The organism is Alteromonas sp. G4i13 (genome assembly GCF_054960505.1).
In genome coordinates this window covers 1-50,143 of sequence record NZ_JBHNYX010000033.1, presented here as the reverse complement: position 1 = coordinate 50,143, position 50,143 = coordinate 1, and the positions used below count along the sequence as shown (strand labels likewise).

Annotated in this window: 47 protein-coding genes; 10 read left to right on the top strand and 37 right to left on the bottom strand. The window is 41.8% G+C overall.

Going from position 1 to position 50,143, the window contains the following annotated elements; genetic code table 11:
- The first annotated feature begins 441 nt into the window (after window positions 1-441).
- On the top strand, window positions 442-1,251 hold the full coding sequence (locus ACFI6J_RS15615) for a hypothetical protein (RefSeq protein WP_278344627.1): 810 nt from the start codon (window positions 442-444) through the stop codon (window positions 1,249-1,251).
- 161 nt (window positions 1,252-1,412) lie between these two features.
- On the opposite strand, the gene ACFI6J_RS15610 is transcribed toward ACFI6J_RS15615, so the two are convergent.
- Genes ACFI6J_RS15610 through ACFI6J_RS15600 form a run of 3 tightly spaced genes read right to left on the bottom strand, consistent with a single transcriptional unit; the run spans window position 1,413 to window position 5,617 of the window.
- Window positions 1,413-2,843: a TolC family protein gene (locus ACFI6J_RS15610; RefSeq protein ID WP_278344628.1), complete on the bottom strand. Its 1,431-nt coding sequence runs from the start codon at window positions 2,841-2,843 to the stop codon at window positions 1,413-1,415.
- On the bottom strand, window positions 2,837-3,889 hold the full coding sequence (locus tag ACFI6J_RS15605) for an HlyD family secretion protein (protein WP_272972532.1): 1,053 nt from the start codon (window positions 3,887-3,889) through the stop codon (window positions 2,837-2,839). Before ACFI6J_RS15605 ends, ACFI6J_RS15610 begins: the two co-directional genes overlap by 7 nt.
- Window positions 3,890-5,617 (bottom strand): ABC transporter ATP-binding protein, encoded by a 1,728-nt coding sequence (locus ACFI6J_RS15600; RefSeq protein ID WP_278344629.1) that lies wholly within the window; start codon window positions 5,615-5,617, stop codon window positions 3,890-3,892.
- A gap of 197 nt (window positions 5,618-5,814) precedes the next feature.
- On the opposite strand from ACFI6J_RS15600, the gene ACFI6J_RS15595 reads away from it, so the two are divergent.
- Window positions 5,815-6,705, top strand: coding sequence for a LysR family transcriptional regulator (locus tag ACFI6J_RS15595; protein ID WP_278344630.1), 891 nt, complete (start codon window positions 5,815-5,817; stop codon window positions 6,703-6,705).
- Between the two features lie 45 nt (window positions 6,706-6,750).
- Here ACFI6J_RS15595 and ACFI6J_RS15590 read toward each other — a convergent pair whose 3' ends face one another.
- The 6 genes from ACFI6J_RS15590 to rfbA all read right to left on the bottom strand — a co-directional run bounded on the left by ACFI6J_RS15590 (window position 6,751) and on the right by rfbA (window position 12,771).
- Complete coding sequence (locus ACFI6J_RS15590; RefSeq protein ID WP_049588902.1) at window positions 6,751-7,425, bottom strand: YkgJ family cysteine cluster protein; 675 nt, start codon at window positions 7,423-7,425, stop codon at window positions 6,751-6,753.
- A 311-nt stretch (window positions 7,426-7,736) separates the two neighbouring features.
- Complete coding sequence (locus ACFI6J_RS15585; RefSeq protein ID WP_278344631.1) at window positions 7,737-8,924, bottom strand: nucleotide sugar dehydrogenase; 1,188 nt, start codon at window positions 8,922-8,924, stop codon at window positions 7,737-7,739.
- 298 nt (window positions 8,925-9,222) lie between these two features.
- Window positions 9,223-10,305, bottom strand: coding sequence for a dTDP-glucose 4,6-dehydratase (gene rfbB, locus ACFI6J_RS15580; RefSeq protein WP_278344632.1), 1,083 nt, complete (start codon window positions 10,303-10,305; stop codon window positions 9,223-9,225).
- A gap of 37 nt (window positions 10,306-10,342) precedes the next feature.
- Window positions 10,343-11,212 (bottom strand): dTDP-4-dehydrorhamnose reductase, encoded by an 870-nt coding sequence (rfbD, locus tag ACFI6J_RS15575; RefSeq protein ID WP_278344633.1) that lies wholly within the window; start codon window positions 11,210-11,212, stop codon window positions 10,343-10,345.
- Between the two features lie 56 nt (window positions 11,213-11,268).
- Window positions 11,269-11,814 (bottom strand): dTDP-4-dehydrorhamnose 3,5-epimerase, encoded by a 546-nt coding sequence (rfbC, locus tag ACFI6J_RS15570; protein ID WP_278344634.1) that lies wholly within the window; start codon window positions 11,812-11,814, stop codon window positions 11,269-11,271.
- A 75-nt stretch (window positions 11,815-11,889) separates the two neighbouring features.
- Window positions 11,890-12,771, bottom strand: coding sequence for a glucose-1-phosphate thymidylyltransferase RfbA (gene rfbA / locus ACFI6J_RS15565; RefSeq protein ID WP_278344635.1), 882 nt, complete (start codon window positions 12,769-12,771; stop codon window positions 11,890-11,892).
- Between the two features lie 177 nt (window positions 12,772-12,948).
- On the opposite strand from rfbA, the gene ACFI6J_RS15560 reads away from it, so the two are divergent.
- The 5 genes from ACFI6J_RS15560 (at window position 12,949) to ACFI6J_RS15540 (ending at window position 18,145) form a co-directional block, all read left to right on the top strand.
- Window positions 12,949-13,581, top strand: coding sequence for a hypothetical protein (locus tag ACFI6J_RS15560; protein ID WP_278344636.1), 633 nt, complete (start codon window positions 12,949-12,951; stop codon window positions 13,579-13,581).
- Between the two features lies 1 nt (window position 13,582).
- Window positions 13,583-14,542 (top strand): glycosyltransferase family 2 protein, encoded by a 960-nt coding sequence (locus tag ACFI6J_RS15555; RefSeq protein ID WP_278344637.1) that lies wholly within the window; start codon window positions 13,583-13,585, stop codon window positions 14,540-14,542.
- Complete coding sequence (locus tag ACFI6J_RS15550; protein WP_278344638.1) at window positions 14,529-16,475, top strand: glycosyltransferase; 1,947 nt, start codon at window positions 14,529-14,531, stop codon at window positions 16,473-16,475. Before ACFI6J_RS15555 ends, ACFI6J_RS15550 begins: the two co-directional genes overlap by 14 nt.
- Window positions 16,476-16,528: 53 nt before the next feature.
- The gene (locus tag ACFI6J_RS15545) at window positions 16,529-17,359 is read left to right on the top strand and encodes a sulfotransferase family protein (RefSeq protein ID WP_278344639.1); all 831 of its coding nucleotides are present in this window, start codon (window positions 16,529-16,531) and stop codon (window positions 17,357-17,359) included.
- Between the two features lie 84 nt (window positions 17,360-17,443).
- A complete protein-coding gene (locus ACFI6J_RS15540; protein ID WP_278344640.1) occupies window positions 17,444-18,145 on the top strand; it encodes an acyltransferase in 702 nt (233 codons plus the stop codon).
- A gap of 131 nt (window positions 18,146-18,276) precedes the next feature.
- Here the strand turns inward: ACFI6J_RS15540 and ACFI6J_RS15535 are convergent, their stop codons facing one another.
- Complete coding sequence (locus ACFI6J_RS15535; RefSeq protein WP_278344641.1) at window positions 18,277-19,770, bottom strand: methyltransferase domain-containing protein; 1,494 nt, start codon at window positions 19,768-19,770, stop codon at window positions 18,277-18,279.
- A 36-nt stretch (window positions 19,771-19,806) separates the two neighbouring features.
- Entirely contained in the window at window positions 19,807-22,545 is a 2,739-nt protein-coding gene (locus ACFI6J_RS15530; protein WP_278344642.1) for a glycosyltransferase, read from the bottom strand.
- Between the two features lie 218 nt (window positions 22,546-22,763).
- Between ACFI6J_RS15530 and ACFI6J_RS15525 the strand changes: the two genes are divergently transcribed.
- From ACFI6J_RS15525 to ACFI6J_RS15515, 3 genes are read left to right on the top strand one after another with little or no spacing between them, the layout of a single operon-like run.
- Window positions 22,764-24,638, top strand: a complete 1,875-nt coding sequence (locus tag ACFI6J_RS15525) for a GT-D fold domain-containing protein (protein WP_278344643.1) — start codon at window positions 22,764-22,766, stop codon at window positions 24,636-24,638.
- A complete protein-coding gene (locus ACFI6J_RS15520) occupies window positions 24,635-25,378 on the top strand; it encodes a hypothetical protein (RefSeq protein WP_278344644.1) in 744 nt (247 codons plus the stop codon). The genes ACFI6J_RS15525 and ACFI6J_RS15520 overlap by 4 nt, the downstream gene beginning before the upstream one ends.
- A 3-nt stretch (window positions 25,379-25,381) precedes the next feature.
- Window positions 25,382-26,242 (top strand): glycosyltransferase, encoded by an 861-nt coding sequence (locus ACFI6J_RS15515; RefSeq protein ID WP_278344645.1) that lies wholly within the window; start codon window positions 25,382-25,384, stop codon window positions 26,240-26,242.
- A gap of 161 nt (window positions 26,243-26,403) precedes the next feature.
- Here ACFI6J_RS15515 and ACFI6J_RS15510 read toward each other — a convergent pair whose 3' ends face one another.
- From ACFI6J_RS15510 to ACFI6J_RS15385, 26 genes are all read right to left on the bottom strand, one after another.
- On the bottom strand, window positions 26,404-27,375 hold the full coding sequence (locus ACFI6J_RS15510; RefSeq protein ID WP_278344646.1) for a sulfotransferase family 2 domain-containing protein: 972 nt from the start codon (window positions 27,373-27,375) through the stop codon (window positions 26,404-26,406).
- Window positions 27,376-27,578: 203 nt separating this feature from the next.
- Window positions 27,579-29,345 carry a sulfatase-like hydrolase/transferase gene (locus ACFI6J_RS15505; RefSeq protein ID WP_278344647.1) on the bottom strand — a complete coding sequence of 589 codons (1,767 nt, stop codon included), beginning with the start codon at window positions 29,343-29,345 and terminating at the stop codon, window positions 27,579-27,581.
- Between the two features lie 110 nt (window positions 29,346-29,455).
- Complete coding sequence (locus ACFI6J_RS15500) at window positions 29,456-30,754, bottom strand: glycosyltransferase family 2 protein (protein ID WP_278344648.1); 1,299 nt, start codon at window positions 30,752-30,754, stop codon at window positions 29,456-29,458.
- 45 nt (window positions 30,755-30,799) lie between these two features.
- Window positions 30,800-31,762 carry a hypothetical protein gene (locus tag ACFI6J_RS15495; RefSeq protein WP_272972362.1) on the bottom strand — a complete coding sequence of 321 codons (963 nt, stop codon included), beginning with the start codon at window positions 31,760-31,762 and terminating at the stop codon, window positions 30,800-30,802.
- A gap of 22 nt (window positions 31,763-31,784) precedes the next feature.
- Window positions 31,785-34,067: a glycosyltransferase family 2 protein gene (locus ACFI6J_RS15490; protein WP_272972363.1), complete on the bottom strand. Its 2,283-nt coding sequence runs from the start codon at window positions 34,065-34,067 to the stop codon at window positions 31,785-31,787.
- A gap of 210 nt (window positions 34,068-34,277) precedes the next feature.
- Window positions 34,278-35,684, bottom strand: coding sequence for a mannose-1-phosphate guanylyltransferase/mannose-6-phosphate isomerase (locus ACFI6J_RS15485; protein WP_278344649.1), 1,407 nt, complete (start codon window positions 35,682-35,684; stop codon window positions 34,278-34,280).
- A gap of 222 nt (window positions 35,685-35,906) precedes the next feature.
- A complete protein-coding gene (locus tag ACFI6J_RS15480) occupies window positions 35,907-37,259 on the bottom strand; it encodes a flagellin N-terminal helical domain-containing protein (protein WP_278344650.1) in 1,353 nt (450 codons plus the stop codon).
- A gap of 205 nt (window positions 37,260-37,464) precedes the next feature.
- Complete coding sequence (rplQ, locus tag ACFI6J_RS15475) at window positions 37,465-37,866, bottom strand: 50S ribosomal protein L17 (RefSeq protein ID WP_012519212.1); 402 nt, start codon at window positions 37,864-37,866, stop codon at window positions 37,465-37,467.
- A 41-nt stretch (window positions 37,867-37,907) separates the two neighbouring features.
- Window positions 37,908-38,897 (bottom strand): DNA-directed RNA polymerase subunit alpha, encoded by a 990-nt coding sequence (locus tag ACFI6J_RS15470; RefSeq protein WP_039226687.1) that lies wholly within the window; start codon window positions 38,895-38,897, stop codon window positions 37,908-37,910.
- A gap of 19 nt (window positions 38,898-38,916) precedes the next feature.
- Window positions 38,917-39,537: a 30S ribosomal protein S4 gene (gene rpsD, locus ACFI6J_RS15465; RefSeq protein WP_012519214.1), complete on the bottom strand. Its 621-nt coding sequence runs from the start codon at window positions 39,535-39,537 to the stop codon at window positions 38,917-38,919.
- Between the two features lie 24 nt (window positions 39,538-39,561).
- Entirely contained in the window at window positions 39,562-39,954 is a 393-nt protein-coding gene (gene rpsK / locus ACFI6J_RS15460; protein WP_012519215.1) for a 30S ribosomal protein S11, read from the bottom strand.
- 14 nt (window positions 39,955-39,968) lie between these two features.
- Entirely contained in the window at window positions 39,969-40,325 is a 357-nt protein-coding gene (gene rpsM, locus ACFI6J_RS15455; RefSeq protein WP_012519216.1) for a 30S ribosomal protein S13, read from the bottom strand.
- Window positions 40,326-40,500: 175 nt separating this feature from the next.
- Complete coding sequence (rpmJ, locus tag ACFI6J_RS15450; RefSeq protein ID WP_012519217.1) at window positions 40,501-40,617, bottom strand: 50S ribosomal protein L36; 117 nt, start codon at window positions 40,615-40,617, stop codon at window positions 40,501-40,503.
- A 38-nt stretch (window positions 40,618-40,655) separates the two neighbouring features.
- Window positions 40,656-41,975, bottom strand: a complete 1,320-nt coding sequence (gene secY / locus ACFI6J_RS15445) for a preprotein translocase subunit SecY (protein ID WP_014977524.1) — start codon at window positions 41,973-41,975, stop codon at window positions 40,656-40,658.
- 5 nt (window positions 41,976-41,980) lie between these two features.
- A complete protein-coding gene (gene rplO, locus ACFI6J_RS15440) occupies window positions 41,981-42,415 on the bottom strand; it encodes a 50S ribosomal protein L15 (RefSeq protein WP_049586735.1) in 435 nt (144 codons plus the stop codon).
- Between the two features lie 3 nt (window positions 42,416-42,418).
- The gene (rpmD, locus tag ACFI6J_RS15435) at window positions 42,419-42,598 is read right to left on the bottom strand and encodes a 50S ribosomal protein L30 (protein WP_014950907.1); all 180 of its coding nucleotides are present in this window, start codon (window positions 42,596-42,598) and stop codon (window positions 42,419-42,421) included.
- Window positions 42,599-42,604: 6 nt separating this feature from the next.
- Complete coding sequence (gene rpsE / locus ACFI6J_RS15430; protein WP_462586266.1) at window positions 42,605-43,105, bottom strand: 30S ribosomal protein S5; 501 nt, start codon at window positions 43,103-43,105, stop codon at window positions 42,605-42,607.
- A 9-nt stretch (window positions 43,106-43,114) separates the two neighbouring features.
- Window positions 43,115-43,468 carry a 50S ribosomal protein L18 gene (gene rplR / locus ACFI6J_RS15425; protein ID WP_014950908.1) on the bottom strand — a complete coding sequence of 118 codons (354 nt, stop codon included), beginning with the start codon at window positions 43,466-43,468 and terminating at the stop codon, window positions 43,115-43,117.
- A 12-nt stretch (window positions 43,469-43,480) separates the two neighbouring features.
- Window positions 43,481-44,014, bottom strand: coding sequence for a 50S ribosomal protein L6 (gene rplF / locus ACFI6J_RS15420; RefSeq protein WP_014950909.1), 534 nt, complete (start codon window positions 44,012-44,014; stop codon window positions 43,481-43,483).
- Between the two features lie 13 nt (window positions 44,015-44,027).
- Window positions 44,028-44,420, bottom strand: a complete 393-nt coding sequence (gene rpsH, locus ACFI6J_RS15415) for a 30S ribosomal protein S8 (RefSeq protein WP_012519224.1) — start codon at window positions 44,418-44,420, stop codon at window positions 44,028-44,030.
- A 13-nt stretch (window positions 44,421-44,433) separates the two neighbouring features.
- Entirely contained in the window at window positions 44,434-44,739 is a 306-nt protein-coding gene (gene rpsN, locus ACFI6J_RS15410) for a 30S ribosomal protein S14 (RefSeq protein WP_014950910.1), read from the bottom strand.
- 12 nt (window positions 44,740-44,751) lie between these two features.
- A complete protein-coding gene (gene rplE, locus ACFI6J_RS15405; protein WP_014950911.1) occupies window positions 44,752-45,291 on the bottom strand; it encodes a 50S ribosomal protein L5 in 540 nt (179 codons plus the stop codon).
- Window positions 45,292-45,308: 17 nt separating this feature from the next.
- A complete protein-coding gene (gene rplX, locus ACFI6J_RS15400) occupies window positions 45,309-45,623 on the bottom strand; it encodes a 50S ribosomal protein L24 (RefSeq protein ID WP_014950912.1) in 315 nt (104 codons plus the stop codon).
- Window positions 45,624-45,635: 12 nt separating this feature from the next.
- The gene (rplN, locus tag ACFI6J_RS15395) at window positions 45,636-46,004 is read right to left on the bottom strand and encodes a 50S ribosomal protein L14 (protein WP_012519228.1); all 369 of its coding nucleotides are present in this window, start codon (window positions 46,002-46,004) and stop codon (window positions 45,636-45,638) included.
- Window positions 46,005-46,225: 221 nt separating this feature from the next.
- Entirely contained in the window at window positions 46,226-48,334 is a 2,109-nt protein-coding gene (locus ACFI6J_RS15390; protein ID WP_462556610.1) for a GAF domain-containing hybrid sensor histidine kinase/response regulator, read from the bottom strand.
- A gap of 132 nt (window positions 48,335-48,466) precedes the next feature.
- Entirely contained in the window at window positions 48,467-49,861 is a 1,395-nt protein-coding gene (locus tag ACFI6J_RS15385) for a DUF4397 domain-containing protein (RefSeq protein WP_156086980.1), read from the bottom strand.
- Window positions 49,862-50,143 lie beyond the last annotated feature (282 nt).

Below are 50,143 nucleotides of genomic sequence, written 5' to 3'. Positions count from 1 at the left end.
GTTTCTTCTAAACTCCCGTCTTTACTGGCCTATAAAGGTAGTAGAGACTTACTTCAGGAGGCTTGCTGTTTTGCTTTTCCCCCGAAGCGGATGCGCATTTTAGGGAAATGAGCGCTCACGTCAACACTTATTTTGAAAAAGTTGAAAAAACTGAACCAACCGTCTATTTTTCGCTCAAATGTGATAATTAGTAGACAATATGGACTAATTACTAATAGGATAGGAATTCAGATCCTATAAAGTAGTAGTTCTTAAAGTAGTATTTGATCCTGCCGTTATTATATTAATGCTTAATATTAGCGATAGATATTAAGGCTTGCGTAAAGGAATACGTATAAGAATGTATATAAGCGTAAATGACCTATGCTTTGTGTTCTTTATAAATGTATTAATACTGGTGGTGTCAGAAATTGACTACGCAATAATTATAAAGGTGGGTTTATGTTACGAACTCTTACACTGCTGTCTGCGGCAATACTAGCAACTCATGTTAGTCATACAGCAATGGCACAAGAAGTATCCTTAAATGATGTTGTTCAGCCACCCGCGTCAGCGAATGTAGAAAGTGCTGACGAGTCAAATCATTTTCAAACCGCCTTCTTAAGACGTCAAGTAAACCAAACTATGTCGGTTGGCCGAGCAATCAGTTCAATTGCTGGTCATTATCCGCAAGAAATAGTGTCTATTGTAGATATTGCTTTAGATACTTACCCTGACAAATACAGGGAAATCATTTTTGCTGCTATCTCTGCGCAACCCGCTTCTACTGAAGAGATTGTACATCTGGCTATAGAGAAAGAAGTAAGTAGCTGCCCTAACATTGTTCAGTTAGCGATAAAAGCAGAGCCGACTTATGTCGACTTTGTTGTGCAGGCTGCTGCGGTTTCAACACCTGAAGAGCTAGATGAGATTGTACGCGTTGCCGTTCTTACTCAACCTGACGCAGCAGACAGTATTGTTCAGACATTGTCGCAAGAACATCCAAATAAGATTGTCGATATCATGACAAGCGCATTGAATGCTGTACCTTTTGTTGGAGAGTATGTAGTGGATGCGCTTTTGGCCGTGTTTCCTAACGAAGCGGAAACGGTAGTTGAAACAGCAGTAAGAGAGTCGGCGCAGCAGCGTGAACAAGTCATGCGTATTTTAAATACTGCGCAACATGCAGGTGTGTCTCAGGACAAGTTAAAAGAATACGCGATGTCAGCTGGACTAAGCGAAGAAGACTTTAATAGCGCATTGGGCAATTAATTACTTTTAGACTGATTTAAAAAACGGCGTAATGATTTGTTCAATACGCCGTTTTTTATTGCCTTATTATTTTCTACAAAGGTTATCAGCTTTCTAACGACTGACTCCAAGCAATAGTGATCAGTCACACACCGCACCTAGACTTATATGTTCAATGAAAGTTAATTGTTGAATGAGTACAACATGGCGGCTTCTTTATAAAGGGTTAGCTCTGCCTTCAATAAATCTACTCTCGCCTTTATTTCTTTTATCTGTGCCTTAATTTCATTTTGAGCACGTGCGTTCAATACAAACATGTCACTGTCACCCGCATCGAAGCGTGTTTTCTCGACCTTAGAAAGAGTTTTCGCTAACGCCGCATTTTCACTTTGCAGTTCAACAATGTCTTTCGCCTGCCCCCAGTAAACTAGAGCTTGTTCAAAGCGCTGAGCTATGGCCTGCTCAGTTGAGCTTAACTTGTGTTCCAGCTCTCTTTGTTTTGATTGCAGTTGGGCTTGTTCAGCTTTTGCCTTTCTGTTTCCTAACGGGTAAGAAAATGACAAACCCACTTTTGTTTCTGTTCCCTCTAGATTCGACGGACCAGAACCTATATCTCTTGCAACCGAGGCATTTAAATCTAATTTGGGCAATAACGCGTTACTTGCTAGTGCAGCCTTATTCTTTACCACCTGCTGCTCTAATTTCATAACATCAAGCTCAGGGTGATTGCGAAGAGCATTTCGAAGGGTCATTAATTGTCCGTTTCCAACCCAGAAAGGCCAATTAATATCGTTAGGTGGGTTTGCCTGATCTAAAGCCAGCATATCGCCTTTGGGTGAGCGCCAGTAAAAAGAAAGCATCTGGGCATGGGCGTCTCGTTTTTGTTTGAGTTCTGCAAGTAAAAGGCGCTGCTGCAAAATGTTGGCTTTGAATTCGGTTAATACCACATTCGCAAGGTCGCCTTTCTCTACACGTGTTACCAACGCTTTTTCACGTTCCGCGGCTGTATTTAGCAGCTCTGTGACAGCTTTAACCTGTAATGCACTTTCGTACCACGCAACATATTCACTAATCCCCTTGTAAACAAAGTCATTAATTAAACTTGTCGCTAACGCTTGCCATTGTGAAGTCGCTAGCCCTGCATTGGCTAACTCCGTTCTACGCTTATCCAGTTCTCTATTTTTAAGTAGGGAGATGGCAATGCCTACACTCGCCTCGCCGCCAGACAAGGTTTCGTAATCGGCTTCGTACACTGGGAAATCACCGTCTGATATACGGTACTCGGTATAAACTGAGCCATTAAAGTCTTCGAACGGGTTGGAAAAGCGCTGCGTTAAATTAGTACCGTCGTAATATCCACTGACGCGGCTACTGGTTTTCTGCTCTATGTACGGATCAAAGCTACTTCTTGCTATTTCAAGTTCGGCTGCGGCTTGATAATTCCCCTCATTAATTGCCAGTACGTAAGGGTGATAATTCACCATACTCTGTATTAGAGCATCGATTGATGGTGCTTGCCTGGAAGCTTCAGCTTGCGTAGCCGCGACTGACACGTTAGCGCTAGCAAACACAACCGTTGCTAGCAGCGATTTTATAATCGTTCGCACTACCATATTGATGCTCCAGAACCTTTGGTTCCGCCAGTGGTAGGCTCTTGCGTTGGTAGCGGCGGGAAGTTATTTAACTGTCGCCACATTTCATAACCCAAACGTACCTCTTCCAATAGCACCCACGCTTTTACCCGGCTTCCTAAACGCGCAGAGCTTTCCGCCGGCCACGGAATATCTGACTCGTCTGGTTTTATCCAAACGTTAAAGTCGCCCGTAGCATTCGCCACAGGTTCTACGTATACCACTTCTCCACCGAAGGTACCTATTGCACTGCCAGGCCACCCGCTAAATTGGAAAACCGGCCACCCATCAAACTGCAAGCGCGCTTTTGCGCCTGGCTTAACCAGCGGAGCATCTAACCCTCTTAGGGTAACACGTACGCTACGCTTCGCATCTGCTGGAATAAACTGCCCAAGAATATCTCCCGATTTTACGAAGGTAGAAACACCACCAGAGAGCAATCGAACAACGGTTCCATCAACGGGAGCGTACTTAGTTTGCGTAGACTGACGAGATAAGATCATGCTTACTTCATTAATTTCTGATACTGAGGCTGCAGCTTTTGCTCTTAGCTCCTGTACTTTAATTTCAGCTTGCTCAACTTCCTTTCGGGAAACCAACCCCTGTTCCTGTAGCGACTTTTGGCGCGCCAAATTGTTTTCGGCATTTCTTACTGCTGTTTCGTTCGCTTGATTTTTCAAGTTGGCTGCTGAGAGTTGAGAACGCAACTTCTCAAGGCGCTGCGCATCAATATCAATTAGGGTAACAATAGGCTCTCCCGCTTTTACTTGCTGCCCTTCTCTTACATGCCACTGCTTTACCTGTCCATCAACCAATGCGTTAATTGGCTGAGTTCTATCTTTAGGGTCAAGAGAGTCAACCATGCCTGTTCCGTAGGCCGTTTGGATCCAAGGGGTAAAATACAAAATTAGCGCAGCAGCTAACACTAAGAAAATAATAATGCCAGTAATAACACGATGAAGTTTGGGCACATTCAAAGAAGGCAATGAAGTTATATTGTCTAAAAAGCGACGTTCTGCGTTATTCACTTACTCACCCTCCTTATCATTTGGTGAAGTCGCACTGCTAGTACCTTCTTTGCAAGAAGATATTGGTGACTCACCGTTTGAATATTCATTTAGCATAGCCGTTGCGTTGTCATGGAGATGTAAGACACCTTCAAAACAATCTGGTAAGGGCATATTGGTAAAATACATTACGGTAAAATCATGCTTGCTTAAGCGCCTTAATAGCCGAGCTCGTAGCTCTACTGGGATAGCGTCGAAATACTGATTTAATATTAATAGTTTAGGTTTACCGATGATTGCAGCGGCAAGTTTAAGCAATAAGAACTCTAACGGCTGCAACGGCGCGCCCAACACCGACACTTTTGTCTGCAACCCTTCTGGCAAGCTATCAATAACTTTCGTCATTTCAACTTCCTCAAGGGCCGCGCGGATATCAGCAATGGTCGCCTGTGGGTGCGCTAATTTTAGATAGCGCTCTACAGATACTTCGATAATGAGTGAGCGGTCGAGAATGGTAACGGCTTGTCTTAGTTCGTGTGTGTCATAATCGTTAAGACTGAGCTCGCCCAACAAAATGTCGCCAGACTTAACGCGATCGTATTGCTTTAACAACCCTAAAAGTTGCTTCTGTACCCAACTTTTATCCGTTGTAACGAAGTACTTGGTACCTGGCTCGAAGATCACGTTGAGGTTGCATGTATCATTACCATGTTTCAGCTCTACGTCGTTAAACACCAACTTTGACGACGCAGGAATTTGCTCTGAGCTATTAAACTCTTCTTGCGGCATAGCTAGCGCACCGCCAAGCTTTTCAGCAGCACCATAAAGTTCATAGTAAAGTTTAAGGTATTGGGTAAAACGGGAAAGCCCAAAGAAAACGGCAGACATAACAAGCTCAGCAGCCACCAGTTGACCAATCGAAAGCTCGCCTTGTACAACCAGAACACCACCAATGCCAAGGAGCGACGCGCTCGCTACCGCATACATCAATAAGAACATCACCACCTGCGAAAACGTGTAATGAAAATGGCTTTTGTGCTTTTTCACATAGTTACTGATATAACCTTCGGTGCTGCGCCCTGCGTATTCAACATGATCAGCTGACTTAAAGAATTCGTGAGCAATTGCAATATCGTGTAGCCACTTTGCAGAATCGTATTTTGCGTTAGACAATTCAATAGCCGTGCGTTTAGCACCACGCCCCCAAATTTTCCAAACCGCATACATGGTAAGTAAAAGTACCACATTAAACGCGAAAAGCGCTGGGTGGTAGAATGATACTAAAGTGAAACCTACCAGCATCTGTAGTACAAGCGCGAAACCATCAATCATTAAAGACGGCATATTCTTTTGAAAAGTCATTATGTCGAAGTAGCGCTGTGTAATGCTAACGTTTTGTCGACCTTCAAAAAAACTGTGGGGCGCAAGAATAGTTTTTAGCCCTAAGTCTGCGGTGAGGCGGGCGTACACTTTACGCTCGTAGAACTCCATCACTCGCATGCGCAGCGCGCTAAATACGCCAGATATAAATAAAGTAAGAAATAGAATGACGGCCAATATGATAACTGCCCGAGTTGAACCGATATTGGCGATACTGTTAATCAGCGTTTGAACCGCTATAGGTACCGCAAGGGTCATTAAACTTATTGCTACGCCGTATGCGATAGCAACCCAAAAAAAGCCAGCCTCTGGTTTCAATAGCGAAAATAAGGTCTTTCGCGTTTTACGTAAATCAATTGGTTTAGCCATAGTTATGTCTTCAATATACCGCTAGCTTAAAAATCAGTGACGCGCTGCTTTTAATCGTACAAAAACAACGCTAAATAGTGTATTGCAATAGTCAGTTAGAATAAATCTGTTATATTCTTAATAGTTCATCGAAAAAAATGGGGTCAGAGTACATTTCTTGCCCCTAATACCTTAATAATCGAGTAGCTTGTTAAAGTATGCATCACCTAAACTACCATCATTTATATTATTTCTATCTTGTTGCCCGTGAGGGTAGCATTGCAAAAGCCGCTAAATTACTCCACGTTACCCCGCAAACCGTAAGCGGGCAACTAAGCACCTTCGAAAATCAGCTAGGTTATTCTCTCTTTGATAGAATAAATAAGCGCCTATACCTAAACGCGAGAGGTAAAGTAAGTTATCAGTATGCCAGCGAAATATTTCATAAAGGTAATCAACTAGCTGAAATACTTAACAATAGCGATGAAGTGAATACAAAAGAATTTGTGATAGGTATTACTAATGGTATTCCAAAAGTGCTTTTTTACGACTTTGTGCATGCCACCATGCGTAGGTATTCACAGGTTAAATACGTGATAAAAGAGGATAGCTTCGACGGTTTGTTGAAAGAGCTAGCCATTAACGCCATCGATTTTATTGTAGCAGACAGAGGCATAGCCCCTGGTACACAAATAAGCGCCAATAGTTTTTTCTTGGGCGAAAGTTCGTTGAGCTTCTTTGCTAAAGCACCGCTTACTGAAGAACAGACTTTTCCAGAGTGTTTAAATCAAATGCCGTTGCTAATTCAGGGGAATACTTCAGGAATACGGCAAGCACTTACAAGTTGGCTTGAGACAGAACAGCTGTACCCCAAAGTGGTAGCCGAATTTGACGATACTGCTTTGCTTAAACTTTTTGGCAGCGAAGACTTCGGTGTTTTCTGCGCACCATCGGCAATTTCAAAGCACGTAGAAGAGCAATATGACGTGCACTGTATTGGTAACGCAAGCACACTAAATGAGAGATACTATGCCATTACTGGCAAAAGCCGTGCTGACTACACTATTAGTGAGGCAATCGTAGAAGCCGCTCGCGGAATTCTAGCCTAGTGCACTTAATGGTGGGGTCAGAGTACATTTTCGCCCCCACTTAATTTAAGCAGCAACACCACCATCTATATCTTGAGCATAAAAACTCAGTGTTAGAATTTTTTCTAACACAAAACGTAGTGCGTCATTTATAGGCATAAGCCTTTCCCCCAATTCATAATCTAATTGAGCAAGTTTTTGTCTGCCTTCTGCGATCATTGGCGGCTTTGTCGATGTAACTCGAACCTCACTATTTGCGGCAATATCATCCACTAATCGCTTTTCTAAGATATCTAAATGCTGAGGCTGTATAGCAATCAGCGCGGCCGCATACTTCTCTGGTACAGCTTGCTTAATTGGTTTACACACCGAAAGTGTGGCTTCGCCAGATTTGGTTTTATAACCTGCTGCACCGAACATACGGCAAATGGCAGGTCGGTATTCGTAAATTCCGCAGTAGCCTTCTTTACCGTCCAAACTTAAGCGTTGATATTGTTTACAGGCGAAGCCGCTGTAGTTGTCTAGCTCGTCAAACTCCTGTTCAGCCCGTCCTGTATCAAACAGATGAAGTGCTAAAGGCAGCATCTCCAATGGCGACACTTCAATGTCGGGGTTATTGCAACATGCACCACATTTCTCAACGCAGTTTAGTGACTGGCTAGATTGATATGCACTGAATTCTTGGGAAAGAGATTGGTAAACATCCATCACTTGGCTGGACAGCTCACGCAGCCTATTCATAACGACTCCGCTAATAAAAGCAAACTAAAACAAATACATGTTCATGCTGGTGTAATGTAATAGGTAGCATGAACTAAACATTCTGATTATTGATTTTGGTAACCAAATTGACAGATCGTACTGGAGGAAGAAATGTACTCTGACCCCAATATTTTAAAGCATGCTTCTTCCCCGCCGGATGTGCGTAAGCTTGAGGCTTAATGGCAGGGGTTGAATTGGTGCGGATTCTATTTTGAATTTTGGGATTTGGGAAGTTTTTTGTGAGGTGGATTGCGAAAAGACTTATGCTTTTCGCAATCTCAATTATTTTATTAGTCTGCGTTGAACAAGTCGCGACTGTATACTTTATCTAGTACGTCTTCGATATCGCCCGTTACACGGTTTGCTACGATTACGTCAGAGATTTTCTTAAACTCCTCCAAGTCATTTACCACACGAGAGCGGAAGAACTCTTCTTCCTTAAGTACTGGCTCATAGACTACAACTTCAATACCTTTCGCCTTAATACGTTTCATGATGCCTTGAATAGCACTTGCTCGGAAGTTATCAGAACCAGACTTCATGATAAGACGATAAATGCCTACAATTTTAGGCTTACGGCTCACTATTGAATCGGCAATGAAGTCTTTACGCGTACGGTTAGCGTCAACAATTGCTTGGATCATGTTATTAGGCACTTCACTGTAGTTAGCTAGAAGCTGCTTAGTATCCTTAGGCAAACAATAACCACCGTAACCAAAACTTGGGTTGTTGTAGTGATTACCAATACGAGGGTCTAAGCCCACACCTTCAATGATCTGCTTGGTGTCTAGGCCATTACGCTCTGCATAGCTATCTAGTTCGTTAAAGTACGCAACGCGCATTGCCAAGTACGTGTTGGCGAAAAGTTTAATGGCCTCTGCTTCAGTACTGTCTGTGAATAAAACATCGATGTTTTCTTTTATTGCACCTTGCTGAAGCAACTTTGCGAAAACTTCTGCTCTCTCGCTTCGCTCTCCAACAATAATTCGACTTGGATGAAGGTTATCGTAAAGCGCTTTGCCTTCGCGCAAGAACTCTGGCGAAAAGATAATATTATCAGAACCGAATCGTGCTTTTGCGTCTTTAGTAAACCCTACTGGTACAGTCGATTTTACAATCATTACCGCATCAGGGTTAATTTCCATCACCGTCTTTATAACCGCTTCCACACTACCTGTATTGAAGTAGTTAGTTTGAGGGTCGTAATCTGTTGGTGTTGCAATAACAACATAATCGGCGTCTTTATACGCAACTTGTGCATCTAACGTAGCTTCAATGTTTAGCTCTTTAGTTGTTAGATATTCTGATATCTCTTTGTCTTCAATTGGAGACGTTTTGTTGTTAAGCATCTCAACTTTTTCCGGAACTAAGTCGACCGCTTTCACTTCATTGTGTTGTGCAAGTAGCACTGCATTTGAAAGCCCTACATAGCCTGTTCCTGCTACAGCTATTTTGTACTTAGCTAACGTACTTTCCATTTACTGTTTCTCCAATCCTATTAACTATCAGCGATAGAAATAATTATTAAAATGTTCTTGCTATATATTGCCAGAGTTTTTTGAAAATCTCATGAACAACGCATCATAAAGGTGCTTGATTCACAGAAACTCTGGTGAGTCGGTGAGTTTCAGTCTGAAACCATCATTTCAACATAAAGCGTAAGTGCAATATTGCTAATAAAGCAACAATCGCACCACTACGTGAATATTGCATCGAAAAACAAAAAAGCCCCAGCTAACATAGTAAACTGAGGCTTAAAAAATAACTGTTATCTAACTAGCTTCCTGTACCTAAACGCTCGCCTTGGTAACTGCCGTCAAGAACCGCTTTCCACCAGCCCTCATTTGCTAAATACCACTCAACAGTTTTACGAATACCGCTTTCGAAGGTTTCTTGCGGCTTCCAGCCTAACTCGCGCTCTATTTTGCTTGCGTCGATTGCATAGCGCATGTCGTGACCAGGGCGGTCTTGAACGTAAGTGATCTGCTCGGCGTATTTGCTATCTTTCGGCTTAACTTCATCTAAAATTGAACAGATAGTTTGCACTACTTCAATGTTCTGCTTTTCATTGTGGCCACCAATGTTGTAGGTTTCACCAATTTCACCATTAAGTGCAACCACAACTAATGCTCGTGCATGGTCTTCAACATACAACCAGTCACGAATTTGGTTGCCCTTGCCATATACAGGCAATGGCTTCCCCGCTAGTGCATTTAGAATAACTAGCGGAATAAGTTTTTCTGGGAAGTGATAAGGGCCGTAATTGTTTGAGCAGTTAGTTACAAGCGTTGGTAGCTTGTATGTGCGAAGCCATGAACGAACTAGCTGGTCTGAACTTGCTTTACTTGCTGAGTAAGGTGAGCTTGGTGCATATGGTGTAGTTTCCGTAAACAATGGAAGCTCCGTTCCCGGCTCAACTTCATCTGGGTGAGGAAGGTCGCCGTATACTTCATCGGTTGAAATATGATGGAACTTAAACCCTGCTTTTTTATCGCCCTCAAGTGCTGACCAATATGCTCTTGCTTGCTCAAGCAACGTGTATGTGCCCACAACGTTAGTTTGAATAAACTCACCTGGACCATCAATAGAGCGGTCTACATGAGATTCTGCCGCTAAGTGCATAATAATATCTGGCAGGTACGTATTGAAAACACGCTTTACTTCTTCAGCATCACAAATATCAACTTGTTCAAAGCTATAGCGGTCGCTGTCTGAAACAGGTGTTAATGACTCTAAGTTACCCGCGTAGGTCAGCTTATCTAAATTAACCACTGTGTGGTCAGTGTCGTTTATAAGATGGCGAACTACTGCTGAGCCAATAAAGCCCGCGCCACCTGTTACTAAAATTGTTTTACTCATTTTCTTTTTACCAAAATTATAATCTTGTTCTTGTCGCTTACGCTTTCAATTCGTCTAGCATGCTGGCTAATTGCTTACGCCAGTGCGTGGGCTTACACGCCGCAAACGCTTCGCGTGCGGTTTGCTTGTCTAATACACTGTAATGTGGGCGTTTTGCAGGTGTTGGATATTGGCTTGACGGAATAGGTAATACTGGAACTGATTTATCTAGCAAACCTTTCTCAATACCTAGCTCTTGAATAGCTAGCGCAAAGTCGTACCAACTTGCTACGCCTTCATCAGTCCAGTGATACACGCCACTGGTTTTATTCAAAGCGGCAGTAACACAAACTTCAGCTAAACCTCTAGCCCATGTAGGCGTTCCAATTTGATCATCTATTACGCCCAACTGAGGTTTATCAGCCATCAAACGCAGCATGGTTTTCACGAAATTATTTCCATGAGACGAGTAAACCCAAGCTGTGCGAATTAGACAGCTAGCACCTGGCAGTATTTCAAGCAGCGCTTTTTCGCCTTCTGCTTTTGATTTGCCATAAGCACCTTGCGGTTCAATGGTATCGTCAGTTAAATATGGAGAGCCTTTATGACCGTTAAATACATAGTCAGTAGACACATGCACCATGAAGGCGCCGTTAGCTTTGCAGAAGTTTGCTAAGTTTTTAACGGCAAGCGTATTAATAGCATTACACGCCTCGGTATCTTCTTCTGCTTTATCAACAGCTGTATAGGCCGATGCGTTTATTACGACTTCAGCCGATAAAGGCGATAACGTTTCTTCAATATTAGATGCGCTCGTAATATCAATATCATTGCGCCCTAAAAACGTAACTTGCTGCTCGCTATTTTCTAGTTCACGAGAAAGCTCAAATGCTAATTGCCCAGACTTACCTATAATTACAATATTCATTAATCGCTAGTACCAAGTAAAACACCAATAAAAAGCCAGTAAAAAACCAATGACAATTAAAACGTAGGTGCGTTAACAAATGCCAAACCCGCCTCATCTTTACCTGATAAAGAAGGCTTCTCACCATTTACTAATGGCCAGTCGATATTCAATGTAGGGTCGTCGTACTTTACCGATATTTCAGATTCCGGGTGATAATAATCTGTGCACTTATACACGAACTCAGCAGAATCACTGGTTACGTAAAAGCCATGAGCAAAGCCCGCTGGTACCCATAACTGGCGCTTGTTCTCTGCTGATAACGTCACCCCTACCCACTTACCGTATGTAGGTGAGTCTTTACGCATGTCTACGGCTACATCGTATACTTCACCGCTAACTACACGTACTAATTTGCCTTGGGTTTGCTCCATTTGATAATGAAGGCCGCGAAGGATACCTTGTCTAGATTTAGAATGGTTATCCTGAACAAAATCTACATCTGCGCACTCTTTTTTGAACCAGTCGGTGCGAAAGGTTTCTAGAAAAAAACCTCGCTCGTCACCAAATACTTTAGGCTCGATGATTTTTACGTCAGGGATATTTGTTTTAATTACTTGCATTTACTTTCCGTACAAACTGGCAATTTAAAATAAGAAGAAAGGTGGCAATGCCACCTTTTAGAATTTGATATGAAGCTAGATCTTAACTCTATCGTTAATCACTTTTAGCAGGTAATCGCCATAACCACTCTTCTTTAGTGGTGCCGCAAGCTTTTCAAGCTGCTCAGCGTTGATATAGCCCATTCTATAGGCTACTTCTTCTGGGCAACATACTTTCAACCCTTGACGTTTTTCGATAGCCGCCACGAAGTTTGCTGCATCAAGAAGTGAGTCTAGTGTGCCCGTATCAAGCCAAGCAGAGCCTCGGCCCATTAGCTCTACTTTCAAACTTCCATCTTGAAGATATAAGTTGTTCAAGTCTGTAATTTCAAGTTCACCACGGGGTGATGGCTTAACTTCTTTAGCAAAATCGACTACGCGGTTGTCGTAGTAGTAAAGACCGGTTACGGCATAGTTTGATTTAGGAACAGCAGGCTTTTCTTCTATTGAAAGTGCATTCCAGTCATCATCAAATTCTACCACGCCGTAGCGTTCAGGGTCGTTAACGTGATAACCAAACACCGTTGCACCATGCTCTTGCTTATACGCATTCTGCAAAGACAGTTTTAAGTCGTGGCCGTAATAAATATTATCACCAAGAACTAGTGAACAACTATCGTTACCAATAAACTGCTCGCCTATAAGGAATGCCTGTGCCAAGCCATCGGGCGAAGGCTGAACTGCGTACTGTATATTCATTCCTAGCGCCGAGCCATCTCCAATAAGGTCGATAAATCGCTGCTGCTCTTCAGGCGTAGTGATAATGAGTACATCACGGATGCCCGACATCATTAACGTGGTTAACGGATAAAAAATCATCGGCTTGTCGTAAACAGGCATAAGTTGCTTACTTACCACCTTAGTTAACGGGTGCAAACGTGTGCCAGATCCGCCAGCTAGTATTATTCCTTTTCTCATTGATGGAGCCTTAGCAAATTAAATTTAAAAATAAACTTCTCGATTGCAGTATATGATTTCCCCCACCCAGTTTAAAGCGGAACTTCCTATTCAGGCATAGACTCACCAGTAATTTTATTACAGAATACCAATGCATTTTATAATTAAAACCAGCAATAATTTGGAAGTTAAAACGAGATGACCGATAAAGATCAAATTTTCAATGGAATGAAAGGCGAGTTTTCGTCACATCGTTCGGAAGAAAGAGCTGAATACATACTAGAAAAAGTAGCTGAGTTATACGCAACCATAAAAAGCCAACAAGCTCACATCAACAAACTAGAAAAAGCTGTGTACGACAGTGAACTATTCTTTAACTTACCAGAAGTTACGCTGATGACGAGAAGTAAGTTGCCGAGAGTGCTCATTGATGCCAACGATGTGGTCCCTGTTGGCGACAATTTTTATGAGGCGGAAGCTTATGGTGACGAAGGTCATTACCGCTGGACAGGTCCTGAAAGACTGAACAATTTCCACGTACCCGTTGATAGAACACAAGAAAAAACACTGCGTATTTCAATTGTAAATGCAATTAAGCCAGAAATACTGAACTCAATTAAATTATACGTAGATGGTGACTTAGTCAGCTATGACTTCGAAAAAAGAAATGAAGGTATTGAACTTATTGCTGCTTTACCCGCGAGTTCAAGAGTTCAGGATACTTTAATAAGTCTGTTTATTCCCCATCTATTTTCACCTTCTGAGGTGAAGCCAGAATCCTCTGATAACAGAAAGTTAGGTATTGCATTTCACAAATTGGAGGTTCTATAAAATGCCTCTTATTTCGGTTGTTATCTGTACATATAATCGGTACGAAGTTTTGAAAAAGGCTGTTAAGAGCCTTACGCAACAAACGCTAGATGATGATAAATTTGAAGTTCTCATTATTGATAACACACCAGATGCTGAAACAGGTGAAGGTGCAACAGTAAAGAAAGACTTCGAATCAATTGAAAACTTAACTTACGTATTCGAAAAGACTCCAGGTTTATCTAATGCCCGCAATGTCGGTTTCAAACTAGCGAAATCTCCTTACATATCTTACTTAGACGACGATGCAATCGCCTCTCAGGTTTGGGTTGAAGAAGTATTAAATGCCTTCGAAACTTTCGACAATGTAGGAGTCGTTGGTGGTCGTATCGCACCTATCTGGGAAATCCCAAGACCTTCCTGGCTTAGTGACGCACTTGTAGGCAACGTTTCGGTTGTTGATTGGGGGGGCGAACTAAGAATAGCTGGTAGTAACGAATGGTTTGCCGGTGCAAATATCTCATTTTCCAAAAAGGTGTTAGAAGAAGCAGGCGGTTTCAGTACAAATTTAGGCCGAAAAGGTGGCGGACAAGTTTTACTATCTAACGAAGAAAGTGAATTAATAAACTTTGTCAAGCAAAGTGAATACATAGAGGTCTATAACCCTAAAGCAAGTGTCGACCATCTTGTAGAGAGAAAACGTTTGACACGAGACTGGTTTAGACGCCGCTCAGCATGGCAAGCTGCTTCTGATTTCATGATGAACCCGTCAAAGGCTGAAAAAAATCTTGCTGACCAGCTTACTAATATAAAAGATTACCTATGTAGTCTTCCGCCAAGGTACCGCAACCTTCAGGGACTATATTTCGCAACAGACGATGCGGGTGAATTTCAATGGCAACTTTCAGCTATATATGCGAACACTATTCTAACCCTTGCAGGCTTCGATGGACTTGAAGGAATTGAAGATGGAAAAGAATAAAGCTCTAAGAGCGTTAGTAGTCGCCCCCACCCCCACTTGGCCTTTGAACTATGGAAATAGAAAAAGGATTTACAGCGTTTGTTCTAAACTTCAATCTTTGGGATTTGAAATTCATTACGTACATTATGCAAGCGAGGGGGATTGGCGCGATTATATTCCTATCGAAACGCGTAAAAGAATGGACGAACAATGGGATATAGTTGACCACGTGTGGCCTTCGAAGCCTTTACATGACTGGCCAAAAGAAGGTGACGACCATCGTATAGATGAATGGTGGGACTGGGCACTTGAGAATCACCTATCTAAAACATTCGCTTCTCGTGAGTATGATGTTTGTATTGTCAACTATACGTGGCTGAGCAAAGCACTTGAGTTAGCACCAGAAAAGACCTACAAAGTCCTCGACACACATGACAAATTTAGTGGCCGACGTGAGTTACTTGCAAGTCAAGGGATAGGCAAAGAGTTCTTTCATACTACTGAAGATCAGGAAGTAATTGCACTGGACCGAGCTGATTTAGTTTGGGCAATTAAAGAAGAAGAAGAAGCTGATTTCAAAATGATGGGGACAAAAGCTAAGGTTTCTACACTTCTACATATTGACGACAGGAGAGAGGCGTTTTCTCCAAGTACTGAAGAAGGAATAAAATTTGGTTTCATTGGTGCGAACAATAATATTAACAGAGTTAATATTTTAAGATTTATAGAGCGCGCTACCCCTATTTTTAAGAAATATTGTGCACCGCTAACCGTTGAAATAGCCGGCTCAATTTGTAATGACATTGAAGTTAAAGATAACCCTTTTTTTAAGACCGTTGGCTATGTAGACAGTATTGACCAATTTTATGATGGTATTCACGCTGCTATCATCCCAATGGAATTTTCAACGGGTCTAAAAATCAAGGTTGCGGAAGCCCTATCGCATACGAAACCAATGTTCTCACACAAGCATGCTATGGAAGGATTTACCGCGTGCCATGACTTTCATGAGCTCACATCATTTGAAGAAATGGCACTGGCAATGACTGATTGTTCTTACGCATCAGATGAATTAGTTTATCTTTCAGATGCGTCAGCAAAATCTCATAACGTTACTGAACAAAAAATCTGGGATGAACTATCAGAGCTTAAGGAAGATATTCTTAAGCGAAAACAAGTTTTTGTTTTATTGCCAAACGAATATGGTATGAAAAACAAGCTTGCTCACTATATAGCACAGGCTAAAGTTGACCTTTGCAATTGGAACTTTAAAGATGCAAGTTACTTCGTGATAGGGAATCCATCTGAAGGGCGTTCTCATCCAAACTTTGTGAAATTCGTTGGAAAAACTTGTTTTGAAGAGCTTTTGAATATTCAGCAGCCGTCGACATTAATAAATCTCAGTGAGACATTTCCTGATATACAAGTAGAAACGCAAACCAAAGTAATATCGTTGGTTCCCATAACTTCTCCTAAAGTAAAAGAAAAGCTCACGTACAAGTCATACAACTCGGTCATCGACAATACATACTTCCCATCACTAGGGCACGTGCATTTTGACGTCAGTGAGACGAGTAGAAAGGTAGATGAGTGCTGGGTTATAGTTAACCACAAAAAAGAGCTTTCCAATGAATTTTTACGCTTAGTCGCAGGCTCTTTGACTATTCGTGAAATAGATGTAAGGTCACTCGAAGATATTGACAATCTTCTTAGAAAAACTACAGGCCTCCCCCAAATTATGATTAATAACTCGGGCGATGAGGAATTATCATATTGTGAACAGATTCTATTGGAGATTGGAGAAAAATATGATGTGGAAATTAGAAACACTACTCACAATCAGCTATTGTTTTTAAAACGTTCAAACGAGAAAACTAACTATGAAAGTAAATTTTTCTCAACGTGGGAGAAATTTATTGAACATTATTTTTGCACAACTCATTCTGAATTATAGACTCGAAAGGAGTTCGTTTAGTTCATGTCACACACTTTATTTAGGGGCGTTTAATGGGAATACCTAATTTTTTATGTATTGGAATGCAAAAAGGGGGAACAACTTGGCTATACGATGTGTTAAAGCAACATCCAAGCATCACTAATATGCCAGCAAAAGAGTTTGTTTTTTTCAACAATTTTTCAATTCCTGAGCACAATGAATGGCCAGTTTATCATAGAAGGCGGCAGGCGCTGGAATCACTCAGGCTAGAAATAACGAAGGGCAGTCAATTAGAAAGGGATGAAAAGTTCTTCGAACGTCTTGAGTGGTTTAATCTTTTCTCTAAGTTAGACGTTGATATCGACTGGTATGAAAAACTATTTGATATAGTGCCAGAGCACAAAATTGCTGGAGACTATAGCCCTGACTACATTATGCTTCCTCGAAAGGCAATAAGAGACATAAAAGATATTTATCCTGAAATAAAAGCCGTACTTTCTGTTCGTAATCCAGTTGATAGAGCTTGGTCTCATATGAAAATGATTGTGAGAAACGAGGGCCTTGATATTAAGGACGTGAGTAACCTATTAAATGTTGCAAAGCGGTCCGATGTTCTAAGACGAGGACACTTCATAGAAGATTTGGAAAATTGGAAAGATATATTTCAAGATGACTTTCTCTATTACAAGTTTGACGCTATTAACATAGAGCCACTTAAAATAATCAGAAAAGTTTGCGATTTACTAGAAATAGAATTCAATCTCGAATATTTCATAAATTATGAAGACAAGGTATTTAGTGGTCAAACAGCTGCAATGCCTGACGAGGTCAGAACATTCTTAGAAAATACATATTGTAAAGAGGTCGATTATTTTGAGAACTTGCCGCTATTTACAGACTAGGCCAAAGGCTCTCCTATCTCGTCAACTTTAGAAGAATAAGAGGTTTAACCGTATTAATAAAAAGACATCTGATTTAGAATAAATATGAAAAACTATAAACTTAATTCTCCCCCTAAGAACGTTACCGTGGGAAATGGATTCGATAAATCATCTTGCATTAACATTAGTGAAGGTTCTTTGAGTGCTCTTAACTCAGGAATGTTAAAGCTAACTATTCTCAAACACGGTGATAAACCTTTTATATCTTCTCTCGATATTACTTTAGAGTCATCGTCTGGAAATATCGTTGTCTATGTTGGAGATGATAATGCGTCTGTGAGGCTTTTACAGGGGAGCAGAGGAAAATTTGACATAAGGCTTTGGAGAAATAGCCATGTTGAAATTGGGAAAAATACTTCATCAAATGGTATAAAAATAGTATGTGCAAATTCATCTTTTGTTTGTGGTGAGGACTGTATGTTTTCCGACGACATACTAATACAGACAGCAGACCAACATGGCATCGTCGATCTTCAGAAAGGAAGCATAGTCAATGATATTCACAAAACAGTAAAACTGGGCGATCATGTATGGGTAGGGAGGCAATGTACTTTAACATCGCGCTGTGAAATTGGCGACGGCTCAATAATTGGTACTGGAGCCATTGTTACAGGAAAAATCCCAAGTAAAGTGATAGCAGTGGGTACCCCTGCAAAAGTAATAAAAGAGGACACCACATGGTGTCGTTCCCCTTCATCGTTAGATGACTTTTCAAAAAAGTATATCGAAGAGCATTTAATTATTTAATTTGTGCCAGCTCAAACTTAGTTTGGCAGTTAACCAATTTTTTGCATGTCGCTGTCTAATTAGATTTGAGCTAAATACTTTATACTTATACCTTCGTAGGAACTATAGTCCAATTAATTTGAACTTGCTAGTCAGCAATTTATGTGCTCAGCTAACTCCTTCATGCTTTTTATATAGACGAAGTTGGTGTGTCCAACGACTCTTTCCCATTTTCTACAACAACTTGCTATGAATTCTTCTACTGGCATTTTTTCCCTCTCCCAAACAAGGTCCAAACCCTTTAACTCGATTTTTTCCTTATCAGAAAATTCATTGAAGAAGATTTTTGTTTTCGACTCATTAAACCCTAGTGAATTTAGTGCATCTTCAGGCATAAAAAACAAAAGGAACGAAAAGTCACAAGTTTTCTTCTTCATATTTTTCCAATTAAACAGGCTTGAATACCAAGCGATATCTACATTTTCGCGAGTCATGAGGATCAATAAGTGAAGCCATTTGTCGTCAACTTGCTTATTATTAGAAAGAACTTTATGTAATAACTCAAAGCTGCGATTACGCCTACGATCACAACACCCATTCTGCTGTGTTTTTATAAAATATTCTTCAAAGAAGCCAGAGTAGCCTGTCGGAGGAAGCCAAGCACCTGCTTGTTTTGACATAAAATCAATGCTATTACGTAGCGAATCGTTACCTCCAAGAAAAATGTAATCAGGAAGGCAGCATTTTTTTTCATAAGCCAGTCTAGCCAAGGTTTTAGTATTGAATTCTATAGACTCGATTGCATTAAGTGATTCACAAAGAGCCAACTCTCGCGCTTTTTTACTATCGGTCTCACCTGTCGGAGTGCCTTCAACTAAGTACGAAACCTCTGTTCCATAAGAAATATGTCTTTTGTCGAATTTTAAGTTACTACTATAAATAATATCTTCGTTTAAATTGCGGCTTACTTTGACCTTATTACGATGAACTGCAGTTAAAAACTGGTGCGGATGAATAATGGAATGCTGAAAGCCGTCTTCAAAATTAAACTTACTGTCATCATGGCTTTTTATAAAAACAACTATATTCTGTTTATACCACCATGCGACTTCAGGCGAATCCCAAATCTCCTGCCTAATAATATCCAGAAGTTTAAAACTATGGTCGTTGAACTTTTGTATCCAATACTCCAACCAATTTTCATTAACATGCCCATGCCCGCCCTGGTAAGGAATTGCCGCAGAAAACAGCACAATATCGGAAGTTGATGTGAGTTTAGCTACAAAATCTGAGGCGACCTCTTCAGGTAAATGCTCTGCGACCTCGAGTGATATGGCAAGGTCAAATTTTTTTCTAGGAATATATACTCTTGACGGAACTGATAAATCATTAGGCAGAAATTCATCTTGTTCTATCATCAGTCGATCTTTAGGGACGTACTCGCCATCAGTACCACAAACTTTCTTGAAGCCTACTTCCTTTGCAGCAGCTAGCCAGCTGCCTACTCCACACCCAAAATCAATTATTGAGTCCAGTTTTATTTTTTCACCGAGCTTTTGTCTTAGCAAAGCTAAGACAACTAGAGCACTTTCGTAACTTTCCTTGCTTTGTAAATCATAAAATGCGTTGTTATATATTTTTGACATACATTTTCGCTTTAGACCTTGTAATAGTTTTGAAAGTTAACGTGTAGTATACAGCCCGACACTTTCGAATATTTCTCTAAATTTTGCTAGTCCCGAGCTTCTTGAGAACTTATCAGCTGATAAGATTCTTGTTGCTTCAGAAAAGTTTTGGCATTTTTCATTATCTGAATATAAATCAACAATAGCCGCAGCAAAGTCACTTGCGTTATTGGTTATCACAGCATTGACGTTGTTTACTAAGCCAGTCCCTTCTGCTGCAACATCTGTTACCACTGAGGGCGTACCATAAGCCATCGCTTCAAGAACTTTACCTTTAATACCTGCTCCAGAAAGTAATGGAGCTACAAACAGTTTGTGATTGTTAAAGACATCATCTAAGCTTTCAGCAAAGCCTACCATCTTGATGTTTTCAGTCTCTAGCTTACTAATAGATTCTGGCATCTTGCTACCGTAAACGTACAACTTAATGTCCGGGTTCGATGCCAATACTTTAGGCATAACCTCCTCTACCAGAAATAGCACTGCTTCAATATTAGGCATGTGGTTAAACCCTCCCAAGAAAGTTATTCCTTCTCGTTCATCTATTGGAGTTTTAAACTGGCGCTCTCCTAATACCCAAGGCGTTATAAACAGCTTATCGCTTTCGTAGATATGACTCGTTATAACCGCATGTTCTTTGTCGTTATAGCAGAGAATTGCGTCCGCCTTTTTACAAACAGCAAGTTCAGCTTTTTTAGTTTGTAGTGCACTAGTTAGCAGCTCTTCATCTTCTGCGGTAATCGCTGCTCGAATTTCTCTAAGAAAATGCAAGTCAGCGTTATTGAATATTACAGGTTTCCCTTTGGCCTTAATTACGTCTATATACTTTTCAGCGACACTGTATCTGGTTATATACACGGCATCCATTTCATCCAGTCTACGTTCCAAGACGTCCCTGACTGATACATAAAATGGCACCGTCAGTACCTCTATACCTAATGCTTCTAGTTGGCGATTAAACTTCCCCATATGCGCCAGGTTATCTGGCACGAATGTTACTTTAAAGCCCAAAGCACGCATGAGCTTCATTTCTTCTACTGCCGCATAACTGCCCGCATCTTGGTTAGGCTGAGGAATTGCATAATCAAGAACCAGAACTCGCTGCTCAATATTCCGGTCTTTTTCCAGTTGAAGTTCAGTTAAAGAGGGTTTTACGCGATTACGAAATTGCTTGAACCACTTCGCTCGAAAAGTCTTTTCATTTACCTTTTGGTAAGCCTTCAAGCCCTTTTTAAGGTCGGTACCATGGCTCTGCCCTTCGAAATGGATCACTTCGGAGTGAGGAACATAAACTGTCCTGTAGCCAGCCTCCCGGACTTTAAAAGCCAAGTCGGCATCTTCATAATAGCAAGGCGCAAATTCATCACTAAAGCCCCCCACCTCTTTCCAAACATCTGCTTTGATACACATAGCAGCGCCGGTGAGATAATCTACTTCGCGAGCGTAGTTCCATTCAGGAGCAAAAGGGTTTTCATTTCGCCCAGCATTCCATGGCTCGCCATTGCCCCAAACAATGCCGCCGGCTTCCTGCAAAGTTCCATCTAGGTTTAGCAACTTGCTTCCGGTTAAGCCAATACTTTCATCTATTGCATGTTGCTCGTAAAGAGCATCAAGCCAATGAGACTTAACTTCTGTGTCGTTGTTGAGAAAAACAATAAAGTTCCCTTTTGCCAAGCGTGATGCTTTGTTGCAACTCCGTAGAAAACGTAAATTATCTTTATTACGAGAGATCACGATATTCTCTATTAGATTCTCCGCTTCTGACGTTTCATCTGTAGAACAGTCATCTGCGATAATCACTTCATAGGAACATTCATTGTAAGACAGTATTATTGACGCGATGGCATGATACGTCAGCTCAAACTTATTGTAGCCAGGAATAATAATGCTAAATTGAGGCTGTTTACAAAACGGCAAAGAGAGCTTCGGATAATATTTCCGCCCTTCATGCGACTCTACTAACACGCGGTGAGCAGTTGTTATACGATCAATCGCCGATGCGTCTCCTCCACAATTACCCAATTGTAAGACCAGAGATTCATATCTCCAATCCGCGCCTGCTTGTCGGGAGATAAATGACTGGGAAGTATTGCTATGGGTTAGATATTCTGACGGCGTTAGTATTGGGTCGCTGTTGACTATTCCCCATCCTGCACGATCGTGTGCACCGACAACATGTATGTCAACTTGATTTTCATGCCCGTTAAGTAAAACAGCAGGTAACCATATATGGTCGCTTAAATGTGTACTATCACTCTCTATCGCGTGGTCACAGAAAGCGATCCCCTTGTGAGAAAACCTTAGTACAGCTGTGCCAATAGCAACACTACTTGTTACCGTGAAGTTCAGACGATTTTTAATTACACTATCCACACTTACTGATAACTGCTTATCGTAGGTTGGGGTGACGTAACTGTTTGTTTGTATAGTTTTATGGGTAATATAGTCCTTTAATACTATTTCACTTCCTGGCGATAGATTGTCCTCGTTTATAGCGATACTGAATCCATGGTAGCCTTCATTAACCCCATGCTCCAATAAATCCTCCCTCAATTGGTCAGCTTTACCATAACCGAGTAGTTCACCCTCACTCGTATATGCTGCCACAACTAACGGCTCATTGATTCCGATCTGTGCCGCCCACCCTTCAAGATTACCACCTTGCAGGTCATCAATAGATCCCTTTGGAGAAAGCGTCGATGGCTTTCGGCTGAGCTTTAATTTTTTTATATCCATAACAACCTCTATACTCAATTTAAGTTGAGTATATATTCAATTTTATCTAAGTATGCTACCACAGTAAGCTTAATAGTGACCAGTGAGGTCCGCCCCGAAGTTGCTATCTTAAACTGCAATAATGAAATAGAACATACAATACGTTTTGGGTATTATAGCAATTAACACAATGCATCATTGTCACGGCTGACAAGTTTATAAAAGACTATTGGATTTGAATGAAAGACATACTTTTAGAGCAGATACGAAAGACCGAAAAACTTCAACGTTCACTATTCTACAGTAACGAAAAAAACCCTTTTGACTGTACTTACGAGCTATATGAACTACTTAAAAATGCGATAACCAAAAAAGAGCCATTTTCGATGGTTAGACTGGGAGATGGTGAAGGAAGAGTGTTAGCCTACCCCAATCTGTTCAATAAAGACATTTTTCTGAATCAAGTTCTAACCTACCAGTTTGGTAGTAGTGTAGTAGAAGAGCTAAAACGAGTCTTTGGTGACGACTATCTCCAACCTAGTATGACTCGTCTTCAATCTTTAGTTTTAGACGCAATAAAAAATGCAGACATTGTTGGTGCTCCTAGTTGGCTTCATTTCAGAGATAGCACCAATGACACCAATATAATCCCACAAGCGGCGCAATCAGTTTGTCTTACGACAATCGAGGCGTCAGTCGAAAAAAGCGTACCCATATTTGATCATTTCATATTTAAACCCTTTCACAAAGAAGGCCTGTTCAACCGGCTTTTAAAAGACTTAGATCAACTAACAGTCATATCCCATACTGACATATCCGACCAAATAGCATCACACTTCAACTTACCCAAGTGTGATCATATAAGGATTCCTGGGCACCAATCATTTATGCAAAGTGGAGAGTTTCACTACCCTACACTATATCCAGAAATAGAATCTAAGATAAATGTAAAGAGAAGAGGGGATGTGTTTTTAGTTGCGGCAGGATATTTGGGAAAACACTATTGCAACATTATCAAAAAGAAAGGTGGTATTGGTATCGACATAGGCTCTATATTTGATGGTTGGGCAGGGAAAGGTAGGCCCGATGCAACGGCAAATAAAGCACATTTGTTGAAAGGATCACGAACTCTCTACATTCATATGGGACATCACAAAACGGGGACGACATCACTTCAATGGTCTTTGAAACAATCAGAACACCAGCTTGCTGATGCAGGTGTTAATTTTTTGACTTCAAATGGAAGCGGTAACTCTTCTGAATTGATTTCCGTGACCGCTCACAGAAGCCATATTGTTGCTAAACCACAAAGATCTTTTTATGAGTTAATCGCCAATTCAAAGAAAGGAAATGCAGTAATATCAGCAGAGCACTTATCTTTTATAGAGGACGAAAAAGAGATTGAAGAACTCTTTAACTTCTCCAAACAATATTTCGATGAAGTTAGAGTTATTTGTTATTTACGACGTCAAGATAAGCTGGCGATCTCCCTAAAACAACAAGCAGCGAAACAACCCTTCTATGGGGCATCACCCAGTAGCGCAATTTGTGGTCACGACTCTGATTCAGTAATGCCTAAATTTACATTTACATTGTTAAACTATCTTGACTTTAAAAGTAAAATAGAAAAATGGCAGGCAATATTCGGTAACCAGAATGTTATCCTAAGAATATATGACAAGAAAGTTCTTGTTGATGGCTGTGTATGCAAAGACTTTTCATCCATCTTAGGACTAAAAAAGCCGCTTAAGTCACTTAACATAAACGAGGGGCTAGGCGTTGTAAAAACAAAAGTTAAACATTTCCTGTTAGAAACTAAGGCACCGCAAGAAATTGTCAGCTATGTCGATGAACTAAGCATTAACGACAGTAACTATACTCTCGTAAATAAGGAATTGAGGCTACCAAATATCCTTTCAAAATTCTATGAAGACAATACAAAGCTAGATTTAGATAAGGATCTATTAGCTTGTTTAAACAGCCCTAGCGCTCACAGATATATGGAGCCAGCACGTGCAATTGCAGAAATCACTTTAGAAATACTAAACGAAGCAAAGCAAAACAAAAGTATAGTAATTGATAAATATAAAAAGGTAGTAGAAGCATACTTATGAAAATTCTCGTTATAGGTGACAGCCATTCTAAGTATTTCAACATAACGCCAGAGTTAAGAGACTGCGTACCGAACACGAGAGGCCTGTCTATAAAGGTCATCCCACTTTCAGGGGCTACGATAACAGGATTTGGACGCCGGCGCTCTAGCTTAGACTCTTACGGTACTTTAGTATCTGAAATTGAGGAGTTTTCCCCTGACCATATTTGTTTCGCGTTCGGCCAAGTTGATATAGAGTTGGGTTACTATTATCGTAAAGTCTTTAAAGATGATGACGTTAATTATACTGACTTTATTCAAGATTTAATTAAAAGCTACATGAATCGAACGCTTAATTTTGTTGAATCCCATCCAAAGTTGAGTATTACATTTAAAGGAATTAATCTATCAACGTTAACTGAATCACGAAACAAAGCCATAAACTACACTAGTCGTATCATATCAGAAAATATTTCAGATCCAGAACAGAGGAAATATGCAAGTCAAAAACTCAAAGACTTGCTTGCTTCGAATATTGAAAGAAACGGCGCGCATCTTTACTTCAACCAAATGCTAAAAGCAGAATGTGAAAATAATAATTTTGGCTATTTTGATGTGGTAAAGGAAACGAGTGATCTGAGTACATTAGCAGTTAACAAGTTTCATATACCCTCCATTGATGACCATCACTTAGTTGATTCTTTGTACATCCGTGAGATCCACATACAAAAATTAGTAAGCTCATTAGTGAGAAAGAGGTAACAATTGAATATATTTTTTTACTGGGATAATCCTGCTAATTTCCCAAATGCATATTCCAATAATATAAAAACTGCAGAAGCTATACATTATGACGCTAACATTGAGTTAATTGATGCTGAAAAAGCAAAAAGGATATGTAAAGAATTTCATACTGAAACAGGTATATTTATTGATTTAGATATTATAAATATTCCTGCCGCAAAATCTGACATAGTCAGATTGATGGCACTTTATCTTTATGGAGGTTGGTATCTCGATTGTGACTTACAGATAAAGCGGCACCTAGCTTACCTAAGTAACAATCAAGATTTCGTGATGTTTCATAGGAAGGACAAGTTTGGTGGTTATTGGCATACTAATATGGCGTTTTACCTCACCAAAAAGCATGAACTAGCACTTGATGTATTGAAATTTATTGATCGATGCTTTCAAACTGAAACTCTCATGTACGATGTATGGAGTTGTACCGGGCCTGGAGCAATAACGGCTTATACGAACCTATATGGGATCACTAAAGATAACACGCTAGATTTCAACGAATATTTTTCTGGTACAGGGTGTGTATTCAAATCGATTGACTCTAACACAGGTACGTCTTGGAAATACCAACAGGCTTTCGGAATTTTAGAAGGGATGCCCTACAACCAATTTGCTATGCCTAAAGACCCTAAGCATTGTAATCGTTTAATAGGTTTCTTAAAGAATAGAAAAGATAAAGACATCATTCTTATGCTTAAATCACATGGAGAACTTTTTATTACCAATAAACAATTCTCAAATTATGTTGAGGAACTAGTTTCTGTTGGTAATGAAGATTTGAAAAGTGCCGCGGCAAGCCTTATTCAAAAGGTCAGTCTCCCCTAATCAGGTACATCCAAAATTAGGGGGGGGGGCGGCAATTTCATGCTTATTACACTAGGCGTTATAATGTCTGGCCTCGTCGAACAAATAGCAAGGCTATTCAAGTGAAACATTAAGTGGACAAAGTGACGAAAGTTGAGCCGTGCAATGAGGACATTGAAGTACTAGGACTTAACAATGTCACTTAACAAAACTTCATCAGTTCGTTTAATAATAAAATCAACTTGAGTACCATCTTTTAGTTTTTTTGGATAAGTAAAACTAAACCCAACAAAACCCTTTCGATGAACGTTTCTTTCGTTTGCGGTGCTTCTGTATTCACTGGCTGATAGTTCAACTATTTTTTTCTTACCAACACGCACTTCTATAGCTACAGGGGCCTGGCTGTCGTAATCGGCAGCCCAACCTTTCATCATTTTGCCTTCATGACTTGTAGCCATGCTTGTCTTACCATAGCGAATAAAAGGACTATCAGACTCTATAGCCAACTTTTGTCGTTCAAACCGTGTGAGCGCATATTCATAGAGCTTAAAATCTTCTTTGTTATGCTTTTTGATCAGCGCAATCTCTTCGTCAGATAATTCATAGCTTGAAGATTTTTTTTCTGTATTTTTATTGATATCCAACCCTTGGATATCGATAGAATACATTTTGTTAATGAGTGCTAATGATTCATTGTAACGTTCAGTTAAACCTATAAAGCCAATAGCATCTGGCCATGTTCCTTGAAACGCTTTGTATTGTACGTTTTTAAATCGCGGCTCATTTACGAATTCACTGAATGAACGCTTGTAACGGTGGTGGCGCGTAAAATGTTCGTAATGAGAACGAACTTGTTGGATAGGATCACGAACAAAGGTAATTGCATTTTTGGCCGGAATAAATGGCGCATATTTCGGGTGATTTATATGCCCCGTAAGAAACTTAGCTTTTTCTACTATCTTCATGCCAGCGGAAAAGCGATCACGTTTTTCATAATCTAACGTTCGTATATCTGGGTTAGTTTCATTTGCTTTGGGCCCATAATCATAGAAAACATGTTCTTTACCAAAGTAGCGCTCGGCGGCAACACGAAAACTAGAACCTGCAGTTTTAGATATATGAATAAAAAATAATGGGTAATTTGCTGCTTCCATTTTGTCCTATCTAATAGAAAATACTCGGTGGGCATTGAAAGGTTTGTATTGGTTAATATTACCATTTGCAGGCTCGCTGACAACCGCAATAAGTGCATAACCCTGATGTACATGAGAGTTCTACAACTTAGTTAAATCTATAAACCCATTTTAATAAAATGAGGTTTTAAAAAGCAGTTCGAGTCTATCACCAAAGTTAAGCGTTAAGGCCTTAAATAAAAAGATAGCCACTCCCGTTCCTGAGAGTTAAGTGCGTTTTGTTGGGGCTGCCTATACATCTCTGCATTCCAAGCCTCGTACAAGTTCTTAAGTTCTTCTGCTTTGTCTGGCATGTCTGACATTAAGTTATTGGAAACTGCCTCGTCTGAAGCCATATCAAACAAAAACTCGTGCTCTTCCCCCATCTTAAGGTACTTATAGTTACCAAGACGTACTGCTGACTGATTCCAAAAACGCCAAAAAAGTGGGCGATTCATAAGAGCTCTCTTGTTAAAACCTTGAGTCGGAAAAATATCAACACCGTCGAGTTCTGATAAAACAGTTTCAGGCGCACCTGCACGTTTAATAGCAGAGTACAGCACATCTAGGCTGATGACCGGCTCTTCAACAACAGTATTGCTTTGCAGCTTGTCAGGCCAGTGGACGATAAAAGGCACTTTTATCCCCCCATCAGTCAACATACCTTTTTCACCGAGCAAGGGAGTATTCAGTGAGCCATTCCAAGCCTCTTTTTCTGTTATGGGAGCATCAGTAAAGTCGAGCCCTATTGGAGCTCCGTTATCACTGATAAAAGCAATAATAGTGTTTTCCAGTATTCCATATTCTTCGAGCTTAGATACTATGCTACCTACGCCTGCATCTACTGCATACATCATTGCTAATGCGTACCTACGTCGATTAGATGACTGCTCAGGGAATAGTGATAGGTAATCTTCCGTAGCATCTAAAGGTACATGTGGGGCGTAGTGAGCCACATGAAGATAAAACGGCTCATCGTGATTTATGTCTATAAATTGTGTTGCTGCATCTGAAACAACATCTAACCTGTAGTCAGAGTTACTTATCCAACCCAACTGGGTTTGATTGCCCTGAAGGTCATAGTTGGCCCAATAACGGTTTGCATAACCGAAATAATTGTATTTATAACCTTTTGATGACGGGTAATATCGCTCCTTAAGCGATGAAGGTAACTTGCCAGGGTTAAACTCACTTATGGGTGTATTTGGAAAGTTTTCTTTGAACCATGGCTTTGAATTTTGATCTACTTCAAGGTGCCACTTGCCAACCATTCCTGTTGTATAACCAAGGTCAGAATAACGGTCTCCCATGGTAACCACATTTTCAGGTATTGGTGTATATCGGTTGTCATCTACTCCAAATCGTTGTTGATAGACACCAGTAACCATTCCCGCTCGAGAGGGTGTGCATTGGGGTGCAGTTATGTAGCCATTAGTAAATAGCACCCCATTGGCCGCTAGCTTGTCTATATTAGGCGTGTTGATGTCTTGAACAATATTATGAACGCCGATGTCAGCATATCCTTGGTCGTCGGTGAAAATGACAATTAGATTTGGCTTGGAAGGAAGTATTAAAGACTGCGCGCTGACATTAAATTTCGTTCCGGCTTCATTTACTAGGTTTGCTGTAATACTAAATGATGTGCGCTTACGTACTTGGGGCGCAATAAAACTGAATTTGCCTTCACTGGTATTCACTATATTTAGTGAAGTTTCCAATGATGTATTCCACGACTCTACCGTAACCTTTTGCGAATTGCTGTCATTAAAGTCGTTTACAGTTATGAAAACTGTGTCATCAGAAGTAATTTCTTGTGGCAGAGTAATTGAATAAGAGCGACTTAATTGCTCCTGTTCAGACACCGTTGGTGGGGACGATTGGGAGTCGCCGCCACATGAAGCTACACATAATAAAACTAAAAAAAACAAGCCACGCAACGTTACAGCATCCATACTTTTATTCCAAATTCGGCGAATTATACCTCACCAGTATTCTTGTATTATTGATTGGCGAATAATCTAGCGTCAATAATAAAAATAGTAGTTACAAATAATTCGCCGTTTTATTGATCTTTAATCGACTCTATTTCTTCAAGAAACTCATTTTCTTCATCAGTATTTACCCAAGGTTCACGCTTGTGAGCATCTTTACTTATTTTTTTCTTCAGCGCTCGGTTTTTTTCTAACTGCTCAGGATTTTTGAAAGTCGGTGCGTCATCAGAATTTAAGCCAGTGTTGATTGCAGGGTACACCCAGTGTTTTTCCGTGCTGCCATTGTACCCCTGTCGAATGAATCTTTCAGTCCACTCTACATGCCCTGCACCGTAGCCACTAAACCTAGGGTCTAGATACCCTATATTATCCATTGCATCCTTGCTACAAGCTGTACATTGCCCTGTAACCAACTTGCAAAGATACGGTAAAGTACTCGAACCTGTACCAGAAAGAACTGCATCTTCTTTTTTAATTATTCGCTTATGCGCATAATTAATGTGACCCCATAAAAGTGCCGCTATGACCCACTCTTTTTGCCAACTTTCTTTGTTTGGTCGACAGTCGTCCTCTAACAAAATCAAAACATCAACTTTTTTGACTTCGTTGAGATAATACAAAGCCCTGTTTTTGTTTCGAACAACCCCTTTATTCTGGCAATTAGTATGAGGTACATTATTTTTTTCACACCATTCTACGGTATCGTCTTTACTGCCGTCGTCGGCAACAACAATTTGATAATCACCAGTTGTGAAGGCTTTGATGGCTTCGACAGTTTTTGCTAAATGGTCTTTTCTGTTGTACGTGATAACTCCAATACCTACATTCAAAGTAGCTATGTATTCGTCTGCTATCGAACCAAATAGGTTGGAGATTATAGGGCCATTAGGCCGAATCATCTTGGCCCTTGCAATCAAATAAAAACTCGTACTTTTGCTAACCTTTCTAAAAAGTATCGCTAAATCTCTAAAAACCTCTGGGGACAGGTTTACATTCATTATGAATTGACTAACAGAGAAGTCTGCATGATTCAGTATAAAAGTAACTAGTGTGGTTATATCTGTAGAAGGCAAACTATTCGCAATTAATGCCTTGGCAGTATCTAACGAAACTCTTACTTCACTGTGATTATTCAATTCACCAGTTTTGAAACCGATAAGCTTCTCGAAGTTCTTATTCCCTTTTTCTATTTCCTGTTGGATGAAGGCCAACTCAGTATCGGTTAAGCAAAACCTGTCTACCTTAACGTGACCTTTGGCCTGTTTCTCACCAGTAACCTTGTTACGTATAGCTTTAGCGTAACGTTTGGCGTATTGCTTAGTTGCAACGGCTCGACTTCGAAGGCGTTTCTGCTGTAATTCTTTTTTCATTTTGAGACTATTTCAATAGACCTAACAGTATCGGAAGTTTGCTTTTTAGCTAACAACATCTTCAAAAATCACTATCTGCGTTTGCTTTTCTACAACTTTAATTGTTTGACCGTTTTTAAAAGTATCTGGATATTTGTAAGACTTCCCAATATACCCGTCGCGATGAATATTTCTCTCTGAGGCTAACGCCCTGTAGTCAGATAGTTTAATGTGCTCGACTACTTTTCCATCTAGTAATATATCGGCTTCTAATGCTTCTTCTTGCTCGTAACAACACGCCCATATATTAAGTTGCTTCCCTTTATCTTTCGGCAATATATTCATCTGGCCAAATCTAACTAAAGGAAGCTCTTTATCTAACAACTCCTTATGTAACGTAAAGCGATCTAGCGCGAAATTGTATAGCTCATAGTCCTTCGCGTTCATTTTTTTGATAAGTAAAGTCTCACTCTCAGTGAACGTATAAGTATCGGATGCTTTGGCCGTATTTTTGTTTATATCTAGTACTTTAATATCGGTTCCATAGTATTTATTAAACAGAGCTATTGATTCATTGTAGCGTTCCGTAATACCAATAAAGCCGATAGCATCAGCCCAAACTCCATTTAATGCTTTAGACTGCATATTGGCAAAGCGGTTTTCCTTTATAAAATCTTCGAAGCTGCCTTTATAACCGTGAAGTCTTGAAAAGTGTTCATAGTGTGAACGCACTTGTTGGGCAGGGTCACGAACAAACGTTATTACGCTCTTTGTCGGAAAGAATGGAGCGTACTTGGGGTAAATGACATGCCCTGACAAAAACTTTGCATTTTTCTTTATGCTCTTGCCCGCCAGATACCTGTCTTTAGACTCGTATTCAAACTTTAAAATATCAGGATGAGTTTCGTTTGAGCCTTTACCGTAGTCAAAAAAAGTAGCTTCTGGCCCAAAATATTGTTCTGCAGCTACACGAAAACTTGAACCAGCGGTTTTAGGAATATGGATAAAAAATAGAGGAAAGTTGTTCATAATACTTCTAGTTGTTCAGAGCCTAACGCAGCGAAAAGTTCTCATGGGTATTGGACAAATTAGGGTTATAAGCTGTGTCATTGCACAATAGCTTTTTCCACTTTTCCTTCATATACTCACTTTCTTTGTTAAAACGCGCCACTTTCTCTGGCGTGTCTTCTTCACCGCGGCTTATTGACTCATGATGGTAAAGTTCAGCCCACGGGGTAAATAGGTTTCTATAGCCTGCAGTATGTACCTTCAAGCAAAAATCTACATCATTAAAAGCTACTGTTAAATCTTGTTCGTTTAGTCCGTCTACTTCTTCAAACACAGACTTACGGACCAGTAAGCATGCTGCTGTAACTGCTGACAGATTTTGAACAAGATGCAAGCGCGTAAAGTAACCCGGTTCGCTCTTGTGGAAATATTTATGAGAGTGACCGGCAACTCCGCCAATTCCCAGAATAACACCAGCGTGTTGGATAGTATCATTAGGATAATAGAGCTTCGCCCCTACACAGCCAATTTCTGGTCTTAGGGCATGCGATACCATTTCTGACAACCAGTCTTCGTTTATAACCTCGATATCGTTGTTAACTAGCCCAACTACTTCGCCTTCGGCCTGCGAGACAGCAAAATTGTTAATTGCGGAATAGTTGAACGGTTTGTCCCACTTCAAGACTCTGAAATTAGTTTTTGTACTAGTGTACTCACTGAAGAGGCCCAAAGTTTTGGCACAGGTAGTTTGGTTATCTACAACAATAATTTCGAAATTCTTGTATGAGGTCTTGTCATAGATAGACTCTAAACACTGCTTTAAAATGTCATAACCATCTCTTGTCGGAATGACCAAGCTAACGAGTGGTTGCTCATCTGGCAGCGCCCAATTAACCTTATAAGTATTTGGATAATTGCCTTTATCAACTGAGGCATTTTGACCTGAATGTTCGAGGAAATGTCTTATGGCTTCAATGCCAGCATCAGTCGTGTATGATTTAGCTGAAGCATCAGACGCTGTCGAATTTTCAATGACACGCCAGTGATAAAGAATGAAAGGTAGATGAACAACTTCACCATGCTTAAGGCCGCCTGTCGCTCGTAAAAGTAAATCGTGATCTTGCGAACCTTCTACACCTACTCTAAATCCACCTATCTTTTTAAGCACGCTTGTTTTGTATACTACCGGGTGACATATGTAGTTTTGGCTTAAGAGTAAATCAGGGTTCCAATCAGGTTTGAAGTGTGGCTGATGGCGATTGCCCTGCTCGTCTATTTTATCTTCGTCTCCATAAAGCACTTTCGCGTTTGCGTTGTCCGTTATAGCTTTCGCAAAGAAGGATAACGTGTGAGCAGGTAACGTATCGTCATGGTCAAGCAGTAGAACGTAGTCGCTAGTTACCATGCTTAAAGCGGCGTTACTTGATTTGGATATATGCCCGTTTTCACTTAGCAGATTCAACTTTATGTTGGCGTGCTTTTGTGCGTACGACTTCAATGTGCTGATAGTCTCAGCGTTGGTCGACGCATCATCGGCAATACATAGTTCCCAATTTGTGTGAGTTTGCTGCAGAACAGAATCGATACACTCTCTTAAATAAATAGGGTCTGTGTTGTAAGTAGGAAGAATAATAGAAAACTTCACTTCTGACTGTTCTGGGGTGAAGGTTTGCTGCATTTTCTGTAAAGCGCGCGGCTCGTCGAACTCTACCCAAAACGGATAGCTTTTTTCCATCACTCCTGTGGTAAAGGTTTTATTGTATTCTTCGTATACTGTCTCTATTAACGTTCCACCGTTAAGCTTACGGTTTGTATCAAGGTATTCTTCTACATCATCGACATGACTTAGCAGCTTATATAATCGCTGCTTCATGTGTCGCATGGCAATGAAAGATGGCACTTTCGATATCATGAACGTGTTCAGAGTAAACTCAGTTTCTGCTTCACAAGGGTCAAAGCGAAGCATGCTGTTGTTGCTTTCAAGATAGAAAAGGCGGTTTACAAATTTGGTGCTGTGCCATGGCACGTCTACAGTGGTTAGCTCGCCTTTCTGTAAATTGGAATACAACTTTCCCACGTGCGACTGATGGTTCGCTTCAGTTATTTTTACGCGAAGAAGATACCATCCTTTCGCAAAGGTTCGTGAAGGTATGCGGCGAGCAGGATGAATAATAAACTGTGGATCATCACCGGTTGACAACCAGCTAGAGCCATTACTTTCGGTCGTGGTTTCATTCAACTGGTGGTGAGGGACAATGATTAACTTTTTGGCTAGCCGATATGCTAATCGTTTTAGATTAGATGGCTTTAGTACTTTTGATAACAAAATGCGTAAACACCCTATTCCTATGCAATGCTAAACTGCTTTCCTTAATATTGCATGGTTCAGCTACTGAGCATGCAAACCAGCTATTGCCCCTAATAATATCCTATTTCAAACAGTGGCAACACAGGATATTCGTCATTTTAACTTCTAGAGAGTGCCTTAGATAAGAAAAAAGCACCTTACGGTGCTTTTTTGAAATATTATTCTAATTTATTTGGCAACGCGCCCATATCTATCAGAAAAACGCACAATATCGTCTTCACCAAGATATGCACCTGACTGCACTTCAATAAGCTCTAGAGGGATCTTTCCAGGGTTTTCTAACGCATGAACCGCACCAATAGGAATGTAGACCGACTCGTTTTCTGTAACTAGCTGAGTTTCTTCATTGATGGTTACGTTTGCACTACCAGAGACTACAATCCAATGTTCAGCGCGGTGGTGATGCATTTGAACAGATAGTTTTTCACCAGGCTTAACGGTAATGCGTTTTACCTGGAAACGGGCGCCGCTGTCGATAGAGTCGTAGCTCCCCCATGGACGGAATACTTCACGATGAAATTCAAACTCTGGGCGGTGCTCTGCTTTTAGCTTATTCACTACGGCTTTAATGCTTTGTGCATCGTCTTTGTGAGCAACCATAACGGCATCTTTCGTTTCTACTACGATAACGTCTTCTAAACCAATGACAGAAACCAAACGCTGTTCAGCATTCACATAACTGTTCTTGGTGTTTTCTAAGATAGTATCGCCTACAGTAGCATTACCGTTTTCGTCTTTCTCTGCAGTTTCCCACAATGAAGACCAGCTGCCCACGTCACTCCAACCCGCATCTAATGGAACCATAGCTGCGCTATCCGTCTTTTCCATTACCGCATAGTCAATTGAATCGTCAGGGCATGTCGCAAAAATGTCGTGGTCTACACGAATGAAATCTAAATCTGGTGTTTCTGTGTCGATAGCACGCTTACACACGTCTAGCATTTCAGGGTTATATTTTTCTAACTCTTCTAGATAACGGCTTGCTTTAAACATAAACATGCCGCTATTCCAATAATAACTGCCAGAATCTACATATTCTTTTGCAGTTTCCAAAGCAGGCTTTTCTACAAACTGAGCTACTTCAAAACCGTCGCCTGCTTGCTCACCCGCTTTGATATAACCATACCCTGTATGTGGCTGGTCTGGCACAATACCAAAGGTAACAAGTTTACCCTGGTCTGCAAGCTTTTCAGCTTTAGCAATAGCATTGTGAAACGCTTGGTTGTCTTTTATAAGATGGTCTGCCGCTAGCACAAGAAGCACTGGATCTTCACCATTAATGGTAGCATGCAATGCTGCTAACGCGATTGCCGGTGCTGTATTACGACCAACAGGCTCTAGAAGAATGCCGCCATGCTGAATGTCTTTTTGACGAAGCTGCTCAGCTACAAGAAATCTGTGTGCGTCATTACAAATAAAAATAGGGTTTTGTGCTGGCGTACCTTTTAAGCGTGTGATCGTGTCTTGCAGCATAGTGCTGTCTGATGTGAGAGACAGAAACTGCTTTGGAAGTGCTGCACGCGATTTTGGCCATAAGCGACTACCTGAGCCGCCAGCTAATACTACTGGTTTCATTTGTAATATCCTTGATGTGTGGGTTCTGTGCCCACGTCCTGTTATTAATATATTCGCTGGTTAGTATACAAAGGTTTGTATTACGATTAAATGGCAAAGTTGTATTGGGTTAAAGTTGAAGCAAAAGTGGCTTAAAGCTTGATGGTTTAGGTTTATGGCACATAGATTAAGATAGTCATAACTCAAGTATTGATGTCAGAGTCGAGACACTGATCCCATTATTCATGCACTTTGATTGACCGTCTCATTTAACAAACCCAATACCTGGTCATCGCTAGACTTAGCCTGAGCTCGAACAGAAATACTTGCCTGTTCGACTATTTGTGCTTGAGTAAGCAGTGCGGTTTCTGACGCGAAGTCTGCGTCCGTTATCTGTGAGTGAGCACGGCTTATATTTTCGAAGCCTATCGCATTGTTTCGTATGGCTGATGCCATTTGATTAATTTTAGCGCCGTAAAATGCTCGGCTTTCGCTTACGGACTGCAAAGCGCTATCTATTCGCTCGAGTGCGTTTTTTGCATTGCTTTCATTCTGTAGTGACGTGCCATCTAACCCAAGGTCAGTTGACGTTGCAGGTGTTTTAGTAAGTTCAATGAAATCTGTGCCAACACCGAGTTGGTTTGTCGCGGTAATGTCTACCGGGCCTAATGTAAAGGTTGGTTCACCTTCGTTTCCGAGCGACGTCCATGACGCGGTTACATTAAACGCACCTGAACCAATAACAGAGATTATCAATGGCTGCGCATTGCTCGCAATGGTCAAAGTTTCGTTGAAATTACCACTTGCGTTTTGGTCACCAGTAAATGACATACTGTTTCCATCTATAGTTGCTGAACCGCTTGTAAGTAAACTGCTGTCATCATAACTTGCAATTGCTTCATACCCATTAGTTGGTAAGAAGAATGTACCTTCAATTGATGCGCTGCCTGAAATGCCGTTGCCATTCCATGTACCTGCGGACAAAGGTGTACCCGCTAGATGTTTACCGTCTACTGTAAACACTTGAATATCATCGTTAGCGCCGTTGTCGTTCAAGTTTATCTGAATATTCGTAGAGCCCGCGGGAATATAAGCTATAGAGCGTAATCCGCTTGTCATACTTCGACTTACACCATTCGTGAATGTATCACTTAAAGATGGGACGTTAGCAGAAAGCAGATCGCTATCATCCACTAGGGGTAAACGATTAAACGCTTCGGTATTGTACGCAATGCCATTCAGTGCATTTTTTAGCTGCTGGAATTCTTTATCCAACGCTGCACGGTCGTTGACATTATTGATTCCGTTCTGCGACTGTATTGCCAGCTGCCTCATTCGTTGCAGTATAGCGGCAGATTCTTGCAGTCCACCCTCTGCAATTTGTGCATAGCTTATACCGTCATTTAAGTTGCGGTTGAGTTGCGTATAGGCCCTTTTCTGTGAAGCGAGTCTATTAGATATTTGAAGTCCAGCACTGTCGTCAGCAGCGCTGTTTATTCTTAACCCAGAACTTAAGCGCTCTAGACGCGTTGATAGCGCAGTATTTTGTAAAGTTGAAAGACCTAAAGACTGGTAATTTCCTGTAACCGATAGCACGTTGGTTCCTTAACGCTCTTCGCCTTGTTTAAGACAGATGTAAACTTAGCTTTGAATGAATTTTCACCTTAGTTAAATATTTACAATAAGCATGCCAAATAAAAGATGGTTACGGTACCAATAGGTAGTATTAAGACTAAAATAACAGGTACAAAAAAAGGGGCCTGAGTTTTCACTCAGGCCCCTTTTTCTAATCGAGTATTAATTACTCTTCAGTTGCTTCTACTGCTTCTTCTTCAGCTTCTACAACTGGACGGTCAACTAGCTCAACATATGCCATTGGGGCATTGTCGCCAGCACGGAAACCGCATTTAAGAATGCGAGTGTAGCCGCCTGGACGAGCCTCGTAACGAGGACCAAGCTCGTTGAATAGTTTACCTACAACCTCTTTGTCACCAGTGCGGGCGAAAGCTAGACGGCGGTTTGCAACGCTGTCTTCTTTAGCCATAGTGATTAGAGGCTCGATTACGCGACGTAATTCTTTCGCTTTTGGTAACGTAGTTTTGATCACTTCGTGCTTGACCAAAGAACCGGCCATGTTTTTGAACATAGCTTGACGATGGCTGCTGTTGCGATTCAACTGACGACCACTCTTACGATGGCGCATAGTTTTATCCTTCTCTACAAATCAGTTTGATAAAAACCTGATTAATCTTTTTCAGCGATGCTCTCTGGCGGCCAATTTTCTAGGCGCATACCTAGAGAAAGACCACGAGATGCTAGAACATCTTTGATTTCAGTTAGCGATTTCTTACCAAGGTTTGGCGTTTTAAGTAGCTCAACCTCAGTGCGCTGTACCAGGTCACCAATGTACTGGATAGCTTCTGCTTTCAAACAGTTTGCAGAACGTACTGTCAGCTCTAGGTCATCTACTGGACGAAGCAGAATCGGATCGAATTCTGGCTTCTCTTCTTTCGCTTCTGGCTCAGACACATCACGTAGGTCTACGAATGCATCTAGCTGTTCAGCTAGGATAGTAGCAGAACGGCGGATCGCTTCTTCAGGATCCAAAGTACCGTTCGTCTCCATGTCGATGATTAGTTTGTCTAGGTCTGTGCGTTGTTCAACACGAGCAGACTCTACACTGTAAGCAATACGTTCAACTGGGCTGTATGAAGCGTCTACTAACAAACGACCAATTGGACGATCATCTTCTTCAGAGGAGCGACGGGTAGAAGCTGGTACATAACCGCGACCCATTTCTACTTTAATGCGCATGCTGATTTCAGCTTCGCCAGTTAAAGTACAAATAACGTGGTCAGGGTTTGTAATTTCTACGTCGCCATCATGCTGAATATCACCAGCAACAACAGGGCCAGCGCCAGATTTCACTAGAGTTAGGGTTGCCTCAGTTTTACCTTCAAGGCGAACCGCTAAACCTTTAAGATTTAGCAAGATTTCAATTACGTCTTCCTGAACACCTTCTTTGGTGCTGTACTCGTGAAGAACGCCGTCAATTTCTACCTCGGTAACTGCACATCCTGGCATAGATGACAGTAAAATACGACGTAGGGCGTTACCTAGAGTATGGCCAAAGCCGCGCTCTAGTGGTTCCAAAGTTACTTTGGCACGAGTAGGAGAAACGTTTTCGATCTCAACTAATCTCGGTTTTAGGAATTCAGTCACAGAACCCACAATGCTTCCTCTTTAGTTAGCTTTACTTAGAGTAAAGTTCGACGATCAACTGTTCGTTAATTTCCGCAGACAGGTCAGTTCTTTCAGGAACGCGCTTGAAAGTGCCTTCCATTTTGCTGCTGTCTACTTCAATCCAGGTTGGCTTCTCACGTTGGTCAGCCAGTTCCAAAGCAGCAACGATACGCGCTTGCTTCTTAGCCTTTTCACGAACAGAAACCACGTCTTCGGCAGAAACGTTAAACGATGGGATGTTCACAACTTGACCATTTACCATGATCGCCTTGTGGCTAACTAGCTGACGTGCTTCAGCACGAGTGCTAGCGAAACCCATACGGTAAACTACGTTATCAAGACGCTGTTCTAAAAGCTGTAGCAAGTTTTCACCTGTGTTGCCTTTTAGACGTGCAGCTTCTTTATAGTAGTTGCGGAATTGCTTTTCCAGAACGCCGTACATACGACGAACTTTTTGTTTTTCACGCAGCTGAACACCGTAGTCAGACAGACGGCCACGACGGGCACCGTGCTGACCAGGCGCTGTATCGATTTTACATTTAGAATCGATTGCGCGAACGCCGCTTTTTAGGAACAGGTCTGTTCCTTCGCGACGGCTAAGTTTGAGTTTTGGACCCAAATATCTTGCCATGATCTTTCTCCAACTGTCCGTCGATTAAACGCGACGTTTTTTCGGTGGACGACAACCGTTGTGAGGAATAGGGGTCACATCGGTAATGTTTGTGATCTTATAACCTGTAGCGTTAAGAGCACGGATCGCAGACTCACGGCCTGGACCTGGACCTTTAACGAAAACTTCAAGGTTCTTAAGACCGTATTCTTGTGCAGCAACACCTGCACGCTCAGCAGCTACCTGTGCAGCAAATGGGGTAGATTTACGTGAACCACGGAAACCTGAACCACCAGATGTCGCCCATGCTAGTGCATTGCCTGAACGGTCTGTAATAGTCACAATTGTGTTGTTGAAAGACGCATGGATATGAGCCATACCGTCTGCAACCTGACGTTTAGCGCGCTTACGCGTGCTACGAGCTGGTGCTTTAGCCATAACTTACTCCCCGTTTACTTCTTAATTGGCTTACGAGGACCTTTACGGGTACGCGCATTAGTTTTAGTGCGCTGACCACGTAGAGGCAAGCTACGACGGTGGCGAATACCACGGAAGCAACCCAGGTCCATCAAACGTTTGATGCTCATAGAGACTTCACGGCGTAGATCACCTTCAACGGTGAATTTAGCCACTTCGTCACGAAGCTTATCAATAGTAGCTTCGTCTAGCTCTTTGATTTTTGTATTTTCTGCAACACCAGCACCCGCACAAATGCTTTTCGCACGTGTGGGACCAACGCCATAGATCGCTTGGATAGCGATTACAGCATGCTTGTGCTCAGGAATGTTAATGCCAGCGATACGGGCCATTAACAGCACTCCTCTTGTTTATTTGTCGACGACCTAAAAAGCCCGATAGGATACTTACCCGTCGACTAAATTGCAAATTAAGGTTCAAAATACTTTAAAACAAAACTAGCAGAACCAGACAAGTACTATCTAGGTTCTGCTTACTTAGCTTTGCGAATATCTTGTTCCGCTTAGATTAGCCCTGACGCTGCTTATGCTTTGGGTCAGAACTGCAAATTACACGCACAACACCGTTGCGCTTGATAACTTTACAGTTACGGCAAATCTTTTTTACTGATGCACGAACTTTCATTACATCTTTCCCCTTTCTATCAATATTAAGGGGCTAACTTATCGGCCGTAGCCTTTAAGGTTAGCTTTCTTCAGCACAGACTCATATTGACTAGACATCAAATGTGTCTGTACTTGTGCCATAAAGTCCATGATAACTACTACGATAATGAGAAGCGACGTACCACCGAAGTAGAACGGCACATTCCAAGCAATTAGCATGAATTCAGGCACTAAACAAATAAAGGTTATGTACAGTGCCCCAGCCAGTGTAAGGCGAGTCATTACCTTGTCAATGTATCGTGACGTTTGCTCACCCGGGCGGATGCCTGGGATGAACGCGCCAGATTTCTTCAAGTTATCTGCTGTATCACGCGGGTTGAAAACCAACGCCGTGTAGAAGAAGCAGAAGAAGATAATCGCAGCTGCATATAACATCACATACAGCGGTTGACCAGGAGATAGCATAAGCGCTACATCTTGCAACCACGCTGTTGATTCATTCTGTCCGAACCATCCTGCGATGGTACCCGGGAACAGAATAATGCTAGAAGCAAAGATTGGTGGAATTACACCAGCAATGTTGACTTTCAGCGGTAAATGGGTGCTTTGCGCAGCAAAAACCTGACGGCCTTGCTGACGTTTTGCGTAGTTTACCACAATTCTGCGCTGTCCGCGCTCTACAAATACAACTAGGTATGTAAGAGCGATAACAATCACGCCAATCAACAGTAGGAACAACAAGTTAATGTCGCCCTGCCTTGCTTGTTCCGCAGTCTGACCTATCGCTGTTGGCAGACCGGCAACAATACCAGCAAAAATCAATATAGAGATACCGTTACCAATACCTCGTTCGGTAATTTGCTCACCCAACCACATAAGGAACATAGTTCCTGTGACTAGGCTCACTACTGCCGTAAAGTAGAATCCGAAGCCAGGGTTTATCACCAATCCATTAATCAGGTTAGGCAAACCAGTCGAAATTCCAATTGATTGGAAGATAGCCAATACAAGCGTTAGATAACGCGTGTACTGACTAATTTTACGACGGCCTGCTTCGCCTTCTTTTTTAAGCTCCACCATCGGTGGGTGAACCACCGAGAGCAACTGCATGATAATGGATGCAGTAATGTATGGCATAATGCCCAAAGCCAGAACGGATGCACGCTCAAGCGCACCACCAGAGAACATGTTAAACATTTCTACAATGGTGCCTTTTTGTTGCTCGAACAAGTCAGCAAGTACAGCTGGATCGATGCCAGGGATAGGAACGTAAGAACCTAGTCTGAATACAACAATCGCACCAAGTACGAACAACAATCTTGCCTTAAGCTCACTCAAGCCGCTTTTAGCGCCTGAATCCAATCCTGGTTTAGCCATCTAGCTTATTCCTCTACTTTACCGCCAGCAGCTTCAATCGCTTCTTTAGCGCCTTTAGTAACCTTTAACCCGCTTACTGTAACAGCGCGTGAAACTTCACCGCTCTTAACAACCTTAACGAACTGGATTTCTTTCTTAACGATACCAGCTGCTTTTAAAGTCTCAAGAGACGCAGTATCACCATCAACCTTCGCGATTTCAGCAAGAGTTACTTGATCAGTAACAAAGCTCTTGCGTGAAGTGAAACCGAACTTAGGAAGACGACGCTGGATAGGCATCTGACCACCTTCGAATCCTGGCTTAACACGGCCACCTGAACGGCTTTTTTGACCTTTGTGGCCTACGCCACCTGTTTTACCAAGACCTGAGCCGATACCACGACCAGAACGCTTACCAGTAGGCTTTGAACCTTCGGCTGGAGAAATTGTATTTAAACGCATGTCTTACTCCTCCACTATCTCAACCATGTAATATACACGGTTGATCATGCCACGAACGGCTGGGGTATCTTCCAGTTCACGAACATGGTTGATTTTACGAAGGCCTAAACCTTTAAGCGTAGCTTTGTGCTTTGGCAGACGGCCAATTGCACTTTTAGTTTGCTTTACTTTAATCGTTGCCATGTCTGATTACCCCAAAATTTCTTCTACAGACAATCCACGCTTCGCAGCAACTTTCGCCGGGCTGTTCATTTCTGTCAGCGCGTTGATTGTTGCACGTACAACGTTGATTGGGTTTGTAGAGCCGTAACATTTTGAAAGTACGTTTTGTACACCAGCTACTTCAAGTACTGCACGCATCGCACCACCGGCAATAATACCGGTACCTTCAGATGCTGGCTGCATGTAAACTTTAGAGCCAGAGTGACGACCTTTAACCGGGTGCTGTAACGTGTGACCGTTAAGGTCTACGTCAACCATGTTGCGACGTGCCTTTTCCATTGCTTTTTGGATTGCAGCAGGTACTTCACGTGCCTTACCGTAACCAAAACCAACGCGACCGTTACCGTCACCCACTACTGTCAATGCAGTGAAACTAAAGATACGACCACCTTTAACCACTTTAGATACGCGGTTTACGGCGATCAATTTCTCTAGAAATTCACCATTTTGAACGTCTTGTTTAGCCATTATAAACTCCTAGAACTGAAGACCAGCTTCGCGAGCTGCATCAGCTAATGCTTTAACGCGACCGTGGTATTGGAAACCACTGCGATCGAAAGCCACTGTTTTAATGCCTTTCTCAAGCGCGCGCTCTGCGATTGCTTTACCGACTACCGTCGCTGCTTCAGCGTTACCTGTAGACTTAAGATCTTTTGCAAGATCTTTCTCAACAGTTGAAGCCGCTGCCAACACTTCAGAACCGCATGGAGCGATTAGCTGAGCGTAGATGTGGCGAGGTGTACGGTTAACTACCAAGCGATGCGCGGCCAGTTCACGAATTTTTGCTCGTGCGCGAGTAGCGCGACGAATGCGAGCTGTTTTCTTATCCATCGTATCACCCACCTACTTTTTCTTAGCTTCTTTACGACGTACGTGTTCGTCAGCGTAACGTACACCTTTACCTTTGTAAGGCTCTGGTGGACGGTAACCACGAATGTTCGCCGCAACCTGACCAACCACCTGCTTATCGGCGCCTTTAACGACGATTTCAGTTTGGCTAGGAGTTTCAACCGTAATGCCTTCAGGCATTTCGTATGCTACAGGGTGAGAGAAACCTAGTGTAAGGTTTAGTTTGTTACCTTGTGCTTGTGCACGGTAACCAACACCTAACAACTGAAGTTTTTTCTCAAAACCTTCTGAAACACCTTGAACCATTGCGTTAAGGATAGAGCGCGCAGTACCAGCCTGTGCCCAACCGTCAACAAAGCCTTCACGTGGAAGTGCTTTAAGTTGGTTCTCTTCCTGTGCAACTTCTACAGCGTCGTTGAAAACGCGGGTCAAAGTGCCTTTACTACCTTTAACAGTAACTTCTTGACCAGAGATAGAAACTTCTACACCTGATACAACGTCTACTGGGGCTTTTGCTATACGTGACATTTCAACTCCTCCGTTATGCTACATAACCGATGATCTCACCGCCCATGCCAGCGTTACGCGCTGCACGGTCAGTCATCACACCTTTAGAAGTCGACACGATAGCTACGCCTAAACCACCCATAACCTTTGGAAGCTCATCTTTTTTCTTATAGATGCGCAGACCAGGACGGCTTACACGTTCGATAGTGTCAATTACTTGCTTGCCTTCGAAGTACTTAAGCGTAACTTCTAAAACAGGCTTAACGTCACCAGAAGCAGCGAAGTCAGTAATATAACCTTCAGCTTTCAATACTTCACAGATTGCAACGCGAAGTTTTGAAGAAGGCATAGTTACAGAAACTTTCTGTGCCATCTGGCCGTTACGGATGCGGGTAAACATATCCGCGATAGGATCTTGCATGCTCATTATCAGCTACTCCTTACCAGCTGGCTTTCTTAAGGCCAGGGACTTCACCGCGCATCGCTGCTTCGCGAAGCTTAATACGGCTAAGACCGAATTTGCGTAGGTAACCATGTGGACGACCAGTAACACGACAACGGTTACGTTGACGAGACTTACTAGAGTCACGTGGCAGTTGTTGTAGCTTCAGAACAGCGTCCCAACGCTCATCTTCAGAAGCGTTAACATCGCTGATAATCGCTTTAAGTGCGGCGCGCTTTTCAGCATACTTAGCTACTAGCTTAGTACGCTTAGCTTCACGTGCCTTCATTGATTCTTTTGCCATAACCCTACACCCCTACTTTTTGAATGGGAAGTTAAACGCGTCCAGCAGAGCACGTGCTTCTTCATTTGTATTCGCACTGGTAGTGATAGTGATATCCATACCGCGAACCTTATCCACTTTATCGAAATCGATTTCAGGGAAAATGATTTGCTCACGCACGCCCATGCTGTAGTTACCACGTCCGTCGAATGATTTAGGATTCAAACCACGGAAGTCGCGAACACGTGGGATAGCGATTGAAATCAAACGCTCTAGGAATTCCCACATACGCTCGCCGCGTAGGGTTACTTTACAGCCAATCGGATAACCTTCACGGATTTTAAAACCCGCTACTGATTTTCTAGCAACTGTAACAACAGGCTTCTGACCGGCGATAGCCGTCATGTCAGCTTGAGCATTCTCAAGTACCTTTTTGTCAGCAACTGCTTCACCTAAACCCATGTTTAGAGTGATTTTTTCAATCCGAGGGACTTGCATGACGCTTTTGTATCCGAACTGCTTAGCAAGTTCAGCTACTACTGTTTCTTTATAGAAATCATGCAGTTTCGCCATCGTACTCTCCAATATAATTAAACAAGTTCGCCGTTAGACTTGAAGAAACGTACTTTCTTCTCATCTTCGAAACGGAAACCAACGCGATCTGCTTTGCCCGTTGCCGGGTTAACAATCGCAACATTAGAAACGTGAATAGAAGCTTCTTTCTCAACGATGCCACCAGCTACGCCCAATTGTGGGTTTGGCTTAGTGTGCTTCTTAACGAGATTAACGCCTTCTACAATTACACGGTTATCAGCAATAAGCACTTTAAGGACTTTGCCTTGTTTGCCTTTGTCTTTACCCGCTAATACGACTACTTCATCATCACGACGAATTTTATTAGCCATTATCGTGACTCCTTATAGTACCTCTGGGGCCAATGAGATGATTTTCATGAAGTTTTCACTTCTCAACTCACGGGTAACCGGGCCAAAGATACGCGTACCAATTGGTTGCTTGTTAGCATTAAGCATAACAGCCGCGTTACCGTCAAAACGAATGGTAGAACCATCTGCACGACGAACGCCTTTTCTAGTACGCACCACCACTGCATTCAGTACGTCACCTTTTTTAACTTTACCGCGAGGAATTGCTTCCTTAACAGTAACTTTGATGATGTCACCGATACCTGCATAACGGCGATGCGAGCCACCAAGAACCTTAATACACTGAACCCTGCGAGCGCCGCTGTTGTCTGCAACGTCCAGGTTAGTTTGCATTTGGATCATGTTAGTGCTCCGCTCTTAAAATTAAGACTCTCCCGAGTCGTTAGTGCTGCTAAAAACAACTGGATGTCGTTGCTTTTATGTACATACCCCCATAAAAAGGGCGCGAAATAATAACAGAAAACATTTGGAAGTGATAGCGGTAAATTGAATTATTTTTAAACTATGTGAGCAATAAAAAAGCCCCGACTAAAAGTCGGGGCTGATAACCACGTCATAGGTTATCAAGCAGGATCTTTTAGGCGATTTTCATTACTTACAAGCTGCTTACTCAAGTGCCTGTAAAGGCACTCTTTCAACCGGCTTACACCAACAGGTTTTGATATGAAGTCATCCATGCCGGATTTCAAGCATTTTTCTTTGTCGCCGGTTAACGCATTTGCGGTTAATGCAATTATTGGGATGTCCCGTGCCCTATCTCCCATTGACCTAATTAGCTTCGTCGCCTCTAATCCATCCATTACAGGCATATGGCAGTCCATCAAAATGATTGTGTAGGGTGACTTTCCTTTTAATGCGCCTTTAACTTTTTCTACTGCCTCTTCACCGTTTTCTGCTAAATCGGCGGTAATACCTATCTCTTTTAGTTGCTCTTTAATAACCAGCTGATTTATTTCATTGTCTTCAACTATTAGTGCTTTAAACGCGCTCAGTTCCTGTTTAGAAGGGATATAAACAGCATTATGGCCACATGCTTTTTCGGCTACGGTGCCTGCGTTAGCATCGTCTAGCATGAGGGTTACGATAAATCGCGCCCCCACGCCTAAATCGCTGCACACCTCAATTTTACCACCGTAATGCTTCACGATTTGACTGACTATAGACAACCCTAAGCCTGTGCCACCATATCTTCGCTGCGTCGAGTTTTCTGCTTGAACGAACGGCGAGAAAATGAGCTTTTGCTGTTGCTCGCTAATTCCGATCCCTGAATCAGTCACGATTAGTTTTACTCTGAACCGCCCTTTTCCGTATCGGGTGCTTTTAGTTTCAACCGTTACCTTCCCCTCTTTTGTGAATTTAATGGCGTTATTCAATAGGTTGATCAGAATTTGCCCAATTCTTAGTTTGTCAGCTATGAAGGTTTTGCCCTCAACCCCCTTTGTGCTTACTGAAAGTTCAATACCTTTCTCGTGAGCTAGCCGCGTGAACATCGGCACTTGCTCTTCTATGGTGTCGGCAAGGTTGGTGGGCGATTCTTCAAACGACATGTTGCCAGAGTCGATTTTAGAAAAATCCAATATATCATTCACGATGTTGAGTAATGAATCTGCACTTTTCATAGCAATAGTGGCATGTTCTAGCTGGGTAGAATTTAGCGAGGAACTAATAAGTGCCTCAAGCATGCCCTGAACCCCATGAATTGGTGTTCTTATTTCATGGCTCATATTCGCAAGGAACTCACTTCGCGCTTTCAAGGCGCTTTCTGCCATATCCGTTTTTTGCTGCAGCATTGCCTTGTCCATGTGAAGCTGCGTAATATCAACTGTAGCACCAATTACCTTAACGCAACGGTCATTTTCCATGACCGGATGAGCGCGGCTTTGTAACCAACGGGTTTCTCCCGCATCGGTGCGAACTTCAAGTTCATAGGAAAAGTCTTCGCCGGTTTTTATCATCTGATTGAACTGGGCGACGTATTTATTCCGCTGGTCTTCATCAACCACGAATTTGATCACGTCTTCTGGCTTTACTACTTTTTCACCATGCACATGCAGCATTCGCTTCAGTGCACCAGACCAAATCAATGCTCCGGTATCAATATTTAACTCCCATGTACCTACACCGGCAAGGTTAGTCACTTGGTGTAATAACGAGTTTCTCTCTTCTAATATCGCTTTTTGTGCATTGAGATTACTTATCGCTTGTTGACGCTCTAATTCGTTGCCTATCCACGAAGCAAGCAAAAGTAAATAATCCATCTCTAAGGGCGTAAAGGGTGTGTCCCGTGGACCGAGAGATGAGAAGTTTACTGTACCGAAAAATTCACCATGTACTCGCACTGGTGAAGCGAGATAACTCTTTAATGTGTATTTTTCAAAACACGGATGCGAGGCACCTGGCGCAGTATCTATATTGTGATAAGCCACAACAGCATCGCTGTTCACCACGTCTGCACAGTAAGTGTCTGGTAATGCGAAGGTCGTATTTAATGATATGTCGTTATCGGGCGTAATAACGCTAAGAACACGATAATTATCGCCTTGAATGTTACTTACAATCCCTGTTTCCAACCCGAGTATTTCCGTACCTATGCTTAGCAAGCTCTCGAGCTTTTTATCAAATGAAAGTGCTTTGTCATTTGATATGGTTTGTAGATCTTTAATGATACTCATGAGGATTTTCGCCCTCCCAGACAGCAAGTAAAAAGGCCAACGTTTTTAGCGTTGACCTTTTAAACTTACGTGAAATATACGCAGATGAAAGTTTTCACCCTTATCAATTAGTATAATAAATGTACTAACCGATTAATAAAGCACGTTAATTTCATATCCCGTTGGCGTATCCGCTGGCTCAACAGTAACTATGTAGTTTTCTTCCTCTGTAAAGCCAAACAGCGCGGTTCTATCAAGCAGCACCTGCTCCTCGTTGTCATCTTCGTATACGGCAATCACTTCATAATAGTCTGACGGCAGCACTTCACTGGTACTTTCAGCAAATTCAAGATTCTGTATATCGTACTCGGCAGTATCAATGGTTTCGTCATTTCTTACCAAGTAGAAGTCTACGTCATCAAAGTCGCTAACTAAGTTGATGAAGTTTACTGTCTTATCGTAGGCCTGAGGCAAACCACTTTCTACAAAGGTTGCTGCGCCTAATTTATTGTTGGTGTTGTAGATAAGAATAGCCTTACTCTCACCCTGATTAAGCGTAATTAGCTTGTTGCTCAGTGACGTTACTGTACCTGATGGGTCGGTTACGGTAACGCGATAATCGCCATAGCGGATAGTACTAAACTCAGACAACTCGCCCGCCGCGAGTGTAAAACTGACGTCCTCTTCATCAGTGTTTCCACCAAAGGTAACCTGAAGCTCTGCATCCAGATTCGTAGAATTGTAAATACGATACTGTGAATCTGCTTCTACATCTGTAAGCGCCGTAACTGATGAAGAGTTAAGAATAGTGTCTACAACTAGCCCTTCTTGAATTGCGCCACTGACATCGCGCAGTGTCATCAGATACTCAGTTTCGTATACAAAATCGATGGTTTGCGATTCAAATATAACATCGTCACTTCCTGGTTCGGTCAAATAAATCGTGTACTCGCCCTCATCGAAGTATTCACTGTCATCATCTGCATCCCAGAAGTCAAATTCAATCATGTCGCCCGTTGTAACCGTGCCAAGGAAGTTGGCTGCTTCAAACGGGTCGCCAGACTCACTCATGTAGAAATCATAAGAAGATTCATCTACTGCTACCGACAAAGCGAATAGGCGGAAGTGATCTTCCAATGTTTCGCGCTTATAAGAATAGGTGTTAAAAACGGGGTTACTAAAGTCACCACTCATCACAACAATGGTCTTATAACCGGTTTTTAAGTTAACGGTAATTTCGTCAATAAAAACTTCTTGGTCGTCTGAATCAGTTCGAATGAACTCGAGTTCTAATTCTCCATCATCCATAGAGTACATTGACGTAGTATCACCAAATTGAGCAGAGCCAAAGCTATCGCCATCAACTTCACGCATTTCTACATTGGCACCGTTAGGCGAAGCGTTGTAAAACTGAATGTAAGCATACGAATAATCTGAGCTACTGCTGCCTGAGCCACCACAAGCGGTAAGCCCAAGCAGTGCAATAAGCCCAATTGCCACTGTTTGGAACCATGTTCCACGAAGCAAAGATTGAGAGGTCAATTGCATAAATTGAATGTCCTTTGAAGTTGTTCTTGGTTGGATAAAGCCTGCGTAAAAGCAAATAGGCACATGTAGAGAGTGCTGATCTTGGCACGCACAATACAGCGATATGGCTATGTGAATAGGGCTTAGTTCGCAGCTTTACGTCAACTTTGCAAAGCTGACCTTTCTTTATGGAAAGTTGACATTCAAGCTTCTAAAAATGCTGGTAAAAGGCATAGATGTGCGAATAAACGTAAGCAAACCGCGCACAAAACTGACACAAAAAAAAGCCTGCATAAGCAGGCT

What these genes read in the sequence shown, in the direction of transcription:
- ACFI6J_RS15615 (WP_278344627.1), top strand. Translation starts at nt 442, where the DNA reads ATGTTACGAACTCTTACACTGCTGTCTGCGGCAATACTAGCAACTCAT.
- ACFI6J_RS15610 (WP_278344628.1), bottom strand. Translation starts at nt 2,843, where the DNA reads ATGGTAGTGCGAACGATTATAAAATCGCTGCTAGCAACGGTTGTGTTT.
- ACFI6J_RS15600 (WP_278344629.1), bottom strand. Translation starts at nt 5,617, where the DNA reads ATGGCTAAACCAATTGATTTACGTAAAACGCGAAAGACCTTATTTTCG.
- ACFI6J_RS15595 (WP_278344630.1), top strand. Translation starts at nt 5,815, where the DNA reads ATGCATCACCTAAACTACCATCATTTATATTATTTCTATCTTGTTGCC.
- ACFI6J_RS15590 (WP_049588902.1), bottom strand. Translation starts at nt 7,425, where the DNA reads ATGAATAGGCTGCGTGAGCTGTCCAGCCAAGTGATGGATGTTTACCAA.
- ACFI6J_RS15585 (WP_278344631.1), bottom strand. Translation starts at nt 8,924, where the DNA reads ATGGAAAGTACGTTAGCTAAGTACAAAATAGCTGTAGCAGGAACAGGC.
- rfbB (WP_278344632.1), bottom strand. Translation starts at nt 10,305, where the DNA reads ATGAGTAAAACAATTTTAGTAACAGGTGGCGCGGGCTTTATTGGCTCA.
- rfbD (WP_278344633.1), bottom strand. Translation starts at nt 11,212, where the DNA reads ATGAATATTGTAATTATAGGTAAGTCTGGGCAATTAGCATTTGAGCTT.
- rfbC (WP_278344634.1), bottom strand. Translation starts at nt 11,814, where the DNA reads ATGCAAGTAATTAAAACAAATATCCCTGACGTAAAAATCATCGAGCCT.
- rfbA (WP_278344635.1), bottom strand. Translation starts at nt 12,771, where the DNA reads ATGAGAAAAGGAATAATACTAGCTGGCGGATCTGGCACACGTTTGCAC.
- ACFI6J_RS15560 (WP_278344636.1), top strand. Translation starts at nt 12,949, where the DNA reads ATGACCGATAAAGATCAAATTTTCAATGGAATGAAAGGCGAGTTTTCG.
- ACFI6J_RS15555 (WP_278344637.1), top strand. Translation starts at nt 13,583, where the DNA reads ATGCCTCTTATTTCGGTTGTTATCTGTACATATAATCGGTACGAAGTT.
- ACFI6J_RS15550 (WP_278344638.1), top strand. Translation starts at nt 14,529, where the DNA reads ATGGAAAAGAATAAAGCTCTAAGAGCGTTAGTAGTCGCCCCCACCCCC.
- ACFI6J_RS15545 (WP_278344639.1), top strand. Translation starts at nt 16,529, where the DNA reads ATGGGAATACCTAATTTTTTATGTATTGGAATGCAAAAAGGGGGAACA.
- ACFI6J_RS15540 (WP_278344640.1), top strand. Translation starts at nt 17,444, where the DNA reads ATGAAAAACTATAAACTTAATTCTCCCCCTAAGAACGTTACCGTGGGA.
- ACFI6J_RS15535 (WP_278344641.1), bottom strand. Translation starts at nt 19,770, where the DNA reads ATGTCAAAAATATATAACAACGCATTTTATGATTTACAAAGCAAGGAA.
- ACFI6J_RS15530 (WP_278344642.1), bottom strand. Translation starts at nt 22,545, where the DNA reads ATGGATATAAAAAAATTAAAGCTCAGCCGAAAGCCATCGACGCTTTCT.
- ACFI6J_RS15525 (WP_278344643.1), top strand. Translation starts at nt 22,764, where the DNA reads ATGAAAGACATACTTTTAGAGCAGATACGAAAGACCGAAAAACTTCAA.
- ACFI6J_RS15520 (WP_278344644.1), top strand. Translation starts at nt 24,635, where the DNA reads ATGAAAATTCTCGTTATAGGTGACAGCCATTCTAAGTATTTCAACATA.
- ACFI6J_RS15510 (WP_278344646.1), bottom strand. Translation starts at nt 27,375, where the DNA reads ATGGAAGCAGCAAATTACCCATTATTTTTTATTCATATATCTAAAACT.
- ACFI6J_RS15505 (WP_278344647.1), bottom strand. Translation starts at nt 29,345, where the DNA reads ATGGATGCTGTAACGTTGCGTGGCTTGTTTTTTTTAGTTTTATTATGT.
- ACFI6J_RS15500 (WP_278344648.1), bottom strand. Translation starts at nt 30,754, where the DNA reads ATGAAAAAAGAATTACAGCAGAAACGCCTTCGAAGTCGAGCCGTTGCA.
- ACFI6J_RS15495 (WP_272972362.1), bottom strand. Translation starts at nt 31,762, where the DNA reads ATGAACAACTTTCCTCTATTTTTTATCCATATTCCTAAAACCGCTGGT.
- ACFI6J_RS15485 (WP_278344649.1), bottom strand. Translation starts at nt 35,684, where the DNA reads ATGAAACCAGTAGTATTAGCTGGCGGCTCAGGTAGTCGCTTATGGCCA.
- rplQ (WP_012519212.1), bottom strand. Translation starts at nt 37,866, where the DNA reads ATGCGCCATCGTAAGAGTGGTCGTCAGTTGAATCGCAACAGCAGCCAT.
- rpsD (WP_012519214.1), bottom strand. Translation starts at nt 39,537, where the DNA reads ATGGCAAGATATTTGGGTCCAAAACTCAAACTTAGCCGTCGCGAAGGA.
- rpsK (WP_012519215.1), bottom strand. Translation starts at nt 39,954, where the DNA reads ATGGCTAAAGCACCAGCTCGTAGCACGCGTAAGCGCGCTAAACGTCAG.
- rpsM (WP_012519216.1), bottom strand. Translation starts at nt 40,325, where the DNA reads ATGGCCCGTATCGCTGGCATTAACATTCCTGAGCACAAGCATGCTGTA.
- rpmJ (WP_012519217.1), bottom strand. Translation starts at nt 40,617, where the DNA reads ATGAAAGTTCGTGCATCAGTAAAAAAGATTTGCCGTAACTGTAAAGTT.
- secY (WP_014977524.1), bottom strand. Translation starts at nt 41,975, where the DNA reads ATGGCTAAACCAGGATTGGATTCAGGCGCTAAAAGCGGCTTGAGTGAG.
- rplO (WP_049586735.1), bottom strand. Translation starts at nt 42,415, where the DNA reads ATGCGTTTAAATACAATTTCTCCAGCCGAAGGTTCAAAGCCTACTGGT.
- rpmD (WP_014950907.1), bottom strand. Translation starts at nt 42,598, where the DNA reads ATGGCAACGATTAAAGTAAAGCAAACTAAAAGTGCAATTGGCCGTCTG.
- rpsE (WP_462586266.1), bottom strand. Translation starts at nt 43,105, where the DNA reads ATGGCTAAACAAGACGTTCAAAATGGTGAATTTCTAGAGAAATTGATC.
- rplR (WP_014950908.1), bottom strand. Translation starts at nt 43,468, where the DNA reads ATGGATAAGAAAACAGCTCGCATTCGTCGCGCTACTCGCGCACGAGCA.
- rplF (WP_014950909.1), bottom strand. Translation starts at nt 44,014, where the DNA reads ATGTCACGTATAGCAAAAGCCCCAGTAGACGTTGTATCAGGTGTAGAA.
- rpsH (WP_012519224.1), bottom strand. Translation starts at nt 44,420, where the DNA reads ATGAGCATGCAAGATCCTATCGCGGATATGTTTACCCGCATCCGTAAC.
- rpsN (WP_014950910.1), bottom strand. Translation starts at nt 44,739, where the DNA reads ATGGCAAAAGAATCAATGAAGGCACGTGAAGCTAAGCGTACTAAGCTA.
- rplE (WP_014950911.1), bottom strand. Translation starts at nt 45,291, where the DNA reads ATGGCGAAACTGCATGATTTCTATAAAGAAACAGTAGTAGCTGAACTT.
- rplX (WP_014950912.1), bottom strand. Translation starts at nt 45,623, where the DNA reads ATGGCTAATAAAATTCGTCGTGATGATGAAGTAGTCGTATTAGCGGGT.
- rplN (WP_012519228.1), bottom strand. Translation starts at nt 46,004, where the DNA reads ATGATCCAAATGCAAACTAACCTGGACGTTGCAGACAACAGCGGCGCT.
- ACFI6J_RS15390 (WP_462556610.1), bottom strand. Translation starts at nt 48,334, where the DNA reads ATGAGTATCATTAAAGATCTACAAACCATATCAAATGACAAAGCACTT.
- ACFI6J_RS15385 (WP_156086980.1), bottom strand. Translation starts at nt 49,861, where the DNA reads ATGCAATTGACCTCTCAATCTTTGCTTCGTGGAACATGGTTCCAAACA.